Genomic DNA, 44,043 nt, shown 5'->3' with positions numbered 1-44,043 from the left:
GCGGCCATCGACGTCTCGGTATGGCGCTGCTCGGTGGACGATGTGATCGTGCCTATCGGTAAACCCATCGCCAACCTGCGCCTGTACATCCTCGACGAAAGCCTGCAACCGCTACCCATCGGCAGCATTGGCGAGCTGTACATCGGCGGTGTCGGCGTCGCCCGCGGCTACCTCAAGCGTCCCGACCTGACCGAGGAACGCTTCCTCGCCAGCCCGTTCATCGACGGTGATCGCCTGTATCGCACCGGCGACCGCTGCCGCTTCCTGGCCGATGGCAACATCGAATACCTCGGGCGCCTGGATCATCAGGTGAAGCTGCGCGGCCAGCGCATCGAGCTTGGTGAGATCGACGCCGCCATGTTGAACCTGCCGGACATCACCGGGGCCTGCACCCTGGTCATCGATAACCGTCTGGTGGCGTTCTACAGCAGCAGCGCAGCGCAATCGGGCCTCGACACCCTGCTCACCGCCCAATTGCCGGCCTACATGGTGCCGGCGGTGTGGGTCCACGTCCCGACGCTGCCGCTCAACAGCAACGGCAAGATCGACCGCAAGGCCCTGGCGGCCCTGCCCTTGCCGCAAACCCAGAAAGACTACGCCGCACCGCGCAACGCGCTGGAAAGCCTGTTGTGCCAGCTGTTCGGCGAGCTGCTCGGCGAAAGTCTGACCGGTGGCCGAGAGGTCGGCACCAGCGACAGCTTCTTCGCCTTGGGCGGTGATTCGATTCTCGGTCTGAAGCTGATCTCACGTCTGCGCGAACACGGCTACTCGCTGACGCCACGGGACCTGTTCCGCTCGCCCACCCCGGCGGCGCTGGCCCAGGTGACCACGGCCCTGCTGACCCAGGCCGAACAGGGCGAAGTCACCGGTGCGATGCCGTTGATGCCGTTACACCAGTGGTTCTTCGACCAACAGCAACCCCAGGCCGCGCACTGGAACCAGTCCGTATTGGCCGACAGCGACCGGCGTCTTGAGCCAACAATCGTGCAGGCGGTGTTGGATCGCCTGGTCGCGCACCACGACGCCCTGCGCTTGCGCTTCGCCGAGGTCGATGGACAGTGGCAGGCCCGGATCGCCCCGGTGGCGCCGGCGCAACTGACTTGCTGCGAGCACCCGGACCAACTGCTGCAGGTCGCGCAAAGCCTGGACCTGCAACACGGTCCTCTGTTTGCCGCAGCCCTGCTGGAAGGTGAACCCCAGCGCCTGTATCTGGTGGCTCATCACCTGGTGGTGGATGCGGTGTCCTGGACGCCGCTGCTGGAGGATTTCCAACAGCTGTATTCAGGGCTGGAGCGCGACGAACAAACCACCTTGCCGGCGAAAACCACCTCTTACCGCCAATGGGCCGAGCACCTGCATGCCCACGCCGCCAAGGTCGCGGGCGAACAGCGCTACTGGAGCACTCAGATCAGCGTAAACCGGCCGCCAGTTGCCACGGTGGCCGAGCGCCGGACTCTGTCGACCCGTTGGGAGGCGACCCGCACCCACCAATGGCTGACCGAGTCCCACGCAGCGTACCGCACGCAACCGGAAGAACTGCTGATCGCCGCCCTCGCCGCGACCCTGGCGGAAACCGAACGTCGCAGCGACATCGTCGTGGACCTGGAGCGCCACGGCCGCGATGCGCCTTTCGATGGCCTGGACGTCAGCCGCACGGTCGGCTGGTTCACCACGCTGTTCCCACTGCGCGTCAACGCCAGTGGCGCCCGAGGCGACCAGGTGCGCAACGCCAAGGAAGCCTTGCGTGCAGTGCCGGGCCAGGGCCTTGGCTACGGCTTGCTGCGTCAACGCGGTCAGTTGGCGGCAAGCCACGGCGACGTGCTGTTCAATTATCTGGGACACGAGCAGACGCCCGAGGGTTGGTTGCGCGCCAGCAGCCTGACCCCACCGGTGGACGTGTCGCCGGCAAACCGGGTGACCCACGCTCGCGAAGTGGTGGCGTGGCTGGAGGACGGCGTGTTGCGTGTCGAATGGCACAGCGTCACGCCGGAGGTCGACAGCCGCTTGCCCGCTCGTCTGCTGGAGCACCTGCAAGCACTGGTCGAGCACTGCCTCGATCCGCAGGCCGGCGCGCTGATGCCCTCGGACTTCCCGCTCGCCAAGGCGCTGAACCAGAAGTCCCTGGACAAACTGCTGGGCAAGCTCAAGACCAAACCGAACTCCCAAAGCCAGTGAGTGGCGCAGCCGCCGCGGGGTCATCACCCGACCACCGCGGCGTCAGCCCGACACTCACTGTTTTCAAGCCTTTGAAATGGACCAAGCAAGCATGAACAACATCGAAGACATCTACTCCCTTTCGCCGACCCAGCACGGCCTGCTGTTCCACAGTGTCTTTGAACCGGATTCGCGGGTGTACTACCAGCAATTGAGCCTGGAAATGAACGGCCCGCTGCAACTCAATGCCTTTCGCGGCGCCTGGCAGGCGCTGATGCAGCGCCACGCCGTGCTGCGCAGCGCGTTTCTCTGGGAAGAGCTGGACGATGCCTATCAGGTGGTGCAGCAGGACGTCGACCTGCCCCTGACCGAACTGGACTGGCAGGACCGTACCGACCCACAGGCCGACCTGGAAAAATTGGGCCTGGAGCAACGGGCACAACCCCTGGAGTTGAATGAATCGCCGCTGATGCGCGTCTGCCTGGTGCGCCTGGCCCCCGAGCGCTGGCACCTGATCTGGACCTTCCATCACATCCTCATGGACGGCTGGAGCGTCGGCATCGCGGTGCAGGAATGGTTGGCGCTCTACTACGAGCAAGCCCATGGCCGCCCCGCCCACCTGCCACCGACCCGTGCCTACCGCGACTACATCGCCTGGCTGGCGGAGCAGGACATGGCGGCTACCGAAGGCTTCTGGCGCGAGCAGTTGCAGGACCTGAGCGAACCGACCCCGCTGCCCAACTTCGCCGTACGCGAGGCCGCGCCTGCCGGAGCGCCTTTCGCCGAGCGGGAAAGCCGGCTGGATGCCAGCGAAACCGAGCAGCTGTCGCAGTTCGCTCGCCGCCACGACCTGACCATCAACACCCTGATCCAGGGCGCCTGGGCGTTGCTGCTGGGCCAGCACGCCGGGCGTGATGACGTGGTCTACGGCGTCACCGTCGCCGGCCGCCCGGAGAACCTGGCGGCGGTCGACAGCACCGTCGGGCTGTTCATCAACACCCTGCCGCTGCGGGTACAGTGGGCCGACAGCCCGACACTGGTGGATTGGCTGCAGCAGTTGCAGCACGCCAACAGCGACCTGCGCCACCACGCCTACCTGCCGCTGGGCAAACTCAAGTCGATGACGCGCATTGCCGCCGAACAGGCGCTGTTCGATTCGATCCTGGTGTTCGAGAATTTCCCGGTCACCGATGCGCTGAATCAGGACACCGGCGGCTTGAGTTTCAGCGCCCCGGCCAGCGAACAGCAAGCCGACGGCATCACCCTGACCCAGGGCCGTAACCACTTCCCGCTGTCGCTGATCGTGATGCCGGACAAACAGTTGCATTATCTGATCAGCTACGACCGCAGCCGCTTCAGCGACGCCGAGGTCGCGGTGCTGTCCGCACAGCTACGCTCGATCCTGTTGGCGATGACCGCGCAAGCCCGGTGCCGGGTCAACGAACTGGAATGGCTGAGCGCGGAAGAACGCCAGCAATTGATGGTACAGGGGCTTGGCGCGCAACTGCCGGTACCCCAGGACGGCCTGCACCAGCGTTTCGAACAGCAAGTGGCCGCCTATCCCGAGCAACTGGCGGTACGCGATCGCCAAGTGGCGCTGACCTACCGTGAACTCGATCGACAGGCCAACCGCCTCAGCCACTACCTGCACGCCCAAGGCATCGGCCACGACAGCGTGGTCGCCCTGGCCATGGAACGCAGCGCCGATTTCGTCGTTGCCCTGCTCGCCACTCTCAAGGCCGGCGCGGCGTACCTGCCACTGGACATCAAGCAGCCCGCCGGCCGCCTGGTCGACGTGCTGATGGACAGCCGCGCCGCGCTGCTGATCGGCGCCAGCCCTTCGCCGCTGCTCAAGGGCCTGGCCGAGCACACGCCGGCGCTGTGGCTGACCGAACAGGCCCAGGCCATCGCCGCCCAGCCGGACACACCACCCGTCGTGGCCCACAGCCCGAGCGATGCCGCCTATGTGATCTACACCTCGGGCTCCACTGGCACGCCCAAGGGTGTGGTGGTCGAGCACCGGTCCATCGTCGACTACCTGACGGCGGTACAAGCCGTGCTCAACCCGCCGGCGGCCGCCCGCTACGGCTTGCTGTCGAGCATCGCCGCCGACCTCGGCCATACCCAGCTGTTCGGTGCGCTGTGCAGCGGCGCCAGCCTGTTGCTGGTGGATGAAGACAGCGGTTTCAGCCCACTGGCCCTGGCCGAACTCTTCGACCAGCATCCGGTGGATGTACTGAAAATCACCCCAAGCCACCTCGCCGGCCTGTTGCAGGCGCTGCCCGATGCGCGCCTGCTGCCGCGCGCGCTGCTGGTGTTCGGTGGCGACGCCCTCAGCCCGGCGCTGCTGGAGCAAGTGAACCGTCTGGCACCGGACTTGAAGGTGTTCAACCACTATGGCCCGAGCGAAGCGACCGTCGGCGCCATCGCGACCGAACTGCCGGCAGGCCTGCGCAGCATCGCCCTCGGCCGGCCGCTGCCGAACCGTCAACTGCAGGTGGTCGATGGCAACGGTCGCCTGGCGGCCATCGGCGTGTCCGGTGAACTGCTGATCAGCGGCGCCCTGGCCCGGGGTTACCTGCACCGGGACGACCTCACCGCCGAACGCTTCCATCTCGATGCCAACGACCAACGCTGGTACCGCACCGGCGACCGCGTGCGCTGGCAAGTCGACGGTCAGATCGCGTTCCTTGGCCGCGTCGACAGCCAGGTGAAGATCCGTGGCAACCGCCTGGAACTGGGCGAAGTCGAGGCGCAGATCAAGCGCCTGTCACCGCTGATCGAGCAGGCACTGGTGCGCGTCGTGGAGCTGGACGGCAGCCCACGCCTGGTGGCCTGGCTGGTGGCCAGCCAATCGATTTCCCCCGCCAAGCTGCGCAATGACCTCAGCGCCCGCGTACCGGATTACATGGTGCCGGCGCATTTCATCACCCTGGATGAACTGCCCCTCACCCGCAATGGCAAAGTCGACGTCCAGCGTTTGCCGACCCCGCAAAAACCCACCGATGACAGCGCCAGCCACGTCGCCCCACGCAATGAAGTCGAGACCCTGCTGGCCGAGATCTGGCAGGACGTGCTCAAGCTGGAGCGGGTTGGCGTACACGACAACTTCTTCGCCCTGGGCGGCGACTCGATCATCAACTTGCAGATCATCGCCCGCGCCAACCAGCAAGGGCTCAAGCTCACGCCTCGGCAGTTGTTCGAGAACCGCACCATCGCCGACATCGCCCGGGTCCTGGGTGCCGATGCCGGCCAGGGAGTGGCGCAAAACCTTGCCGATGGCTACGAGCTGCCACTGGGCGCCGGCCAACGGGCGCGGCTGCAACAGGGCCCGCTCGCGGCCACCTGGCGCTGTGTGGCGCTGGCCCAGGCCATCGACAGCAACTTGCTGGGCCAAGCGATCAGCGCCTTGCAACAACATCACCAGGCCTTGCGCCTGGCTCTGAACGCGTTGCCCGACGGGCAATGGCAGCAACGGGTACTGGGCGCGGCCAAGGCAGCGGTGATCAGCCACGAGAAACTGACCGTGTGCGACCCGGTGCACTTGCAAGCCCTGGCCCAGGCCGGTGTCGACGCGCTTGAACTCGACGCCGGCCAGACCTTGCACGCCTGCCTGCTGGACGTGGATGGCAAGCCGTCCCTGCTGTTGGCCGCTCACCCCCTGTGCGTGGACGAGGCGTCCTGGTCGCTGTTGCTTGCCGACCTCAACCTGGCGCTGGCACAACTGACGTATCACCGGCCGGTCCGCCTGTCCTATGCCGGCGGCGATTTCAGCCAATGGACGCGACATCAGCAGGCCCATGCACAAAGCGACGCCCTGGATGATGCCTGGGAACACTGGCTGCAATACGCCGGGATAGAGCCGCTGCAACTGCCGGAAAGCGAGCAACCCACCAGCGTGGTCGAGCAAGCCCTGCCAGCCACCACCTCCAGTGAACTCAAACGTGTGGCCGAGGTGCTGCAGCTGGACTGGAACAACCTGCTGGCCGCTGCCGTGGTCGAACAAGGCCGGGCGCTGTGCGGCGACGGTCTGATTGCACTGGAGGTTCAAGGCACACGTCCCACCACCGAGCGCTTGCCCGTCGATGCCCCCATCGCCGTAGCCGACCTCGAACCGGCACGTATCCTCGGCCCTCTGGATCTGGCCGTGCCGTACTTCCTCCAGACCGAAGGCGACAGCCTGCTGCAACGGGTGCAGGCCCTGGTTGCGCAGATGCGCGCTTACCCGCAACACGGTGTTGACTACGGCGCCCTGCGTTATCTGTCGGACAACACTTACCTGCAAGAGCCCCTGCGCGACCTGCCGGCGGCAGCGGTCGCCATTCGCTGGTTGGGCAACCTTGACAGCCATCGCGAGGAGCACGGCATCCTCACCGGGGTCGAAGCGGCAAACCCATTGGCGGCGTCGGCCTGCCCGCTGACACTCGATGCCTGGTGGCAGGACGACTGCCTGCACCTGCGCAGCCAGGGCGCCCTGGCCGCCAGTTGGGCACCACGGCTCATGCAGCGCCTGGTCGAACTCGCCGGGCTGCACAGCGCAGCCGACCTGCGCCCCGCCAGCCAGGCCTTCCCGCTGTGCCACAAGCAAGCGGCGACCTTGGCGGCCGAGCCTCTGGACTGGTCGAACATCGAAGACGTCTACCCGTTGTCGTCGATGCAACAGGGCATGCTCCTGCACACTCTGCTGCAACCCCACAGCGGTATCTACCTGATGCAGCAACGCTACAGCTGGGACGGCGTGTTGCAACGCCCGGCCATGGAAGCGGCCTGGCAGTTGTTCCTGCAACGGCACCCGATGATGCGCACTGCGTTCTGGTGGCAGGAAGACCACGAGCCATTGCAATGCGTCTACCGGCAAACCCATCGGGCCTTCGACTGGCAGGACCTGCGCCATCTCGATGAAGAACAACAGCGCCTGGCGATGGACCAGGCCCTGGAAGCGCAACGCCTGCAAGGCTTCGACATGGCCTGTGCGCCGTTGACCCATTTGCGGGTGTTCCAACTCGATGAGCGCCGCTTCGCCGTGGTGCGCAGCTTCCACCACATCCTCACCGACGCCTGGTGCTTCGGCCTGTTGATGGAAGACCTGCTGGCGATCTACCAGGCCCTCGTGCGCCAGGAGCCCGTGGCTCGTCCGCGCCTGCGTTCGTTCCGCGGCTACATGAGCTGGCTGGAGCGTCATGACATGGCCGCCGCGCACGCCTTCTGGCAAGCGGAAATGGCCGGCTTCAGCGAGCCGACGCCGCTGCACGTGGACAGCCCTGTCGCCCGTCCCGAGCAGGCGCCGGAGCAAGTCGGCGATTTCGACCAGACGCTGAGCATCGCCCAGACCCAGCGTTTGCAGCAGCTGTGCCAGCAATACCAACTGACGCCGAACACCTGGATCCAGGGCGCCTGGGCATTGCTGCTGTCGCGCTACAGCGGCAACCGCGACGTGCTGTTCGGCGTCTCCGTGGCCGGTCGCCCGACCGATCTGGCCGGCGTCGAGGAAATGGTCGGGCTGTTCATCAACAGCCTGCCGCTGCGGGTCGATGTCGATCCGCAAGCGCCGGTCGCCGACTGGCTGCAAGCGCTGCTGTCACACAACGCACAGCTGCGCGAGCATGAAAGCGCATCGTTGGTGGACATCCAGCGTTGCAGCGAAGTACCCCGTGGCCAGCAGTTGTTCGACAGCCTGGTGGTGTTCGAGAACGCCCCGCTGGACATCAGCAGCGTGCAACTGGACGCCTTCAGCATCGACATCTACGAAGACCGGGTGCACACCAACTTCCCGATGACGGTGGTGCTGTACCCCGGCGACCGCCTGGGCATCCGCCTGTCCTATGACAGCCAGCGCTTCAGCACCGACACCGTGCAGCGCATGCTCGGCCATTTGGTGCAACTGCTGTCGAGCATGCTCGACCAGCCACAAGCGCCGCTGGGCAGCCTGCACATGCTCCCCGAAACGGAGCGCCAGCAGTTGCAGATCGAGTGCAACCGCAGCGCCGTGGACTTCCCGCTGGAGCGCGGCTATGCGGCGCTGTTCGCCGAGCAGGTGCAGCGCCGTGCGCAACACCTTGCCGCAGTCTGCCAGGGGCAGTCGCTGACCTACGCCGAACTGGACCGCCGCGCCAACGCCATCGCCCATGGGCTGCAAGCGTCCGGCGCCGGTCCGGAAACCCTGGTGGCGCTGTTTGCCGAGCGTGGCCTGGCCCTGCTGACGATGATGATCGCCACGCTCAAGGTCGGCGCCGCATTCCAGGCCCTGGACATCCAGCAACCGCCCGCTCGCCTGGCGGAACTGCTGAACCTCGGCGAAGCCCCGCTGCTGCTGGTCTGCGAGCACGCGACAGCGACGCTGGACAACGTTCTGCCGCAGATGCACCGGCAACCCACCTGCCTGATCGCCCAAGCGCTCTGGCAAGGCGGCGAACAAACACCGGTTACGTATTCGCATAACCCTGACCAACTGGCCTACGTGATCTTCACCTCGGGTTCCACCGGCACGCCGAAAGGGGTCATGGTCGAACAACGGGGGATGCTCAACAACATGTTCGGCAAGGTGCCGAGCCTGGGCCTGGGTGAGCACGACCGGATTGCCCAGACGGCGTCCGCGGCGTTCGACATCAGCGTGTGGCAGTTCCTCGCCGCGCCACTGTTCGGCGCCACCGTGCATATCCTTCCCGATGCCCAGGCCCACGACCCGGTGGCCTTGCTCGACGCGGTCCAGGAACATGGGCTGACGCTGCTGGAAACCGTGCCGGCGCTGATCCGTGGCATGCTCCAGGAGCGTCAGGCGCATCACGACCTGGCGAGCCTGCGCTGGTTGCTGCCCACCGGCGAGGCACTGCCGCCGGCCCTGGTGCGGGATTGGTTCGCGCGCTTCCCGGCCATCCCGTTGATGAATGCCTACGGTCCGGCGGAATGCTCGGATGACGTTGCCTTCTACCCGATCACCGAAGCGCCGACCGACGACTGCCTGCACATGCCCATCGGCAAGCCGACCGCCAACAACCAGGTGTTCGTGCTGGATTCGGACCTGCGCATGGTGCCCATCGGCGTTCCCGGTGAGTTGTGCATCGGTGGCGTCGGCGTGGGTCGCGGTTACCTGCGTGACCCGCAGCGCACCCGCGAAGCCTTTGTTCCGCACCCGTTCCAGGCGGATGCGCGCCTGTACCGCAGCGGTGACATCGGCCGGATGCGCGCCGATGGCGTGATCGAATACCTCGGCCGTCGCGACCAGCAAGTGAAGATCCGTGGTCACCGTATCGAACTGGGCGAGATCGAAAACCGCCTGATGCAGCACCCGGCGGTGGACAGCGCCGCCGTCCTGGCGCTGCCCGACGCCCGGGGTGCCTTGCAATTGGTCGCCTGGTACGTGCTCGACAGCGCTGCCAACCTGGACGGTGAATCCGCGCAACAGGTGTTGAGCGCTTACCTGGGCACGCAACTGGCGAACTACATGGTCCCGGCCCGCTGGCTGGCGCTGGAACAATTGCCGCTGAACGACAACGGCAAGGTCGACCGCCGTGCCCTCGCCGCCAGCGGCGTGCCCCGGGCCGAGACCGCCGATGAGCCGTGCGTGGCACCGCGCACCGCCACCGAGCGGGTATTGGCGGGACTCTGGCAGGAGATCCTCGGCCTGGACAGCGTCGGTGTGCACGATGACTTCTTCGCCATCGGCGGCCACTCGCTGCTGGCCACCCAAGTGTTGTCGAGGATCCGTCGGCGCCTGAATGTCAGCCTGCCGCTGCGCACGCTGTTCGAACACGGCACCCTGGAGCAACTGGCCGCAGCGGTCGATCAGCAGCGCGACACCCAGGTCGTGTCCGAGGGCGACAACGAAATCGCCCTGGCGCCACGTCACCAGCCGCTGCCGTTGTCCTACGCCCAGCAGCGCTTGTGGTTCCTCGATCGCTTCGAAGGCCCGAGCGCCGCCTATAACATGAGTACCGTGGTCAGGTTGCGCGGAGCGCTGGACATTCCGGCATTGCAAGCAGCATTGCAGGCTGTGCTGGAGCGTCATGAGTCGTTGCGCACCGCCTTCCACCTCAACGGTGACCAGCCCTGCCAGGTGATCAGCCCGGCACCGCGGGTCGACCTGACGCCGACCGAGCTGGGTCAGCTGGCCGGCGAGGCGCAGGCACGCACCCTGCAACGCCTGATCGACGCGCAGGCCGGCACCCCGTTCGACTTGCAACTGGCGCCGATGCTGCGCGCCAACCTGCTGCGAATGGGCACGGATGATCATGTGTTGCAGTTGGTACTGCATCACATCGCCACTGACGCCTGGTCCATGGGCATCCTTGTCCAGGAGCTGATCGTCGGCTATCAGGCGTACACCAACGGTTCGACGCCGGCCCTGCCGGTGCTGCCGATCCAGTACGCCGACTATGCCCACTGGCAACGCAGCGAGGCGCAACAGCGTCTGCTGGCACGAGCCATCGACTACTGGCGTCGGCAACTGGACGGCGCGCCGACGCTGATCCCGCTGCCCTTGGATTACCCGCGTCCAGCGCGTCCCGACTATCAGGGCGCGGCGCTGGAGCAACGCTTCACCCCAGCCCAGACCCAAGTGCTCAAGGCGTATGCGCAAGAGCACCGGGCGACGCTGTTCATGGTCCTGCTCAACGCCTTCAACAGCCTGCTGCAGCGCGCCACCGGGGCCAGCGATTTCATCGTCGGCACCGACCTGGCCAACCGCGAACACCCAGCCCTGGAACACCTGATCGGTTTCTTCGTCAACGTGCTGCCGATCCGCGCACGCCTGACCGAAGGCTACAGCTTCGACGCTCGCCTGCAACGCTTGCGTGAAGATTGCCTGTCAGCCTTCCAGCATCAGCAAGTGCCGTTCGACAAGCTGGTGGAGGAACTGCAACCGCCACGCACGCCAGGGGTGAATCCGTTGGTCCAGGTGCTGTTCGTCATGCAGAACACGCCGAGTGGCAACGCCAACCTGCAGGACCTTGCGGTAGAACACCTGGTAGCGCGCCAGGAGAGCAGCAAGTTCGACCTGGCGGTATTTGTCGAGGAAGACGAAGAGCAAGGCCTGAACGTGCGCTGGGTGTACCGCACCAGCGTGTTGCAGGCGGCGACCGTCCAGCGTTTCGAGCAAGGCTTCGCAAGCCTGGTCGAGCAGATTGCCTCAGCCTCCGGACAGGCGCTGGACCAATGGTCCTGGCGCCTCGAGGACAGCCAGGGCAGCGTCCTGGCCGACGCGCCCGCCGACGACGCCACGACCCGCAACGCCCGCAAGCTTTCCAAGCTGAGCAAGCTCAAGCAGACCCGCGCCACCGCCGTCAGCCAGCTGGCCCACGAACAGGTGCGCAGCCGCAGCCTCATCGCCGGGCAACCCCTGCCATTGGTGATCGAGCCGTTGCTGGGCGACCTGGATCCGGTGCACTGGGCACTGCAAGCCCGGGAATGGATCAACCAGCAATTGCGCACCCACGGCGGCCTGTTGTTCCGCGGTTTCAACCTGCCGGACGCCGCCGCGTTCGAACAGTTCGCCCAGGCCATCGAACCGGACCTCTACGGGACCTACGGCGACCTGCCGAAAAACACCTCCGGCAAGAACATCTACCACTCCACGCCGTACCCGGAACAACACATGATTCTCTTCCACAACGAGAGCTCGCACCTGCCGCAGTGGCCGCGCAAGCAGTGGTTCTATTGCGAAACACCGTCCCCCGTGGGCGGCTGCACGCCCATCGTCGATTGCCGGCAGGTACTGGCACGGTTGCCGGACGACATCGTCACCCGCCTGAAAACCCACGGCCTGCTCTATGTACGGCACTTTACCGACAAGCTGGACGTGCGCTGGCAAGACTTCTTCAAGACCGAACAACGCGAGGAAGTGGAGCGCCAATGCCAGGCGTCGGGCATGCGTTGGGAATGGCTGGGGGCCGATAACCTGCGTATCGCCCAGCACTGCCCGGCGATTGTCGAGCATCCCGAGACCGGCGAACTGTCGTTCTTCAACCAGGTGCAACTGCACCACACCGCCTGCCTGGAGCCTGAAGTGCGTAGCAACCTGATCGATCTGTTCGGCCCGGAGCACCTGCCGCGCAACGTTTACTACGGCGATGGCAGCGTGATCGAAGATGCAGTGATGGAGGTGATCGGTGCGGCGTACGAAGACTGCGCCGTGCGATTTACCTGGCAAAAGGGTGACATGGTGATGCTCGACAACATGCTGGTGGCCCACGCCCGGGACCCCTTTGAAGGCGAGCGCAAGATTTGCGTCGCCATGGGCCAGATGATGCGCCGCGAAGAGCTGACCGGGCATTCGCCTGAAGCGCAGGCGTTGCCGGTGGCGGAGGTGCTGGCATGACCGCTTACGAAAAGCGTGAAGAAGCCTTCGCCCTCTCGCCACAGCAGCGCAGCCAGTGGCTGGGCGGGTTGCCACCGGTGCGGCTGGAGCTGGAGATTCGCGGTGCGTTGACGCTGGAGCGCCTGCAACAACGGCTCGCCGCGTTGAGCGCTTGCCACGAGGCCCTGCGTCTGCGGGTACGGCCGGAGCCGGGATTGCTGACGCCGTTGCAAGTCATTGAGTCTTCCACCAGCGCCGCCGATGGGATCGGCGTCGATGTGCAATCGGTGGATGCCGACCGGCACCGGGTCGTGTTGCAACTGCCCGCGCTGAGCGCGGACCGCGGGACCTTGCTGCGTCTGGCACAGGCACTGGCGTCGGTGGAGGCCCCGTCGTTCGAAGACGACGCCATGACCTATACCCAATACAGCGCCTGGCTCTACGAATTGCAAACCGATGAAGATGCCGAGCATGGCCGGCGCTTCTGGGCTACCCAGGCGCTGGACGATTCGGCCACGGGTGAATTGCTCTACCGCCAGGTACGCACCGATCGCGCCGATGCACCGGTGACCACCCGCCTGATCGCCACCCCGCAATTGGGCATGGCCCTGGACAGTTTTTGCCAGCGTCAAGGGGCCTCCCCCGAGCAGGTGCTGATGGCCGCCTGGGGTGTGCTGTTGCAGCGCTTGAGCAGCGGCGACAGCCCGGCGTTGACCCTGAACTGGGTGCACGACTGCCGCGACGACTACGAAGAACTCGCCGACTGCTGGGGCCTGTTCGCCAAGCCCCTGCCCTTGCGCTGGGAAGCGGCTCCCGAGCATTCGTTTGCCCAGGCGCTGGCGAACCTGCAGACGCTCTGCGAACACGCCACCGAATGGCAAGAGTATTGCGGCGCCGGCACTGCGCAGACGGTCGAGGCTTCGCATTACGGCTTCCAATGGGGCGCGCACCTGCCTGGGCCACTTGGCCTTCTGGGCAGCGCCGCATCGACGCTTACCGTGCGGGACCTCCAAGCCATCCCGTCGGGCATGGAGCTGCTGCTGGTGGCCGAAACCCTCGGCGGCGACTATCGCCTGAACCTGTCTCATCCGCCGAGCCGCTACAGCGAACAAGCCGCCACGACGCTGCTGGAACAGTTGCAATCGCTGCTGCTCGATGCACTGGCCAACCCGGGCAAACCGCTGTCGGAACTGTCATTGCAGGCGCCGGGCTTCGCGGCAACGCTGGCCGCCCTGCACGCACCGCGCGACGTGCCGCCAGCGTTTGCCAGCGTGCCGGCGCGTTTCAGCGAATGTGCCGCGCTGTTCCCTGGGCACCTGGCCCTGCGCGACCACAACGGGCACTTGAGCTATGCCGAACTGGACGCCCGCAGCAATCAACTGGCCCATTACCTGCGCGCCCAAGGTGTCGGCCGCGAGGACCGCGTGGCGTTGTACCTGGATCGCTCGGTACAGATGGTGCTGGCGATGCTGGGCGTGCTCAAGAGCGGCGCAGCGTTCATCCCGCTGGACGTGCAGCAGCCCGCGCAACGCTCCCTGGCGATCCTGCAACAGGCGCAGCCGACCTTCGTTCTCAGCGGCGCGGCCGGCGGCGCCCCCGCCCTGCCGTCCGTGGGCAGCCTCGACCTACGTGATGAAGCCGCCTGGCAGCAAGGGCCGACCAACGCACCGGACGTCACTATCCAGCCCGAGGACGCGGCCTACGTGCTGTTCACCTCGGGCAGCACCGGCACGCCCAAAGGCGTCATCGTCGAACACCGGCAGCTTGGCAGTTATGTCGCCAGTGTCTCCCGACGCTTGGAACTGGCGGCGGGTGAGCGCAGCGCGGTAGTCACGTCGCTGGCGGCGGACCTGGGCTACACCCTGCTGTTCCCGGCGCTGCTCAGCGGCGGCGAATTGCACCTGCTGGACAAGGAAACCGCCATGGACGCCCAAGCGTGGGCTGCGTGGCAGGCGCAAAACCCGATCGATCACCTGAAGATCGTGCCGTCGCTGCTCGACGCCTGGTTGATCCACGCCCAAAGCGCTGCCGTGCTGCCGCGCAAGCAATTGATCCTCGGCGGTGAAACCTGCTCGCGGCGCCTGTTGCAGAACATTCGCAGTCACGCGCCGGCGCTGATGATCTTCAACCATTATGGCCCCACCGAAACCACGGTCGGGGTGGTGATGCACGCGGTCGAACCGGCGGTGGATTATCGTCGCCTGCCCCTCAGCGACCGTCTCGACGGCATGCGTTTGTACCTGCTCGACGACCAACAGGCCCTGGCCGCTCCCGGCCAAAGCGCCGAGTTGTACATCGGTGGTCCGCAACTGGCGCGGGGTTATCTGGACGCGCAACAAAGCGTCGATCGCTTTATCGAACTGGCCCAACGGCCCGGCGAGCGCCTGTATCGCACCGGCGACATGGGCCGTTATCTTCCTGATGGCAGCCTGGAAATCACCGGGCGTGCGGACCGCCAGGTGAAGATTCGCGGTTTCCGCGTGGAACTCGACGAGATACAAGCGCAACTGACCGGCCTGCCCGGTGTGGCCCAGGCCGCCGTGGAGTGCATCCCTCGGGGTGAACTCGGCCAGCAACTGTTCGCCTTCATGACCCTGACACCCGGGCACTCGACCAGCGTCGCCCGGCTGCATGGCCAGGCCCAGGATTGCCTGCCGGACTACATGCTACCGACCCTGCGGATCGTCGAGGCTCTACCGCTGATGGGTAACGGCAAGCTCGACCGCAAGACCTTGCAGCAATGGGCGGACAAGGTGCTCGATACGGTCGGCAGTGCCTTGCCACGCACACCGCTGGAAGCCCTGCTCGCCGACGTCTGGGCGCAAGTGCTGGGCCTGGAACGAGTGGGCATCGACGATGACTTCTTCGAACTGGGCGGCCACTCCCTGGCGGCGGTGACGCTTGCCAGTCGCCTGCAGACCGCGCTGTCGGCACCGGTGACGGTCAATGCGGTGTTCAACGCCCCCAGCGTCTTGGCCTTTGCGGCGCTGGTGCAGGCCGAGCTCAAGCTCTCGCCCCTGGTCAGGCTGTCCGCGCCCAATGCCGAGGCCGCCAATCTGTTCTGCTTTCACCCGTCCACCGGTCATGTGCAGGACTACCGCACGCTGCTGGCCCCGCTGCAATCCTGGAACCTCTGGGGTTTGCAGGCAGCCTACCTGGCCGAGGACAGCACCACGCTGGACGGTGATATCGAAAGTCTCGCCGCGCTCTACGTCGAGCACCTGCGCCAACAGCAACCCCAAGGCCCCTATCACCTGCTGGGCTTCTCCCTCGGTGGACTGCTGGCGATTGCCGCGGCCGCCCGCCTGCAAAGCCAGGGCGAGCAAGTGGCCTTTCTCGGCATCATCGACTCGCAGTACCAGCATCAGGCACCGGAAGATAGTGTCGAGACGCTGCTGGAGTCGGCTGCGCAGGCGTTGACCCTGGACAGCCAGGCGCTGATGCGTCAATTGCCGCCACCGGTCATGGCCGCGCTGACCGAGCAACTGGGCGCCCTGCCCCCAGCGAAACGCCTGGCGGAACTGGTGCAGTGGGCCCGCCAACAAGGCCTGCAACTCGACGGCGACAGTTGGGAACACCTGCAAACGCGACTACGCTATCAGCAGCACACACAGCACCTGCTAGCCAGCTTCAAGCCGGCGCAGCTAAGCTGCCCGGTTCATGTCTGGTGGGCCAGCGACACCCTGGCCCAGGCCGAGTTCGTCGACCCGCATTGGGAACGCCTGAGCAGCGGGCCGCTGACCCGCGAGGTCATCCAGGCGCAGCACCTCACTATTCTCGAGCAAGGCGCCCTGCACCAACAATTGGCGGCGCGTCTCGAGGCATTGGCTACGCACGGAGTGGTTTGAAATGGATCTGTTGTTACTCATGGCTAAACGCTCATGGCGCGCACTGCTGGTGGCGACCCTGACGGGCCTGATCTGCGGCCTCGCGGCGGCCGGGCTGATCGCCAACATCAACCACAGCCTGGCGGTGTTCGATCGGTTGCGTCCGATGGACGGCCTGTACTTCGGTGGGCTGGTGGTGCTGGTGGCGATATCCCGGGTGATCTCCGACGTCAGCCTGTTGCGCCTGGGTCAGGCGGCGGTCCACGACATGCGTCTGCACCTGAGCGCCAAGCTGATCGACACGCCCTATGCGCAGTTGCAACGCCTGGGCAAGCACCGCCTGCTGGCGATGCTGACCGACGATACCCAGACCATCAGTCAGGCCGTGGAGCTGGTGCCGATCCTGTTGGTCAACGCCGGAATCATCGCCGCCTGCCTGGCCTATCTGGGCTGGCTGAGCCTGCCGCTGCTGGGCCTGACGTTGTTACTGATTGTGCTGGGCAGCCTCAGTTTCAACTGGCCGCAGCGTCGGGCCTTGAGCTCGATCTCCCGTGCGCGGGAGCTCAAAGACCAGTTGTTCGACCAGTACCGCCTGCTCACCGATGGCAGCAAGGAGCTGCAACTCAACCACCCGCGCCGGCAGCACTTCTTCACCCGCCTGCTGATACCGGTGAGCCAGCAGTACCGCCGGGACTTTGTACGGGGTATGAGCATCTATGCCCTGGTGCTGAACTGGGGCAACGCGGTGTTCTACCTGCTGATCGGCGTGGTGCTGTTCGCCGCGCCGCAGTTCATCGACCTGAGCGCCAGCCTGGTGACCGGCTATATCCTGGCGATCCTGTACATGATCACGCCGCTGTCGGAACTGATGCACGCCTTGCCGACCCTGGGCCGGGCCAGCGTCGCGCTGAACAAGATCCGCGCCCTGGAAAGCGAGATGCAGACCGCCGACGAGGCGGATGACAGCCTTTCTCCGACCCAGGTCCGCAGCCTGGTGTGCCGGCAGGTCAGCCATACCTACTACCGCGAGCGCGAAGACGGGCATTTCACCCTTGGGCCCATCGACCTGACCCTCAATGCCGGCGAGGTGGTGTTCATCACCGGTGGCAACGGCAGCGGCAAGACCACCCTGGCCTTGTTGCTGACAGGCCTCTACCGACCGGAAGGCGGCGACATCATGCTCGACGAGCAGGTGTCTTCAAGCAATGATAACCACCATTACCGCCAGCACTTCTCAGCGATCTTCACCGACTTCTGCCTGTTCGAGAACCTGTTCGATGGCGATGATCCGCAGCTGGTGAAGCAGGCTCAGGATTACCTGGTTCACCTGCAGCTGGACCACAAGGTGCAGATCGAGGAAGGCAAGCTGACGACACTGGCGCTGTCCACCGGGCAACGCAAGCGCCTGGCGCTGCTCAGTGCCTACCTGGACGATCGCCCGTGCTACCTGTTCGACGAGTGGGCGGCGGATCAGGACCCAGTGTTCAAGCACTTTTTCTACACCCGGATCCTGCCGGACCTGCGCGAGCGCGGCAAACTGCTGATCGTCATTTCCCATGACGATGCCTACTTCGGCCTGGCTGACCGGTTGATTCGCATCGAGCATGGCCAGCTTAGTGAGATTGCGCCCCAGGCTGTCATGAAGACGCCGGCCATGCTGTCCGTTTAAAACAACCACAAACCTGTGGCGAGGGGATTTATCCCCTCGCCACAGGCTCATCAGCGTTACCCCTGCTACCGGGGCTCACGCCTCTTCATAGATGTAATGCAGGTAGCTCACCTGCTCCGCCAGGGGCAGGCGATGCAGTTTGGGGCAGGACTCGCAGAGCACCGGCGGCTGGCCTTCGACGGGTTCGTGCAGTTGGTAATGCAGGCAGCAATGCCGGCGCAAGGGCAAGCATGGGCAGATCTGCGGCGCGGGTGATTCGACCATGCGTTGCAGGCCCCGCAGCTTCAGGCGCCCGTCATTCACCGTGACCGGTTCCAGCCACTGGTGCGCCTCGGCGAATCCGTCCCGGGACAGGTCGGGGTCCATTCGCGCGAACGCACCGTCCCAGATGGCAACCATGTTGCCCCACAATATCTTCGGCGCCAGCCCCCCGGCGGCGGCCAGGGTCGCGAACAGCGGTGCCAGGTGCTCGTGAACCAACCGCGACCAGTAGGCCGCGCGCTCATCCTGGCCCAAAGCCGGCAGTCGGGTCGCCAGCCCCAGCGCCGAGGGTTGACCGTCATCGTGCAGCAACCGCGCTTCCTCGCCCCAGAAATCGATGGCGCACTGGCGGGTCAACACACAGGCCAGGGTCGCTGGCAGGACGATGCTCATGTAGTTCATCGACCATTGCGACACCACGGCGGCGCGGTTCACCCCCGGATAACGCAGGGCGAAGCGGGCCAGCAGCGGTTGCAGGACCTCAGGGTCGGCGAGTCGGCTCAACGCAACGGAGGGCTGCTCGCCAGCTCCCTGCCGGATCACCCGCTGTATGGGCGGCCAGGCCTGATTGAGCCATTCTGGAAATTCGATGACGGGTCTCCCTTTCCCTAATTAATGCAAACGATTAGCATTGGCTGATCCTATCCTTCCTCATCTGCAAACTCAACGTCGTCAGCGACCAGGACCACATGCATACACTCCGCACTTTCTGGCGTCTCGCGCGGCCGTTCTGGACATCCGAGGAGAAATACCCGGCCCTGTTGCTGTTGTTGGGCACAGTGTTGATGACCCTGTGCCTGGTGGGCGTCAACATCCTCAACAATTTCTGGAACCTGCATTTCTACAACGCGTTGCAGGCCCTGGACTATCAGGGCTTTCTCGTCGGCAGCCTGCAATTTATCCTGCTGCAGGTCGGCATGGCCGGGTTTACCGTGGGCGCGTTTCACTTCCAGCAGAAGCTGACCATACGCTGGCGCCGCTGGGCCACCCGGAACATGCTCGACCAATGGCTGGGCAGCCAGCGTTACCAGAAGCTGAAGCTGAGCGAGACCGAGGTCGATAACCCCGACCAGCGCATCGCCGAGGACATCGACCTGTTTATCGTCAAGTCGCTGAAATTGAGCCTGGGGCTGTTGACGTCGGTGGTGTCGCTGTTCTCCTTCCTGAATATTCTCTGGCAGGCGTCGAACCTGGTCAGCGTGCCGTTCAACGATCAGTCGGTGGTCATTCCGGGGCTGCTGGTGTGGATCGCACTGGTATATGCCCTGCTGGGTACCGGCCTGGCGTTCTGGCTGGGGCGCGCATTGCCAGGCCTCAACTTCATGCAACAACGGCGCGAAGCGGATTTTCGCTTCTCTCTCATCCGCCTGCGGGAAAACGCCGACTCGGTAGCCCAATACCGCGGCGAAGCGGTGGAAAACGAGCGCTTCAACCAGCGCCTGGAGGCGGCGCTGGAAAACTTCTGGGCGCTGGTCAAGAAGCAGAAGCTGATCATGGGCTATTCGACCTTCTACCTGCGCAGCGCCACGGTCATTCCCATGTTCATCATGGCGCCGCAGTTCTTTGCCGGCGCGTTCCCCTTGGGTCGCCTGACGCAGATCAGCGCAGCCTTCGGCGAAGTCCATGCGGCCATCGCCTACCTGGTGAGCGTGTTTCCGGAACTGTCGGAATGGAAGTCGGTGATCGACCGCCTGAACGGTTTCCAGGAACGCCTGGATCACCTCGAAATCAAGTCCGAGGTCCGCCTCGAGCAGCAGGCCAGCGGCCTCGAGATCAAGGACCTGGACGTCTGGCTGCCGAGCGGCCGGCAATTGTTCAAGGGCTTCAACCTGTCGCTCAAGCCCGGCGACAGCCTGATGATCAGTGCGCCGTCCGGCTACGGCAAATCGACCCTGCTTCGCACGATCAGCGGGCTATGGCCCCATGCTCGCGGCACCAGCAGCTATGACCGGGAGCGGGCGCTGACCCTGTCGCAAAAACCCTACCTGCCGCTGGGCTGCCTGCGCGAGGCGCTCTGGTATCCCAACCCGCCACGGCCCGAAGAAGATGCCGCGTTGCACCGGGTGATGGAGCAAGTCGGCCTGCAACACCTGCGCGATCAACTGGACCAGGAGCGAGACTGGGCCCAGACCCTCAGCATCGGCGAGCAGCAACGCTGCGCATTCGTCCGGGCCCTGCTGGCCCGCCCGACGGTGCTGTTCCTCGACGAAAGCAGCTCGGCACTGGATGCGGCCAACGAGCTGCGCTGCTATCAGTTGCTCAAGCAGACGCTGCCGGAGACGATTCTGATCAGCGTCGGGCACAATGCCTCATTGGAGCACATTCATTGGCAGGTCCTTGAGTTCAAGGACGAGGCTCAGTGGGTGCATCGAAAGCTCCAGCAGGCGGCCATGCCCGTCAGCTAGCCGGGCTACCGCCATCGCGAGCAGGCTCGCTCCCACATGGGATCTGCGCCGGCCACAGACCTTGCAGCCAGCCGGACTCCCTGTGGTGCGAGCCTGCTCGCGATAAAAGTCCGATATTACTCTGCCTGGACCGTGACCTGGCGTTGCTCCCCCAGCCCCGTAATGCCCAGGCGTAGGGTCTGCCCCGGGCGCAGGAACACCGGTTGCGGTTTGATGCCCAAGCCGACGCCGGGTGGTGTACCAGTCGAAATCACGTCCCCCGGCTGCAGGCTCATGCACCGGCTCAGGTAGGCGATCAGCTGCGGTACGCTAAAGATCAGCGTTCGCGTATTGCCGTTCTGGTAGCGCTGCCCGTCGACTTCCAGCCAGAGGTCCAGGTTATGGGGATCGCCGATTTCGTCCCGGGTGACCAGCCACGGGCCCAGGGGGCCGAAGGTATCGAAGCCCTTGCCTTTGTCCCAGGTACCGCCCCGCTCCAACTGCCACTCCCGCTCGGATACATCGTTGATGACGCAATAGCCGGCGACATGCTCCATCGCGTTCGCTTCATCGATGTTGCGCCCGCCCCTGCCGATGATGACGCCCAACTCCACTTCCCAGTCGGTCTTGAGCGAGCCGCGGGGGATCTGGATGTCGTCGTTGGGCCCGCAAATGGCGCTGGTCCATTTGCCGAAGATGATCGGCTCCTTCGGCACGTCCATATTCGACTCGGCCGCATGATCAGCGTAGTTCAGGCCGATGCAGATGAATTTTCCGACGCTCCCGACACAGGCACCGAGCCGTGGCTGCCCGGCGACGATTGGCAGGTTGCGCGGGTCGAGGTCGGCCAGCGCTGCCAACCCCTCCGGGCTCAAGGCGTGTCCCGCGATGTCCGGCACATGCCCCGACAGGTCGCGGATCCGATTATCGGCATCCAGCAGACCGGGTTTTTCCGCGCCTTTTTCGCCATAGCGCAATAATTTCATCGAATACTCCTCACTCAAGCCCAACGTAAAGACGGTTCAGAGGCTCATGCCGCCGTCGATGACATGCACAGCGCCGGTGGTGTAGGTCGACGCATCGCTGCCCAGGTAGACAGCCAACTGCGCGATCTCCTCGGTACTGCCAATTCGGCCCATGGGTTGGCGTTCAAGGAACTGATGATAGATCTGTTGCTCATCGACGCCCTGCTGCAGGGCCTGGGCAGCAATGCGCTGGCGCAATGAGGGCGAGTCCACCGTACCCGGACAGATCGCGTTGCAGCGAATGCCCTGGCCGACAAAGTCAATGGCGACAGCCTTCGTCAGGCCTATAACCGCGGCCTTGCTGGTCGCGTAGGCGAACCGGTTCGGCACCCCCTTGATGCTCGACGCCACCGACGACATGTTGATGATCGAACCGCCGCCACGGGCCAGCATGCCCGGCAGGAATGCACGGATGGTCCGATACATCGCCGTGACATTGAGCTCTATCGAGCGCGCCCAGGCCGATTCGTCGCACTCCAGCAGGTTGCCGCTGTGCACATAACCGGCACAGTTGAACAGCACGTCCAGGCCGCCGATTCGTTCGCAGGCCCTGTCGATGGCCTCGGCAGACGTCACATCCAGGGTCATGGCTGTGACCCCTTCGATGCCCGCCAGCGCACCAATATCGATATCACTGGCGAATACCTCGGCACCGGCCCGGGCGAAGGCGATGGCGCTGGCCAGGCCAATGCCCTGCCCCGCGGCCGTGACCAACACGCGCTTATTGAGCAGATTCAAGCAGCCTCCAGTGTTGCTGACGTGACGGCGGGCTTGGGGGTTCGGGCTAGCATCGAGGCGGGGATGGCCAGGATCAGTCCACCGCTGACCAACAGACACAGGGCCAGTACATAGGTGCCGTTATTGATGTTGCCCGTGAGGGTTTCCGCTACCGCGGTGATCATCGAACCGGTGAAGCCCGACAGGTTGCCGATGGCGTTGATCATGCCGATGCCGGCGGCTGCCGCGACGCCCGACAACAGCGTCCCTGGCAGGGTCCAGAAAATCGGCATCAGGCTGAGGATGCCCGAAGCGGCAACGCTGAGGAACAGTACGGACAACACCAAGTTGCTGGCGAAGAAAGCGCTGAGAATCAGGCCAATGCCGCCGATGAAAGCCGGAATGGCGGCGTGCAGGCGCCGCTCACCGGTGCGGTTGGAGTGCCGCGCATTGAGCAACATTGCCACGACAGCCACCGCGTAAGGAATCGCGGTCAGCAAGCCAATGTGCAAGCTGTTGGTGATCCCGGTGCTCTTGATGATCGAGGGCATCCAGAACGCCAGGCCATAGAAGCCTGTGTTGAAGGTCAACAGAATCAGTACCAGCAACCACACCCGAGGGTTGAGGAACACCTCGCTCAAGCGGCTGGCCTTGCCCTGGTTGTCCGTTTGCAGATTGGCTTTGAGCAGGCTTTTTTCCGCAACGGAGAGCCATTTAGCCTTATCGATGTTATCGGCCAGGCAGACAATCACCACGAAGGCCATGATGATCGAAGGGATGCCTTCGATCAGCAGCATCCATTGCCAGCCGGACAGCCCCTGCACCCCTTGCATGCTGCTCATCAGCCAACCGGAGAGTATCCCGCCCAGTGTCAGGCTGACCGGCAACGCCAACAGGAAGCCGGACATCACCCGGCTTTGCCGATGGGTCGGGAACCAGTAGTTGAGGTACAGGATCACGCCGGGAAAGAAGCCTGCTTCGCAGACACCCAACAGAAAACGCAGCACGTAGAACATTGTGCTCGATTCGATATGGAAAAGGCCCGCCAGCGGCACCGTGTAGGCCACGGCCATGGAGATCAGCGCCCAACTGAGCATGATCCGGGCAATCCAGAACCGCGCGCCGAAGCGATGCAACAGCAGGTTGCTGGGCACTTCGAAGATGAAATAGCCCCAGAAAAACATACTGGCGCCCAAGGCATACACGGTGTTGATGAATTGCAGCTCGTTGAGCATGTCGAGCTTGGCGAAGCCGATGTTCACCCGGTCAAGATAAGCCGCCATGTAGCACAGGAGCAGGACGGGAAGGATACGCCAGACGACTTTGCGGTAGGTCCGGTCTTCGAAATCGAGTTCATCGGTTTGCGCCTGGGCAGGTAAATGCTCGGAGACGGTTTGCATGTGATAACCCCTGGGCACGTGGACATGCCTGATTGTTTTTATCGGATGGGAGCTGGGGCTCACTCTACGACCGTGAAACGATTCTTTCCCAATGGCATTTTCTGATTAATCGATAACGTTCCGTTATCGCATCAATGGTCGTTTCCCAGTGCTCCGACAGCAGGATCACCGCCCAGGCGAGCGTGGTCCTTGAGGATTTGTGCAAACTCCAGCGCCGCGCCCATCAACGGTTCGCCTCTGCGCGTGAGAATGCCGTAATCCTGGGGCACCAGGTGCAGCGGGGTGTCGAGGGTTATCAGTTGGCCGCTCTCGATCAATGGATCGACCATGGCATTGGGCAGCATCCCGATCATTGGGCCACGCTGCAGGACCTGAAGGAATGTCTGCATGGAAATGGTGTCGATGGTGTTGCGTGGCATGCCTACCCCAGCCTCGGCGAAGGCCAGCTCCATACGCGCGCGAATGGGTGTACCGACCGGGTAGAGAATCCATGGCAGATCCACCAACTGCTGTAGGGAAGTCGGCCCGGCGCCGGCCAGGGGATGGCGGCTGTTGACCACAATGCAGAACGGTTCCGGGGCCAGGGGCTGGAAGTCGTAACGCTGCTGCTGGCTTTGATCGGTGAAACGGGCCACCGCCAGATCGAGCTTCTTCTCTTCGAGCATCTCCATCAGGTGGTTACTGGTCTGCTCCACCACCTCGATCGACAACAACGGCCAGCGCTCCTTGATCTGCAAAATCGCCTCGGGCAGGGCAACTGCCGTCGCGGCAAAAATACCGCCGACCTTGAGGTAGCCATGCCCTCCTTCGCGCAGGCTGCTGATCTGCTCGACGAACGAGCGCGCGTCATTCAAGGCGATCTGCGCATAGCGCAGCACATGTTCGCCCAACGCCGTGGGCGGCATGCTGCGCGGTCGCCGCTCGAACAGCGCAAAGCCGAGCAGGCTCTCGATTTCCTTGAGCATCTTGCTGATAGCCGGCTGGCTGAGGTTCATTTGCTGGGCCGCCAGGTGCATGTTGCAAGTACGGCCCAAGGTATCGATCAGCAGCAAATGACGGAATTTCAGCCAGCCGCAGAAGCTGGAAAAGGATACATCTGACATGGAGATCTCCTCGAGCCTGCAATAACCGTTCGTTATCGATTACTGAATATATCTCATTGGAGTTTATCGTCCGCCGCCCCTAGCGTGAAAGCATCACGGACCAGGAAGAACTGTCATGTCGCTACTGCTTACGCCCGAGAATACATTGCCGGCCGACGGCCTGGCCGGAACCCTGATTGGCCGTGCCTGGGTGCCCGGGCGGATCGCCGGCCCCTCGCCGATCGTGTTGCGCAATGACGGCGTATTCGATCTGTCGGAGCATTTTGCGACCTTGAGCGATCTGCTGGAAACAGAATCGCCATTGGCCGCCGTGAGGCAAACGCCGGGCACCTTCATCGCCAGCGTCGAAGCCCTGCTCGCCAACACGGGGCCCGAGGCCGATCTTTCCAGGCCTTCGTTGTTGCCACCGCTGGATCTGCAAGTGATCAAGGCCGCCGGCGTGACCTTCGCCGCCAGCATGATCGAGCGGGTGATCGAGGAACAGGCCGGCGGTGATCCGGTAAAAGCCGACGCCGTGCGAGCCACTGTACGCAGTGTGATCGGCGACAACCTGCGCTCGGTGGTACCGGGCTCCGAACAGGCCATGCGCCTGAAAGCCCTGCTGATCGAGCAAGGCATGTGGTCGCAATATCTGGAAGTGGGCATCGGCCCAGACGCGGAAATCTTCACCAAGGCCCCGGTACTCGCCGCCGTGGGTAGCGGCAGTTGCATCGGTATCCACCCCGGTTCCCAATGGAACAATCCCGAGCCCGAAGTGGTGCTGGCGGTGAACAGCCGTGGCCAGGTCCATGGCACCACCTTGGGCAACGATGTCAATCTGCGGGACTTCGAAGGACGCAGCGCATTGCTGCTGAGCAAGGCCAAGGACAACAATGCGTCCTGTGCCATCGGCCCTTTCATTCGCCTGTTCGATGAGCACTTCAGCCTGGACGATGTGCGCACCTGCGTGGTCGACCTGGAAGTCCTGGGCGAGGACGGTTATCGGATGCGGGGATCGAGCTCCATGAGCCAGATCAGCCGGGATCCGCTGGACCTGGCGGCCCAGACACTCAACGCCAATCACCAATACCCGGACGGGTTCCTGCTGTTCCTGGGTACCCTGTTTGCCCCGACCGAAGACCGAGACGCCGTCGGCAGCGGTTTCACCCATAAACCGGGTGACCGGGTCCGGATCAGCAGCCCATTGCTCGGCAGCCTGCACAACCGCGTGACCTACAGCTGTGAAGCCGCTCCCTGGACGTTTGGCTTGAGCGCCCTGTTGCGTAATCTCGCCGCGCGTGGATTGCTCGCACGCTGACACCGATGCGGTTTGTCGATTCATCCAACAATAAGAGAGACAAGAATCATGAGTGACACGCCCAAACGCCGCCTGCGCAGCGAACAGTGGTTCAACGACCCGGCACACGCGGACATGACGGCCTTGTACGTCGAGCGCTACATGAATTACGGGATGACCCGCGAAGAGCTGCAATCGGGACGCCCGATCATCGGTATCGCCCAGACCGGCAGCGACCTGACACCCTGCAACCGTCATCATCTGGAGCTGGCGCAACGGGTCAAGGCCGGTATTCGCGATGCGGGCGGCATTCCCATGGAGTTCCCGGTGCATCCAATTGCCGAGCAATCGCGTCGGCCCACCGCAGCGCTGGACCGCAACCTGGCCTATCTGGGGCTGGTGGAAATCCTCCACGGGTATCCCTTGGACGGCGTGGTGCTCACCACCGGTTGCGACAAGACGACCCCGGCCTGCCTGATGGCGGCCGCAACCACCGACCTGCCGGCTATCGTCTTGTCCGGCGGGCCGATGCTCGACGGTCACTACAAGGGCGATCTGATCGGCTCGGGCACCGTACTCTGGCACGCACGCAATCTGATGGCCGCCGGCGAAATCGACTACGAAGGCTTCATGGAAATGACCACCGCGGCGTCGCCTTCGGTGGGCCACTGCAACACCATGGGCACTGCCTTGTCGATGAATGCCCTGGCCGAAGCTCTGGGCATGTCGCTGCCGGGCTGCGCGAGTATCCCGGCGCCCTACCGCGAGCGCGGGCAAATGGCCTATGCCACGGGCAAGCGCATCTGCGAATTGGTCCGACAAGACATTCGTCCCTCGCAGATCATGACCCGCCAGGCTTTCGAAAATGCCATTGCCGTCGCTTCGGCATTGGGCGCTTCGAGCAACTGCCCGCCGCACCTGATAGCCATTGCCCGGCACATGGGTATCGAATTGAGCCTGGATGATTGGCAACGGATTGGCGAAGACGTGCCGCTGTTGGTCAACTGCATGCCGGCGGGAAAGTACCTGGGCGAAGGCTTCCACCGAGCTGGAGGTGTGCCCTCAGTCATGCATGAACTGCAAAAAGCCGGGCGCCTGCACGCAGACTGTGCCACGGTCAGCGGCCGAACCATCGGCGAGATAGTGAGCAGCAGCCGGACCAGCGACGTCGACGTCATCCATCCCTTCGACACGCCCCTCAAGCATCGCGCCGGATTCATTGTGCTCAGTGGCAACTTTTTCGACAGTGCGATCATGAAAATGTCGGTGGTAGGCGAGGCCTTCCGCAAGACCTACCTGTCCGAACCCGGCGCCGAGAACAGTTTCGAAGCCCGGGCCATCGTGTTCGAGGGCCCGGAGGACTATCACGCACGCATCGACGACCCGGCACTGGACATCGACGAGCGCTGTATCCTCGTCGTTCGCGGCGTCGGCACCGTCGGCTATCCCGGCAGCGCCGAAGTGGTGAACATGGCCCCGCCGGCGGCCCTGATCAAACGCGGCATCGACTCGCTGCCGTGCCTGGGCGACGGACGCCAGAGCGGCACCTCCGCGAGCCCGTCGATCCTCAATATGTCCCCGGAAGCCGCCGTAGGCGGTGGCCTGGCATTGCTCAAGACCAATGATCGCCTGAAAGTGGACTTGAACACCCGTACCGTCAACCTGCTGATAGACGAGGCGGAGATGGAGCGACGCCGACTCGAATGGGTGCCGCAAATGCCTCCTTCGCAGACACCTTGGCAGGAACTCTACCGGCAACTGGTTGGGCAACTTTCCACGGGAGGCTGCCTGGAACCCGCCACCTTGCATCTGCGGGTGATTGCTCGTAGCGGTGAGCCGCGGCACTCGCATTGAACCTCACTGCTTCCCGCTCAACATCCCGATCACCTCATACGGCGTCTGCAGGTCACGCTCGGGAATCTCCCAAATCAGCAACTTGGGGGGCGTCTCCCGAAAAGCCGGATTGCTGAAGTACTGGTTGGCACCGCCGGAAAACTCGCCACCGTCCTTGGCGAAACTGCCGACCGGGGCCCCCAGTGCCAATTCGAGGAAACCCACGAAGTTGGAGTTGCGCGAGAACGAGGTGCCGATCAACGCTACGTTGGGCAGGCCTTCATCGCCAAACAGATCATCGAGGTTGTCGCCGCCGTCCTCGGCAGCTCGCGGCTGCTCGCTGACTTGGGTGGCCGCGACGGTTTCCGGCGTGGGTTGCCAGCTCAGCGGCAGCCAGTCGATGCCGGCCAGGTGCACGAGGTCACCTGCACGCAAGGCCGCTGCGTTGGAGTGGGTTACAAAGGTTTTTTGTGGCGTAGCACGAATGCCCATTGCCTGTACCTGTTGCGCAATCGCCCGTGCCGCCGCGTTGGCGCCGGTCTCGCTCCAGTGTGTATCGGTACGCAGGTAAGCCGATGCACCCAACGGCTGCAACGTGGGTGCAAGGTTCAGCGCCGGTACCCCCGCCTGGCTCAGTGTCGCGGTCCACTCCTCCGCCCGCCGGGCCAGTTCGGCCGGGCGATCCAGGCCACACAATTGCTCGGCGGCGATGCGGCTCTTGTCCGGCACCACCGCCACCAGCAATTGAATGCCGCGCTGGCTCAGGCGCCGTTGGACGTCGATCACTGCCTTCGCCTTGGTCTCGGCGTTGGCCCGGGCGTGGTGGTTGATGCGCATTTCATCGGTCAGGAACAGCCAGCCCTGACAGCCCGGACGCACCCGTGGCCCGGTGTCATGGAACAGCAGCCAACTGGCGCCACGCTCCAGATTGGCGGCCTGTTCGGGAAACCAGGCGTTGGACAGCTGCTTGGCGATACGGTGGGTGACGTCTCCATGCATTACCGCATCGCGGGTCAGGTTGGTCGGCAGCATTTGCACCTTGCCGCTGAACAACAGCCAGCCGCAGGAAATCAAGCCGACACCGAGCAAGCCGATCAGTGTGTAGCCGGAGACTTTGCTGGTTCGGGTAACCAGGTCGCTGGGGGGTGGCGGAGCGCTCGGCGCAGACTTCTTTGACGTCGTCATCAGAACTGAAAGTACAGAAAAGGCACTGCTTCACGGCTGGCGATCAGAGCGAACGACAGCAGGAAACCGGCCACGGGCCAAAGGGCGACAGCCAATGCGAACCACGCATTGCCCGCCAGTCGTCTTTCACAGCGTACCTGCCAGATGGGCAGGATTACGCACGTCACCCCCAGCAGCGCCGCCAGGCCATGCACCGGGCGTAACGTCACCGCCAGCGCGTCGCCAAGGGCAAACCCGTGCAGGCCGAACTGCCCGGCGTACAGGGTCATGGCCGAGTGGAAGTCCGGAGCGCGGAACAGTGTCCAGGCCAGGCAAACGAACAACAGCGTCAACACATGAGACAGCGCACGCGGGACGCCAGGCAGGCTTGAGCGCGACCAGGCCCGGTCGACACACAACGCCACGCCATGGGCCGAACCCCACAGCAAGTAGTTCCAGCTATCACCGCCGTGCCACAGCCCGGCGATGGCCATGGTCAGGAACAGGTTGCGATAGGTTTTCCAGACGCCATGACGGTTACCGCCCAGGCCGATGTACAGGTAATCGCGCAGCCAGCTGGACAGCGACAAGTGCCAGCGCCGCCAGAAGTCCTGGATGCTGCTGGCCAGGTACGGTCGGTTGAAGTTTTCCGGGAAATGAAACCCCAGCATCAGCCCCAGGCCGATAGCCATGGCACTGTACCCGGCGAAATCGAAGAACAGCTGCAGCGAGTACGCCAGGCAACCGATCCAGGCGTCGACGAAGGAAGGGTTTTCCAGATGGAAGGCCACGTCCACCAACGGCGACAGGGTGTCGGCCACCAATACCTTCATGCACATGCCGACCATGAAGCGACGGGCACCGAGGGAGAAGTTCTGCCAGTTGAACCAGCGCTGCACCAGCTCGCGGCGGACCCAGTCATAACGAATGATCGGGCCGGCAATCGAGTGGCCGAACATGGAAATGTAGGTGGCGTAGTTGAGGAAACTGCGCTCCACCGGCACCGTGTGGCGGTGCACATCCACCAGATACGAAATCGCCTGCAACACGATGAACGACAACCCGGCCGGCAACGCGACCTTCTGCCACTCAAGCGGCATAGCGCCGTAGTGGGTCATCAGCTCGCTCCATGTGCCGGCGAGAATGTTCGCGTACTTGTACCAGCACAGCACGGCGGTGTTGAACACGATCAACGCGACTAGCAGGCGCAGGCGCCCACGGGAGTCCTCGCGGGAACGGTCGACCAGCAGGCCACCGACCCAGGCGACGATGGTCAGTACGACATGCAACGAAAGGAACAGCGGGCTCAGCCAGCCGTAGAACAACCAACTGCCTGCCAGCAGCACCCCGTTGCGCCAGCCGTGGGGGACCAGGGCGTAGATCAACAGGAAGGCAGGCAGGAACAGCGTCAGGAACTCGAGCGAAGCGAAAACCATGGCGACAGCGCAATCCGATCAGTGGGACAACGTGTCCGTGGCGGCCAGGAGTCGAGGTCCGGTGGCGGTCGGCAGCAGCAATACACTGTAGCGCTCGCCTGCCTTCAGTTCACCCAGATCCAGTGCAGGGCCGACATTGGCATTGGCGCAGACCAGTTGCACCGAGAGCTTCACCGGGTTGATCGAGCGACGTTGCAGGTTGCCTTCGGTCACGCCTTTGAACAGATCGGCCGTGCGACCTGCGGGGCGCAGGCTGGCATCGACGCAGCTGCTGTCCAGATTGAAGAAGCCCAGCGAGGCCTTGAGGCCGTTGAAGTCGTCCGGGATGTCATGCACGGTCACTTGCCTGAGCCCCTTGCCGTCCGGAAGCGCGACCACGGTGGCAAATTCGCCGGGCTCGGCTTTTACTTCCAGCGCCAGGCGCTGCTGGCCGCTGACCAGGGTGCCCTTGATGGCACTGCTGGCCGTGACCGGGAAAAACAGCGAAGCCGGCTGCGCCGCGTCCAGCTTCAGCGGCGGTTGGCCTTCCTGGGCAATAACCTGCATCGGCTCGGCGCTGCCGTTGACGAAGCGAATGAACGCAGCATCTTCGGCGGGACCGGTCGGGTACAGCGGGATGTCCGCCGCCGCCACGTTCAAGCTCGATAGCAACAGCGCTGCCGCACTCAGGACCTTGGCGTTGGTCATTTTTTCGCCCCTTTGCTGCTCAGCGCTTCAGGCGGCAGCTTGCCCAGTGCATTGCCGATCGCCGTGCCCCAGGCCTTGTAACCCGCCACGGTGAAATGCTGACCGTCCGTGGTGACCCATTGGCCCGGCTTGGAGAAGGTCAGCGAATCGATATAGGTGCAAGGCGCGACGTTGCTGGCCAGAAATTGCGACATCAACTGGGTACGCGGATCGTTCTTCTGGTACATACCCCCCGCCTTGCCCCACGCCGGGCCGACCCAGGCACATTTGGTGCCGGTGGCAGCGATGGCCTTGGTCAGGCTGGTCACGCTCTGCCAGGCCCAGGCCTTGGGAAATGCCGGTTTGTCGTAGGACGCCATGGTGTCGCCGATGACCAGTACTACCAGGTCGGGCTTGTCCCTGGCGATCAGCTCGGCGATAGGCGTTGTAGTCGCGTCACGGCCCTTGATCTCGATCTTGGCGGTGCCCTTTTGCTCGGCGCCACAATCGACTTTCTTGCTGATCAACCAGTCGCCGGCGCTGGCGCCACAGGCGCCGATGGAGTGAACGATCGCTCCCTGGCGGGTGAGATCGGCGTTGAGCGGTTCCATCAGGTGGTCCGCAAGGCTCATATGGCTTTCGCCGAGCACCAGAAGGGTCAGGCCGGCAAGGGCAGAGGCTGGCATAGGTATCTCCGGGAATCAGTTCGAATAAGGTGAGCGGTAAGGGCTGACCGGTAGCGCCATCGGGCTGCCCGTCATGTCCTCGAACATGTAGCGCGCATACAGGCCACCATTGAATTGCTGATAGTCGCTGGCGTTGTCCACGCCGATCGTTGCGCCAAGGAAGAAACGCGAACCGAACTTGTACTCGCCGGCTGCCGCCAAGCTGTAGCCCACACCGGTTTTGCTCTGGCCGGCGTAGCGCGAGTCGTTGGCCGCCTGGCGGTCACTGTCGTTCGGGAAGAAATCGGCGCCGTCCTGCTGGAAGTGCTGGATGCCCACCGAACTCTTGACCTGATAGGTAAAGCGCTCGGTGCGCTGCTGCCAGGTCACCGGCACGCCCAGGGCGAAATAGCTCTGCGGGCTGAAATAGCCGCCGTGCCCGTACGTGAAGAAGTCCTGGTTGTTTTCGTAGCCCAGCGCGGTGGCGCTCAGGCCAACGGTGAGTGAGTGGTCCTGCGTGTTGTCCAGATACCAATAGACGCCACCACCGAGTTCACCCCGGGTGTTGGATTCGACATTGTGGCCCACCAGTTCGTGCACGGAGCCATACCCGTAGGCACCGACCTGCGAGTCGTCGTAGCTCAGTTCGCCACGCACACCGTTGGCGGTCACCCCGCCCCACGATCCACCGCCAGCACGCTTGTCGGTGGTGCCGGCAAACGACGTCAGGCTGTCGGTGACCGCGCGACGCGACGCCGCGACGCGGTAACGGACATTGCCGTTATCGCTCAGTGGGCGATCGACACTCACGCCCCCCACCGCTGTCGCGTATTTGAAGCCGATCGGCGTGGTCCCGACATCGGCCTTGATGCCTTCATCGGGACGCTCGTACGCCACCCCGACGCCGACGCCTTCGGCGCGCTGCGAACCAATACCGGAGGTTGCGCTGGAGGCGCCGCCGAAACGACTGGCGGCCTCGCCCTTCACACTACCGGCCGTGAGCGCGACGGGAGTGATACGCACAGCCAGGCGGTTGTCGCCGGCCGGCACGTTCACTTCGATTGGATTTTCAATGTCGGTCAGTTTGCTCAGGCCCGACTCGCTGTTGTTGCTGCGAATGCTCAAACCTTCGGTAACGTAACCGCTGCGCTCCTGAAGAATATCGTTGAGGGCCCGCTGGGCCGAGCTTGTCGAATCGACGACGGTCATTACCGTTCGAGGCTGCGGCTGTGTATTGAAGGGATTGCTCTGCGCGACCGCAGTCCCCCGCACGGAGGCTGTTTGACCGTTGCTTCGCGGCTGGCCTGGATAGGCATCGGCAGGCACACCATCGGCACTGGCGAGCATCACGCCGCCATTGAGAATGGCCTCTGCCGGTGGTGGAATGGCCGATGCCGGTGCGCGCAAAACCTGCCGACGCTGCCCAGCTCCGCCAGCGAATGGGTTCGCCGCCACATTCATCGCACCAGGCTGGGCGGCCAGGCTGCGTTGCTTCTCGCTCTGCTCGATGGCTACCGCTTTACGCAGCACTTCAGTTGCCTTGCCGCTGTTGCCCATCGCACGGTAAATGCGCGCGACTTCAGTCAATGATTGCGGATCGTAGTTCTGCAACGCCATGAACTGTTCCAAGGCATTTTCCGCGTAGCCGTTGTCGTGGGCGAGCACGGCAGCATCGGCTGCGTTCAACAGCACCAACGGGTCGTTCGGGTTGCGCTTGAGCAAGGGCTTGTACAGGTCGAATGCCTTGGCGTTGTCGCCATTGGCGGTGTACATCCTGGCCAGTGCCGAGGTGGCGGCGACATCGCCCGGACGTTGGGCCAACGCCGGCGCCAAGGTGTCGTAGGCCGCCGCCAGGTCACCGCCTTCGCGCAACCGGTCAGCCTGACGGATACGGTACAGGTACAGCACATCGTCATAACGCTTGCGGGTCGCGACGCTCAGCGGCTGATTCTGCAAGCTGTTCAGGATCGAGTTGACCTGGGCGTCGTCCCCGGTCTTGAGCAGCAGGGATGCGTATTGCAGCATCAAATCGGCCGACGGCGCGCTGCCTTGGGTCAGCAACGAACGCATCATCGACAGCGCCTGCTCGACATCGCCGGCGTCGACATAGGCCGATGCCAGGGTCGCCGTGCGCTCAGGGCTGCGACTGGCCATCGGTTGCAGACGATCCAGCAAAGCCAGGGCTTCCTGACGCTGCCCGCGCTTGGCCATGGCCGCCGCCAGATTGATTTGCGTGGTCAACGTGACCCGATCCGCCAGCTCGTTCATGTCCGCGCTGCGGCGGTCGACGGGAATCCGGTTGATGGTGGCCTGGGCGTCTTTCCACTGCTCCATTTCCACCGACAGCAAGGCACTGGTGTACAGCGCATCGACGTTGTCCGGGTGACTTTTAAGAAAGGCGTCGATCAGGTCACGGGCCTTTTTCGATTCGCCGGCTTTCAGATACAGGCGCGCGAGACTGAAACGCGTCCAGACATTCTCCGGCTCGCTGTTCACTGCATCGACCAACGCATTCTGGGCACCGCGGATATCGCCACGTTGCTCGGCCAGACTGGCCATCTGGGTGGAGCGCAATGCACGCAGCTGGCCGGTGTTGCCAAGCATGGCCTGTTCAGCGGCAGGCAGGCTGTCCAGCAAGCCGAGGGCTTCGTCGGCCTGCCCGGTTTGCGACAGCACATTGACCAGGCCGCGTATGGCCTGCGGGTTGCCAGGCTGGCTCGCCAGCACCTGACGGTAGTTGGCGACTGCGCTGTCGAACTGTCCGGCCTGGGCCTGGATATCGGCCAGGGTAAGGCGAGCGTCCAGGCCATTGGGATTCATGCGCATGGCCTGGGCGACAGCTTCGCTCGCCTTGGCGGTCTGTCCTCTGGCCTGCAGGTCACGCCCCTGCTGCAACAGCGCCCAATAGCGAACACCGTTCAGTGCCGGTTTCCAGCGGCTGCCACCGGTGCTGATCGCCCGGGTCAGCAATTGCTCGGCTTCCGGGAAACGGCCCTGCTGCTGACGGACCACACCCAGGCCACCCAAGGCATCGCTATCATCCGGACGGGCCTTGAGGCGCGCCTGGAAGGCCTTTTCCGCGCCGGCCTGATCGCCCTTCTCCAAGGCCCGCAAGCCGCTGGCCACCAGCGGATCTTGTTGCCAGGCGGAGCCACCGGTGGCGGCAGCCTTCTGGTGCCCCTTGTTCATCTGGTCACGGATTTCCTGGTCGTCCGGGTGTACCTTCAGGAACTCTTCGAACAACGGCACCTGGGCAGCCGTCGGCGGGCCGATCCAGACCAGCGCCAAACGCCAGCTTTCATCGGCATCACCAGCGATTTCCACGCGTTTGGTCAGCCTGGCGAGCACGCGAGCGCCCTCGGCACGGCTGTCTTCGTGGCGAATCAGTTGCTTGCCATAGAACAGCGCCAGGATCGCATCATCGGGGGTTTCACGCAGCAGTCGCTCCATACCCTGGCGTGCTTCGGCCCAGCCGTCGGCATTGAAGGCCAGGTTGTTGTAATACTCTCGCCCGACGGTGCCTTCCGGGGTCAGGCCGTTGAACATCTTGCGGAACACCTCTGTCGCCTTGTCGCGCTCACCGGCGTCGACCAGGCGACGGGCCTCATCCAGGCGCGCCTTGTTGTCCGGCCTGGCCAGCGCAATGTCCTGCTCCAGTTGGCGAGCCATCCACGGCTGCGGCGACAACGCCTGCAGGCGCGCCAGATACTCCTGGGCCTGTTGCGGCTTGTTCTGCTTGACGCCGATCAAACCCATGCCATAGAGGGCATCGACCTGATTCGGATCCAGGCGCAGGACTTTCTGCCAGATCTCGGCAGAGCGCGACGCATTCGAGCGGGCTTGCCAGTACTGGCCTTGTTCGACCAGTTGGGCCTTGATGTCCGTGCCTTCGGCGTGAGCACCGGAGGCGATCAGCGCAATGAAAACTGCAACAGCTAGCGTGGAACGGCGCGGGCGCATGACGTCTCCCAGGACAAAGTGAGCGTTCCGTCATCACGGAACTGGTAACGCTTCTCTGCCCAACCCAACCCGAACAGGCTTAGCATGACGTTGTAATAGAGAGGATCGGCATCTTGGTCGCTGCCTTTAGCGAATGCCGCAGCAATACCGTCCTGGGCGCGACGTTGTTGTTGCTCGGCCAACCATGGGTGGCCCTTGGCAATGAAATACGGCACCAGCGCCGCCGAAAAGCCGAACGGCCCCGTGCCATCGACCGCAGCGGACATCACTTGGGCTTTTTCTGGCGGGACACCCGTCGACGCCGTACTTTGAGCCATGCCATCCAGGGCTTCCAGGAGCTTTGGAGCCGCCGGATCGATCTTGGGCGTCATCCCTGCCCACAGGTAGACGCGAATCGCATCGTAACTGCCCAGCCCACCCTTGATCGGATCGGTCACGAACAGTCCGGACTGCGCCGAAGTCCCGCGATAGCCCACCCAATCCCCGACATAGCCCTTGGGACTGGCACTGCGGATCAGTTTGACGGTGTTGTCCGCTATCTCCTTCCATGGCCCTTTCGGTTGCTCTTTGGCCAGCCGCAGAAGTAATGGCCGAGGCAGATAGCTCGGGTTCAGGCGCCACAGATGATCTGGCTGAACGAAACCCTCGGGGCCCGGCAAGAGCATTTTCCCGAGGCCCGGCAACGTGACGACCAGTTTCGACTCAATGGTCTTGAGCAACTGCAGCGCATCGACACGGTACTCGGGACGCTGCCACAGGCGCGCGGCTTCGAGCAGCGAATAGACGATCCACAGGTCGGCATCGGATGCCGAGTTGGCATCCTGGAGTTGCCATTGCCCGTCCTTGCCCTGCCCCCACAGCCAGCCCGGCAGGCGGGTCGCGGGGTCCGAGCCGAGCAGGTTGGCGCGAGTCCACGCCCACAGATGCTCGAAGCGCGCCTGATCGTTACTGATCAGCGCGAAGAGCATGCCGTAGGACTGTCCTTCCGAAGTGCTGTGATTGGCCTCCATGCTGGAAGACAACATCCGGCCATCGTCCTGGATGTAGCGAGTGGCCCAGGACTCCCACAGGGGCCAAGCCTTGGCGGCACACGCCGGCTCCGTCGCGAACGACGGCAAGCACGTCAATGACACGAGGGAAGCCAGCATGGCGCAGGCAGTGCTGCGCAGCCAACCGCTGGGCAAGGCGCGACGCTTCATCGATACGGTCTCACGGTCACGCTCAGACACTCAGTCGCTTCCTGGCTTTGGAACGCAACCCCAGATAGGCAAGGCCGCTCAGCAACAGCACGCCCAGGGCCGTCATCAGCAACGTCCAGCCCACATGGCGCGACATCAGCCATTGCACGTACTTGACCGGCGAGAGGCTGCCGACGAAATACTGCTCGTCAGCCACCAGCGGCTCGATAGTCTTGCCACGGATGACTACCAGGCTGCCCTGAATGGCGCCAGCGTCCTGGTCCGTACGGCTCAATGCTTCAGTGGCCTGGGCCAGGCCGGCAGCGTCGCCCCCGGCAATGACCACCACACTGCGGCCATTCTTGAGCGGCGACTCGAAACCGGTCAGATAAGTGTTTGGCTGGCCACCGGAGAACGCCATGGCCAGGCGGCTCTTGCGCAGGTTCGCTTCAGGCTCGGAACTGAGCCAGTCCTGTATACGCAGGGTCAGGTCAGACACTTCGAAACGTTGCTGCTGGCCGGTCCCGACCGCTGGCAGGCGATCCGCCCACTGGGTCAGCAAAGGCTGGTTCGCGCCGGACGCCATTACCAGCAGATCCTTGTCGGCAACGCTCGGCGCCTGTGCCGCCTGGATGACCGTCACACCGGTTGCGGGATAACCGGTGGAGTCACCGAAGCGACCCAGTACGGTCAGGTAAGCGCTGACGTCATTGAGGCCGGCGTTGTCCGGCAGCACCACGGCGGTCTGCGACAGGTCAGCCATGCGGGTGAACGGGAAGCCGGCGTCCTTGAACACACCCAGGTTGGGCATGGCCATGAAATGGTCGTAGTCGGTCAGGTCCAGCGTCGACTCAGGGTCGATGCCGCCGCGCATGTTGTCGATGATGATGTCGCGGCATTCACCCTCCTTGATGTAGTCGTACATGTAGCGCAATTGCAGGCGCGACTTCAACGCAACGGCATTGAGCGGCAGCAACACGCGCATGTCGCGCACCAGGGTTTCGTCCTTGATTGCGCTCAACAGACTCTTGTCCAGACGCTCCAGCGAAGGCAAGGTCTCGGACTTGATCAGGCCATCGTTGAAACTGACGATGAATGACGAATTGACGGATTTGGGCTGCGGCGTATAGCGATACTTCAGATTCAGCGGTGCGCCGTCCTGGTGCCAGTTGAACAGATCCGGCGGGAAGTTCAGCGGTACAGTGATGTCGCCCGGGTTGTACCCGGAAACATTCAGTTGCTTGCTCGCGATCAGCTCACCCAACTTGACCGGGCGATCGGTGGGCAGCCAGTTCGGTGCATCATATGGCTTGCGCGGCTTGAGAACATCGAGTCGGTTGATGACCACCGTGCTGCCCGACAGCGCCTGGCCGCCGACCGACAGCGCAATGGCGGCCAGCTTGAGTTCTTCGGCGTTGCGCCCCGCCACCACCAGCAGCTTGCCGTTGGCGTCGTTCGGGTTGGTCAGGATGCTCAGGGTCGGCCCCTTCGGCGCAGGAATCGACAATCCGCCAATCTGCGCAGGGGCGTCGCCGTTGAGCACGATCACACCGTTGCCTTGGGCGGGCAGCGTATTGAGCTGGGCTCGGAAGCTCGCCCCGCGATAGCTCGCCAGGGCACCGAACCAGGACGACAGCGCACCCGCTGCCTCGAGGGTGCCATTGTCCGGCGCGGCGCTGAAGATGATTGGCAGATCCAGGGGCCGGGCATCACGCCGATCGAAGAACGGCACGGGCATCAGCGAAAGATCGTTCGGCAACGCCAGTGGCGAGGTCTGGATCTGCAGCACAGAGTCATTGCTGACCTTGGCCCACAGGCTCGAGTGCTGGGGATCCTCGCAGCTCATGGTGTAGTGACCGATGAACTGCACGCTCAGGCGATTGAACTCGGTGATCAACTGCGGGGGAATCTCCACCGTCTGCTTCTGCAGCGTGCCGGCGTTCTCCTTGGGCAACGGCACACTCGCCGCGACTTCGTCGTTGACCATGATGTTGATCTGGGACAGATCGGGCAGCAGCGCCGGCGAATAACTGTATTGCAGCGTCAGATGCGCGCCGGTCACCACCTGATCGGCCCGCACGTCAAAGTTGACGCTATCGGTCGCTTCGACACCGTGCAGGTTCATCGGGTAGGCGCGCCCCAACTGCTTCAACGTCAAGGTGTAGCCATTGCCTGCGTCCGCCGGCGCGGTATCGGCGAACACCACGCCACCACTCAAAGCCAGCAGCGTTGAAGCCAAAATGACCAGCGAGCGCCTGTTATCGCGCTGGCCCACGCCTGAAAAATGCTTAGCGTTCATTGCTTGTCCATGAGGTTTTCGAGTGGTTGGGAAGACGGCCGGCGGGCAGAAAGGAATCTTTGCAGCTCGGCGAGGGTGGCCTTGAACAATTCGTGGATCCCCCCCATGCCGATGAAAGCAACATCGCGCAACGCAGCCAACGGGGTGTCCACCTGTCGGCCGCCCCAAGTCGATGCCCAGGTGTCGGCACGCGAGAACGTCAGGCGCACCAGTTCGCTTTGCTGACGCAGGCTCAGCGGGTCGAACTGCGCCCCCAGAAGATTCCCGCGACTGAACATCACGGTGCCGGGGAACACACTGACCTGCTGATTGCGAAACAACGTCATGCGCAGGCGCTCGCCCTGGGCGATTTCAACACCATCCGGCAGACGGAAACCGAGGCCCTTCTGCGAGAAGTCCTGGGTGATGGCGTCGAACGTGCGTCCGTCCGCCAGCTCAATGCGCACCGGCAGTTCGGCGGCAACCCGCGGTTCGCTGCGTACCTGGCGCGTTTCACTGGCCACGGCCACCGATGCGCTGGTAATGATGACGTTGTAGAGCGTCCAGGCCATGTTGATGAGGATCGTGGTCATCGCGCCCTCCTCACCCTGGCACAATTGCCAGAGGCCGAAGGCAATACCCGCGACGTTGAGGGTCAACAGGACAATGTAGGGACGCGCCAGTTTCCACTCGAAAAACTTGCGGTCGATGATCCCGCCCTTGTCGGTCACGTTGAAACCGCCGAACCTGGGGTTCACCAGGGCCATGAACACCGGGCCCATGATGTACCAGGCCAGTACCGTCTCGTAGACCTCGTTCCAGAACGAATGCCGGAAACGGCCCTGGATCCGTGAGTTGGTCAGGCTGGCATGCAAGATGTGCGGTAGCACGTAAGCGGTGATCATCAACGCCGAGGCGTGGAAAATCTGCGCCCCGAAAAACAGATAGGCCAAGGGTGCCGTCAGGAATGCGAGACGCGGCAGACCATAAAAGAAGTGCAACATGGCGTTGAGGTAGCACAGCCGCTGCCCCAATTTCAGGCCGCGGCCCATCAACGGGTTGTCGGTCCGGAAGATCTGCGCCATGCCGCGTGCCCAGCGGATGCGCTGGCTGATGTGACGCGAAAGGCTCTCGGTAGCCAGGCCGGCCGCCTGAGGAATCGCCAGGTAGGCGGTGTTATAGCCAGCACGGTTCATCTTCAAGGCGGTGTGAGCATCCTCGGTCACGGTTTCCACCGCGACGCCCCCCACTTCCATCAGCGCGGTACGGCGCATCACGGCGCAGGAGCCGCAAAAGAACGTCGCATTCCATAAGTCGTTGCCGTCCTGGACCAGGCCATAGAACAGCTCGCCTTCGTTCGGGACGGAGCGGAACGTGTTGAGGTTTTTCTCGAACGGGTCTGGCGAAAAGAAAAAGTGCGGCGTCTGCAGCATCGCCAGTTTTGGATCCTTGACGAACCAGCCGAGGCAGATCTGCAGGAAAGAACGGGTCGGCACGTGGTCGGCGTCGAAGATCGCGACGAACTCTCCCTCGGTGACCTTCAGCGCTTCATTGAGGTTACCGGCCTTGGCATGGCGATTGTTGTCACGGGCCAGATAATTTACGCCAATGCTGTCGCAGAAGGTTCGGAAATCTTCACGACGCCCATCGTCGAGCACGTGCACACGCAGTTTTTCCTTCGGCCAGTCGATTGCCTGGGCGGCGAAGATCGTCACCTTCACGATATCCAGTGCTTCGTTGTACGTCGGAATGAATACGTCCACCACTGGCCATTCGGAAGGCGGCGTACTCATCAGCACCGGTTGGCGCCGCAGGGGCCAGGCGGTTTGCAGGTAACCGAAGATCAGGACGATCAGCGCGTAGAGTTCCGCCGCCAGCAGGCCATAGCCGAACAGTATGTCGAGCCAGTCGTCGAAGCCCAGGGTCGAGGTGATCCGCCAGTACATGTAGCGCAGCGAAGCCGTCAGCGACAGACCGATCAGCAGCACCACCGGGAACCGGCCGGATTGTGTGCGCAGTATCAGCGCGGCGACAAAACAGCCTGCGGCGAAATAGCACTGTGATTGGAGGTCGAAAGGCACCGTGATAATGAACAGTGCCAAGAGAACCGAGATCAGCAGGACACCGATCTGTACGGTGCGACGAACCCCCAGGGAAAGGCTCTCGAACCCGTCAGCCAGGGTTTGCGCCCAGCGTTGCAGGTAGCCGGGCACTTCATGTTGTTCGTTGGACTGACTCATGATGCGCGACTACCTGCCAATGCAGAGGTCCGGACAGGTGACTTCAGCGCATCGGCAATGGCCAGGACTTCCTGCCGTGCAGACGAGTCTTCGTCTTCCAGTAATGGGTTGACACCAAAAGCGAGGCCTTCGCTGATGGCATGATCGAGCGGCAGGACACCGATCAATTGTTTGCCGAAACGACGCTTGAGCACTTCCAGCATGTCCTGGCAGAACGTGCGCGAGGCATCGAACTGGTTGACGACATAGTGACAGTCCCGACGCCAGGCCTGATGGGCACGTCCTTCGAGCAATCGATCGATGGGGTCCAGCGTCATGAACGAGGCCGGGTCCGGCGTGATGACGACGATCAGTTGGTCGGCGACATCGAGTACCTGCTCCAGATACAGAGTGCGGCCAGGCGGTGTGTCGAGAATCACCACATCGTCAGCCGCCAGATCCATGCGCGCCAACTGCCGCGCCAACCAATGAGTGTCGTCCTCGAGGAAACGCTCAAGCGCGCGACGCTCCTGTCCCGAGACCGGACCGAAAGGCAGGACGCGGGTTCCGCCGATGCCATCGAGCAGCAAGCCGCTCCAGCACTCGCCGGTCAGGCTGGCGCTGGCCATGCCTGCGACATCCGGACTGACACCCAGGTGATATTGCAACGCGTTTTGCGGATCCAGATCGATGGCCAGCCTGCGCCCCTTGGCACCCAGCGCGCCCGCCAGTGCCGCACAGAGCGTACTTTTGCCCACACCGCCCTTTGGCGACACCACCGCGATGACCCGGGCCGCAGTGACCGCTACAGAACCGTTCGGGATCGACCGGCGTAACGCCTCCTCGTTCTGCGCACGTGCCTCGGCCTGACGCTCAAGCGCGACTTCAGCCAGCAGGGAGCGTAAGGAACCAGCACTGGCGGGGACTGAAACAGGTTCGGATACCGCCGCGTCGGCCGACATGGCCTCAAGCAGATCATCCAGCACCGGCTCGACTCGCCGGTCCAGCGGATGAGCTAGCGTCGCCATCGTCTCAGGCAGCGGCTGCGCAGTTTCGATTGACTCAGGAACAACAGCTGCCGGCGGCTTTTCCGTCACCACGAAAGCGTCGGATGCAGCAGGTACCGGAGATTCTGGCAATTCCTTGTAATTGAAGGAATTCTCCATCTCGATATAGCTGGCCGCACTCTCTCCGAACCTGCTCATCAGGTTGTCAATATCATTTGTCCGATTCATAAGCCCTTCACGGCGAGGTCAGTAGCATTCGGGCTCGTATAACGGCAAGCGAGTGCATTCGCGTGGCGAAATGATATCGTCAATATTTTGTTAACAACAAGCTCTTTTATTGGATCCAATAGAGAAAAAGACAGACGGACGCCAAAGTATTGGCGTCGACTGTTTCACAGGCTTATCAGTGCGCGGCAACGACTGATTATTTGGCGAAGATTTGGCTCATATCCCTGAATGCCTTGAACTCCAGGGCGTTACCGCAGGGATCGAACAGGAACATGGTGGCCTGCTCGCCCACCTGCCCTTTGAAACGGACGTAAGGCTCGATCACGAACTCGGTGCCAAAGGACTTCAGGCGCTCGGCCAGCGCCTCCCACGCTTCCCAACCCAGGATGATCCCGAAATGCGGAACGGGAACGTCGTGTCCATCGACTGGATTGCTGTGGACGTCCTCTTGCGAGGCCGTCCTGGGGTGCTCGTGGATGACCAGTTGGTGGCCATAGAAATTGAAGTCGACCCACTGGGTGCTGGAACGCCCCTCCTCCAGGCCAAAGACTTCACCATAAAAGGCTCGTGCGGCGGCCAGGTCATAGACGGGGATTGCGAGGTGGAAAGGCGAAAGGTTCATCAGCGCTCCAATAATGATATTTGCGGATGAACGAGCGTAGGCCGGAAAATCATCAAGAAAAATCAATATATATTTTTCAGAAGCACAACTAATATTTGTGAATGATCAAAGAGCTCAAGACCCTTGTCGCTGTAGCCCGGGAGGGTACGTTCGCCGCCGCCGGGAACAGGATCGGCCTCACCCAGGCGGCGGTCAGCGCCCAGATCCAGCGCCTGGAGGCCGAACTCGGCTTCGAGATCTTCGACAGGAAAGGCCGTTCGGCCCACCTCAACCGGATGGGCCACCAGATACTCCTGCAGGCGCAGGAACTGCTTCGTCTTTATGACAATCTGGGCGCCGCCACCGTGGGGCTGCCTGCCAGCACCTTGGTCAATATCGGCGCCATCGCTTCCGTCCAGCGCTCCTATCTGCCCGACGCGCTGGCCCGGTTCCACCAACAGTGCCCACCGTGTCGGACGCGAGTCGTCCCGGGCTTGTCGATGGAGTTGGTCAACCTGGTGGATGCCGGCGAAATCGACATGGCGGTCATCATTCGCCCGCCCTTCTCGCTCCAGAGCGATCTGCGCTGGACAACCCTGGCGCTCGAGCCCTATCGCCTGATCGTGCCCCGTGATGCACCGGGGGAAGACTGGGCGGAACTGCTCTCCAGCCACCCCTTCGTCCGGTACGACCGGTCGTCC

General features: G+C 63.4%; 23 protein-coding genes (1 of these 23 only partly in view). 8 read left to right on the top strand and 15 right to left on the bottom strand.

The features are described 5' to 3' along the window. The 4 genes from FBY02_RS08725 to FBY02_RS08710 all read left to right on the top strand — a co-directional run. On the top strand, positions 1 to 2,175 hold a 2,175-nt coding region (locus FBY02_RS08725), incomplete at its 5' end, for a condensation domain-containing protein (protein WP_144926071.1). A gap of 91 nt (positions 2,176 to 2,266) precedes the next feature. After that, positions 2,267 to 12,466, top strand: coding sequence for a non-ribosomal peptide synthetase (locus FBY02_RS08720; protein WP_144926068.1), 10,200 nt, complete (start codon positions 2,267 to 2,269; stop codon positions 12,464 to 12,466). Next, positions 12,463 to 16,293 (top strand): non-ribosomal peptide synthetase, encoded by a 3,831-nt coding sequence (locus tag FBY02_RS08715; RefSeq protein ID WP_144926065.1) that lies wholly within the window; start codon positions 12,463 to 12,465, stop codon positions 16,291 to 16,293. The genes FBY02_RS08720 and FBY02_RS08715 overlap by 4 nt, the downstream gene beginning before the upstream one ends. A gap of 1 nt (position 16,294) precedes the next feature. After that, entirely contained in the window at positions 16,295 to 17,941 is a 1,647-nt protein-coding gene (locus FBY02_RS08710; RefSeq protein WP_144926062.1) for a cyclic peptide export ABC transporter, read from the top strand. Between the two features lie 75 nt (positions 17,942 to 18,016). Here FBY02_RS08710 and fhuF read toward each other — a convergent pair whose 3' ends face one another. Then, positions 18,017 to 18,706, bottom strand: a complete 690-nt coding sequence (fhuF, locus tag FBY02_RS08705) for a siderophore-iron reductase FhuF (RefSeq protein WP_144926059.1) — start codon at positions 18,704 to 18,706, stop codon at positions 18,017 to 18,019. 185 nt (positions 18,707 to 18,891) lie between these two features. Here fhuF and FBY02_RS08700 point away from each other — a divergent pair, with 185 nt between their 5' ends. Further along, on the top strand, positions 18,892 to 20,607 hold the full coding sequence (locus tag FBY02_RS08700; protein ID WP_144926055.1) for an ABC transporter ATP-binding protein/permease: 1,716 nt from the start codon (positions 18,892 to 18,894) through the stop codon (positions 20,605 to 20,607). Positions 20,608 to 20,723: 116 nt separating this feature from the next. On the opposite strand, the gene FBY02_RS08695 is transcribed toward FBY02_RS08700, so the two are convergent. From FBY02_RS08695 to FBY02_RS08680, 4 genes are all read right to left on the bottom strand, one after another. Continuing rightward, positions 20,724 to 21,572, bottom strand: coding sequence for an ureidoglycolate lyase (locus FBY02_RS08695; protein WP_144926052.1), 849 nt, complete (start codon positions 21,570 to 21,572; stop codon positions 20,724 to 20,726). A gap of 36 nt (positions 21,573 to 21,608) precedes the next feature. Then, positions 21,609 to 22,349: an SDR family oxidoreductase gene (locus FBY02_RS08690; RefSeq protein WP_144926049.1), complete on the bottom strand. Its 741-nt coding sequence runs from the start codon at positions 22,347 to 22,349 to the stop codon at positions 21,609 to 21,611. Next, positions 22,346 to 23,728: an MFS transporter gene (locus FBY02_RS08685; RefSeq protein WP_144926046.1), complete on the bottom strand. Its 1,383-nt coding sequence runs from the start codon at positions 23,726 to 23,728 to the stop codon at positions 22,346 to 22,348. The genes FBY02_RS08690 and FBY02_RS08685 overlap by 4 nt, the downstream gene beginning before the upstream one ends. Before the next feature lie 131 nt (positions 23,729 to 23,859). Then, on the bottom strand, positions 23,860 to 24,831 hold the full coding sequence (locus FBY02_RS08680; protein WP_144926043.1) for a LysR family transcriptional regulator: 972 nt from the start codon (positions 24,829 to 24,831) through the stop codon (positions 23,860 to 23,862). Positions 24,832 to 24,946: 115 nt separating this feature from the next. Here FBY02_RS08680 and FBY02_RS08675 point away from each other — a divergent pair, with 115 nt between their 5' ends. After that, positions 24,947 to 26,128, top strand: a complete 1,182-nt coding sequence (locus FBY02_RS08675) for a fumarylacetoacetate hydrolase family protein (protein ID WP_144926040.1) — start codon at positions 24,947 to 24,949, stop codon at positions 26,126 to 26,128. 48 nt (positions 26,129 to 26,176) lie between these two features. Next, entirely contained in the window at positions 26,177 to 27,961 is a 1,785-nt protein-coding gene (locus tag FBY02_RS08670) for an IlvD/Edd family dehydratase (RefSeq protein ID WP_144926037.1), read from the top strand. Positions 27,962 to 27,964: 3 nt separating this feature from the next. Here FBY02_RS08670 and FBY02_RS08665 read toward each other — a convergent pair whose 3' ends face one another. From FBY02_RS08665 to FBY02_RS08620, 10 genes are all read right to left on the bottom strand, one after another. After that, positions 27,965 to 29,125 carry a cell division protein FtsQ gene (locus FBY02_RS08665; RefSeq protein WP_144926034.1) on the bottom strand — a complete coding sequence of 387 codons (1,161 nt, stop codon included), beginning with the start codon at positions 29,123 to 29,125 and terminating at the stop codon, positions 27,965 to 27,967. Further along, entirely contained in the window at positions 29,125 to 30,540 is a 1,416-nt protein-coding gene (locus tag FBY02_RS08660; protein ID WP_144926032.1) for an MBOAT family protein, read from the bottom strand. Before FBY02_RS08660 ends, FBY02_RS08665 begins: the two co-directional genes overlap by 1 nt. 18 nt (positions 30,541 to 30,558) lie before the next feature. Further along, positions 30,559 to 31,227 (bottom strand): alginate O-acetyltransferase AlgF, encoded by a 669-nt coding sequence (locus tag FBY02_RS08655; protein WP_144926029.1) that lies wholly within the window; start codon positions 31,225 to 31,227, stop codon positions 30,559 to 30,561. Then, the gene (locus FBY02_RS08650; protein WP_144926026.1) at positions 31,224 to 31,892 is read right to left on the bottom strand and encodes an SGNH/GDSL hydrolase family protein; all 669 of its coding nucleotides are present in this window, start codon (positions 31,890 to 31,892) and stop codon (positions 31,224 to 31,226) included. The genes FBY02_RS08655 and FBY02_RS08650 overlap by 4 nt, the downstream gene beginning before the upstream one ends. Before the next feature lie 15 nt (positions 31,893 to 31,907). Further along, the gene (locus FBY02_RS08645) at positions 31,908 to 35,831 is read right to left on the bottom strand and encodes a cellulose biosynthesis protein BcsC (protein ID WP_144926023.1); all 3,924 of its coding nucleotides are present in this window, start codon (positions 35,829 to 35,831) and stop codon (positions 31,908 to 31,910) included. After that, positions 35,807 to 37,030, bottom strand: a complete 1,224-nt coding sequence (bcsZ, locus tag FBY02_RS08640; RefSeq protein ID WP_371921409.1) for a cellulose synthase complex periplasmic endoglucanase BcsZ — start codon at positions 37,028 to 37,030, stop codon at positions 35,807 to 35,809. The genes FBY02_RS08645 and bcsZ overlap by 25 nt, the downstream gene beginning before the upstream one ends. 22 nt (positions 37,031 to 37,052) lie before the next feature. After that, positions 37,053 to 39,308 (bottom strand): cellulose biosynthesis cyclic di-GMP-binding regulatory protein BcsB, encoded by a 2,256-nt coding sequence (bcsB, locus tag FBY02_RS08635; protein WP_144926020.1) that lies wholly within the window; start codon positions 39,306 to 39,308, stop codon positions 37,053 to 37,055. Next, complete coding sequence (gene bcsA, locus FBY02_RS08630) at positions 39,305 to 41,527, bottom strand: UDP-forming cellulose synthase catalytic subunit (protein WP_144926017.1); 2,223 nt, start codon at positions 41,525 to 41,527, stop codon at positions 39,305 to 39,307. Before bcsA ends, bcsB begins: the two co-directional genes overlap by 4 nt. After that, on the bottom strand, positions 41,524 to 42,711 hold the full coding sequence (bcsQ, locus tag FBY02_RS08625; RefSeq protein ID WP_256662488.1) for a cellulose biosynthesis protein BcsQ: 1,188 nt from the start codon (positions 42,709 to 42,711) through the stop codon (positions 41,524 to 41,526). Before bcsQ ends, bcsA begins: the two co-directional genes overlap by 4 nt. 226 nt (positions 42,712 to 42,937) lie before the next feature. Beyond that, complete coding sequence (locus tag FBY02_RS08620) at positions 42,938 to 43,363, bottom strand: VOC family protein (protein WP_144926011.1); 426 nt, start codon at positions 43,361 to 43,363, stop codon at positions 42,938 to 42,940. A gap of 101 nt (positions 43,364 to 43,464) precedes the next feature. On the opposite strand from FBY02_RS08620, the gene FBY02_RS08615 reads away from it, so the two are divergent. Then, positions 43,465 to 44,043, top strand: the 5' portion of a protein-coding gene (locus FBY02_RS08615) for a LysR substrate-binding domain-containing protein (RefSeq protein WP_144926008.1). 312 nt of this gene lie beyond the right edge of the window; 579 of the gene's 891 nt are visible here — the first part of the coding sequence; its start codon is at positions 43,465 to 43,467; its stop codon lies beyond the right edge, outside the window.

The sequence above is a fragment of the Pseudomonas sp. SJZ078 genome, assembly GCF_007828255.1.
Taxonomy (GTDB): Bacteria; Pseudomonadota; Gammaproteobacteria; order Pseudomonadales; family Pseudomonadaceae; genus Aquipseudomonas.
Note: the sequence above shows the minus strand (reverse complement) of the source record. Positions and strands in the feature narration are given on the sequence as shown.

What these genes read in the sequence shown, in the direction of transcription:
- FBY02_RS08720 (WP_144926068.1), top strand. Translation starts at nt 2,267, where the DNA reads ATGAACAACATCGAAGACATCTACTCCCTTTCGCCGACCCAGCACGGC.
- FBY02_RS08715 (WP_144926065.1), top strand. Translation starts at nt 12,463, where the DNA reads ATGACCGCTTACGAAAAGCGTGAAGAAGCCTTCGCCCTCTCGCCACAG.
- FBY02_RS08710 (WP_144926062.1), top strand. Translation starts at nt 16,295, where the DNA reads ATGGATCTGTTGTTACTCATGGCTAAACGCTCATGGCGCGCACTGCTG.
- FBY02_RS08700 (WP_144926055.1), top strand. Translation starts at nt 18,892, where the DNA reads ATGCATACACTCCGCACTTTCTGGCGTCTCGCGCGGCCGTTCTGGACA.
- FBY02_RS08695 (WP_144926052.1), bottom strand. Translation starts at nt 21,572, where the DNA reads ATGAAATTATTGCGCTATGGCGAAAAAGGCGCGGAAAAACCCGGTCTG.
- FBY02_RS08685 (WP_144926046.1), bottom strand. Translation starts at nt 23,728, where the DNA reads ATGCAAACCGTCTCCGAGCATTTACCTGCCCAGGCGCAAACCGATGAA.
- FBY02_RS08680 (WP_144926043.1), bottom strand. Translation starts at nt 24,831, where the DNA reads ATGTCAGATGTATCCTTTTCCAGCTTCTGCGGCTGGCTGAAATTCCGT.
- FBY02_RS08675 (WP_144926040.1), top strand. Translation starts at nt 24,947, where the DNA reads ATGTCGCTACTGCTTACGCCCGAGAATACATTGCCGGCCGACGGCCTG.
- FBY02_RS08670 (WP_144926037.1), top strand. Translation starts at nt 26,177, where the DNA reads ATGAGTGACACGCCCAAACGCCGCCTGCGCAGCGAACAGTGGTTCAAC.
- FBY02_RS08665 (WP_144926034.1), bottom strand. Translation starts at nt 29,125, where the DNA reads ATGACGACGTCAAAGAAGTCTGCGCCGAGCGCTCCGCCACCCCCCAGC.
- FBY02_RS08660 (WP_144926032.1), bottom strand. Translation starts at nt 30,540, where the DNA reads ATGGTTTTCGCTTCGCTCGAGTTCCTGACGCTGTTCCTGCCTGCCTTC.
- FBY02_RS08655 (WP_144926029.1), bottom strand. Translation starts at nt 31,227, where the DNA reads ATGACCAACGCCAAGGTCCTGAGTGCGGCAGCGCTGTTGCTATCGAGC.
- FBY02_RS08650 (WP_144926026.1), bottom strand. Translation starts at nt 31,892, where the DNA reads ATGCCAGCCTCTGCCCTTGCCGGCCTGACCCTTCTGGTGCTCGGCGAA.
- FBY02_RS08645 (WP_144926023.1), bottom strand. Translation starts at nt 35,831, where the DNA reads ATGCGCCCGCGCCGTTCCACGCTAGCTGTTGCAGTTTTCATTGCGCTG.
- bcsZ (WP_371921409.1), bottom strand. Translation starts at nt 37,030, where the DNA reads ATGAAGCGTCGCGCCTTGCCCAGCGGTTGGCTGCGCAGCACTGCCTGC.
- bcsB (WP_144926020.1), bottom strand. Translation starts at nt 39,308, where the DNA reads ATGAACGCTAAGCATTTTTCAGGCGTGGGCCAGCGCGATAACAGGCGC.
- bcsA (WP_144926017.1), bottom strand. Translation starts at nt 41,527, where the DNA reads ATGAGTCAGTCCAACGAACAACATGAAGTGCCCGGCTACCTGCAACGC.
- bcsQ (WP_256662488.1), bottom strand. Translation starts at nt 42,711, where the DNA reads ATGAGCAGGTTCGGAGAGAGTGCGGCCAGCTATATCGAGATGGAGAAT.
- FBY02_RS08620 (WP_144926011.1), bottom strand. Translation starts at nt 43,363, where the DNA reads ATGAACCTTTCGCCTTTCCACCTCGCAATCCCCGTCTATGACCTGGCC.